Source organism: Streptomyces sp. NPDC001852, assembly GCF_042891825.1.
GTDB lineage: Bacteria > Actinomycetota > Actinomycetes > Streptomycetales > Streptomycetaceae > Streptomyces.
In genome coordinates, this window is record NZ_JBIATN010000027.1 from 1 (window position 1) to 57507 (window position 57507).

Consider the following 57507-nt stretch of genomic DNA (forward strand, 5'->3'; position numbering starts at 1 on the left):
CGACTGGCTGGACTGGTACAACTACCACCGACCCCACACCGGCATCGGCGGCCAAACACCAGCCAGCCGCGTCACCAACCTGTCCAGTCAGCACATCTAGGCACTTGACACCCACCGGTATGGACCAATCCGGCCACATCCCTTGACAGCCGGATTGGTCCATACCAAATTCGTTGGCGCACCTCCGCACACCCGTGCACTCCCGAACACCCCATCCCCACAGGGAGATCGCGTGCGCAATCCACTCGGACGTCACAGACGTCGGCTTCTCGCTCTCCTCGGTTCCGTCGCCCTGGCGGTCGGCGGGGCCATCGCCCTTCCGGGTACCGCTCAGGCGGCCAACATCCTCACCAATCCCGGCTTCGAGTCCGGCGGCCTCTCCCCCTGGACCTGCACCGGCAATCTCGGTTCGGTCGTCTCCTCCCCCGTGCACAGCGGCACCAAGGCGCTGCAGGGCGCGGTGACCGACAGCGACAACGCGCAGTGCAGCCAGACGGTCGCCGTGCAGCCGAACACGACGTACACCCTCAGCGGCTGGGTACGCGGCAGTTACGTGTACCTGGGCGTGAACGGCGGCGCCTCGACCTGGACGACGTCGCCGACGGCGTACAGCCAGTTGAGCGTCTCCTTCACCACCGGCGCCTCACAGACCAGCGCCACCATCTACGTCCACGGCTGGTACGCCCAGGGCACCTACTGGGCCGACGACATCGGCCTGGACGGCCCGGGCGGCGGCGGGGGCGGCGGTGACACCCAGGCGCCGAGCGCGCCGACGGGGCTGACCTCGACCGGCAAGACGTCGTCGAGCGTGTCGCTGTCGTGGAACGCCGCCACCGACAACGTGGGCGTCACCGGTTACGACATCTACAGCGGCGCGAACCAGGTGCTGACCGTCTCCGGCACGTCCGCCACGGTCAGCGGGCTGTCGCCGAGCACGTCGTACACCTTCACGGTCAAGGCGCACGACGCGGCCGGGAACGTCTCGGCCGCCTCCAACGCCGTCTCCGTGACCACGGACGCGGGCAGCGGCGGCGGCACCGGCTTCAAGCAGGCCGCGCCGTATCTGTACGAGGGCTGGGGCGACCCGCCGAGCCCGACGACGGTGATGAGCGCGACCGGTGCCAAGTGGTTCACCATGGCGTTCGTGCTGGACTCCGGCGGCTGCACCCCGGCCTGGGACGGCAGCCGGCCGCTCACCGGCGGCGCCGACCAGAGCGCGATCAACGCTGTCCGGTCCGCCGGCGGTGACATCGTCCCGTCCTTCGGCGGCTGGCAGGGCAGCAAGCTCGGCGCCAACTGCTCGTCCGCGGCCGCGCTCGCCGGCGCCATCCAGAAGGTGATCGACGCCTACGGTCTGAAGGCCGTCGACATGGACATCGAGAACACGGACGAGTTCGAGAACGAGGCCGTGCAGGCGAAGATCCTCACCGCACTGAAGACGGTCAAGGCGAACAACCCCGGCCTGAAGACGATCGTCACCTTCGGCACCTCGACCACCGGGCCGACGTACTACGGGAACCGGCTGATCGAGCAGGCACAGTCGCTCGGCGCGAACATCGACGTGTTCACCGTCATGCCGTTCGACTTCGGCGGCGGCTCGGACATGTACGGCAACACCGTGAACGCCGCGGAGGGCCTGAAGAACAAGCTGAAGTCGACCTTCGGCTGGGACGACGCGACCGCCTACGCGCACATCGGCATCTCGGGTATGAACGGGCTGTCCGACCAGCAGGAGACGACCACCCCGGCGATCTGGACCCAGATCCGTGACTGGGCGAACTCCCACCACATCGCGCGGCTCGCCTTCTGGTCGGTCAACCGTGACCGGCCGTGCCCGGGCGGCGGCGTGGTGAGCAACTGCTCCGGCATCAGCCAGAACAACTGGCAGTTCACCTCGATCACGGCCGGGTTCACCGGCTGAGCGCGCCCTCGGTGTCCCCCGGTCCTCAGGACCGGGGGACATTTTTTTCCGGCAGGGGTGTATCAGAGCGCGGCCTCGCGGCTCTCCATGACAGCAACGGGAAAACCCACGGGGGAACGACGGGGGATCCACGGGGGAACGGGGCCACGGGGGAACGGGGCCACGGGGGAACGGGGGCCCACGGGGGAACGGGCCGGCCGGTCGCGGTCACGGGGGGCGACCGGCCGGCCCGGTGGGTCGGGGGCGCGATGCCCCCGTCCGGAGCCGGAACCCGTGAGCCTGGATCGCACGGCCTACGACCGGCTCGCCCCGGCCCGCCGCAGACGCAGGGTCAGGACCTGGAAGGGCCGCAGCGCGAGCGGGACCGAGCCGTCGGGGCCCGTCTCCGCGTCGGCCAGCGGTCGCTCCAGCAGGTCGGTGACCTCGGCTCCGGCCGACGGGAACCCGGTGCGCAGCACGCCGGTGGCCCGGCCGCCCCGGGACTCGTACAGCCGGACCACCACGTCCCCGGAGCCGTCGTCGGCCAGCTTGACCGCCTCCACGGTCACGCCCTCGCCCTCGGTGGAGACGACCGGCTCGGGCGCTCCGGCCGAATCGGCCACCCGCAGCGGCAGGTTGAGGGCGTAGCCCTCGGCGACCGCGTCCTCGACGGTCGCGCCGGGCAGCAGGGCGTAGGTGAAGCGGTGCCGGCCCTGGTCGGCCTCGGGGTCGGGGACGCGCGGGGCGCGGACCAGGCTGAGGCGGACCGTGGTCGTCGTACCCCCGTCCTCGCGCACGGTACGGGAGACGTCGTGGCCGTAGGTGGAGTCGTTGACGACGGCGACCCCGTAACCGGCTTCGGCGATGTGCACCCAGCGATGGCCGGAGACCTCGAAACGGGCCGCCTCCCAGCTGGTGTTGGTGTGCGTGGGCCGCTGGACGTGACCGAACTGGATCTCGGCCGAGGAGTGCGGGGCGCGCAGATCGACGGGGAAGCCCGCTTTGAGGATCTTCTCCGTCTCGTGCCAGTCGATGTCCGTCTCGACGTCGATGCGGGCGCTCCCGGCGCGGACGGTGATCGTCTGGGTGATGCGGGATCCCTTGCCGAAGGAGCGGACCACCCGGATCGCGCCCACCAGGGGGTCCTCCTCGACCACCGTGACCGAGTCGGGCTCCAGCAGGTCGGTGTAGCGGTTCTTGTAGTGCTTGTCGATGTCCCAGGCGTCCCAGCAGTTGGGCAGGTCGGTGTGGAGGCGGAGCAGATTGCCCCGGCCGGCGAGGACTTCGCGGTCGGCCCGCAGATCGCATACAGACGACAGAGTTCCGTCTTCGGCCACCTGTACCCGGACGATCCCGTTGTCCAGCGTGTGCCCCTGCACCGTGACCGGGTGCGGGGGTTCGGCGGGCATGAGGGGTGCGGAGCCGTTCGCGGGCACCCTCACGTACATCGGTGCGCCCTCGGGGGTGCGGACCACCTCGGCGCGGTCTCGCGGGCCGGCGTTGAACACCCGGGGCCCGCCGGTCCCCAGGGCGGCGATCGCCTCACGCGTGAGCGCCGTCAACTCCCCGGCCACGCGGGTGTGTTCGGCCTCGGCCTCGCGGTGCACCCACGCGATGGAGGAACCGGGCAGGATGTCGTGGAACTGGTGCAGCAGGACCGTCTTCCACAGGCGGTCGAGCCTGTCGTACGGGTAGGCGTAGTCCGGGGCGTGCAGGGCGGCCGTGGTGGCCCACAGCTCGGCCTCGCGCAGCAGGTGTTCCGAGCGCCGGTTGCCCTGTTTGGTGCGGGCCTGGGTGGTGTACGTGGCACGGTGCAGCTCCAGGTACAGCTCGCCCGCCCAGACCGGGGCGTCCGGGTACTCCTCGCGGGCCTTGGCGAAGAAGGCGTCGGGGTGTTCGATCTCGACCCTGGCAGAGCCGTCCAGGTCCTTCAGGCGGCGGGCGCGCTCCATGATCTCGCGGGTGGGTCCGCCGCCGCCGTCGCCCCAGCCGAACGGGGCGAGGGAACGGGTGGCGCCGCCCTTCTCGGCGTAGTTGCGCACCGCCCGGGCCATCTCCGCGCCGCTGAAGCGGGCGTTGTAGGTGTCGATGGGCGGGAAGTGGGTGAAGATGCGGGTGCCGTCGATCCCCTCCCACCAGAAGGTGTGGTGCGGGAAGGTGTTGGTCTGGTTCCAGGAGATCTTCTGGGTGAGGAACCACTCGTTGCCGGCGAGCCTGGCCAGCTGCGGGTAGGCCGCGGTGTAGCCGAAGGAGTCCGGCAGCCAGACGCCCTTGGTCTCGATGCCGAAGTGGTCCATGAAGAACCGTTTGCCGTGCACCAGCTGGCGGGCCAGGGCTTCACCCCCGGGCAGGTTGCCGTCGGCCTCCACCCACATCCCGCCGACGGGCGCCCACTGGCCCTTCGCCACCGACTTCTTGATCCGCTCCCACACGTGCGGGTAGTGGTCGCGCACCCACTCGTACTGCTGGGCCTGTGAGCAGGCGAAGACGAACTCCTCGTACTCGTCGGCGAGCGCGGTGACGTTGGCGAAGGTCCGGGACGTCTTGCGCTTGGTCTCACGGATCGGCCACAGCCAGGCGGTGTCGATGTGCGCGTGGCCGACACCGGAGACGATGTGGGCGCTGGCGTGCGCGGGCCTGGCGAGCGCCGGGCGCAGGGACTCCCGTACGGCGGGGGCCGAGGCGGCGATGTCGTCCAGGTCGAGCAGGTCCATGGCGCGGTCGAGGGCGTGCAGGATCTCGTGCCGGCGCGGGTCGTGCTCGCCGAGTTCCACCATCAGTTCGCGCAGCACCTGCAGGTCGAGGTCGAGGTGCCAGACCTGTTCGTCGAGCACGGCGAGGTCGGCGCGGCGGAATGTGTACAGTGGACGGTCGCCTGCCGTCCGGATGTCACCGAGCGGGGTCGGTCCGGCGAAGCCGTTCGCGAGGATGTCCGGGTTGGAGGCCGCCTCCACCAGGTACTCGACCACCTCGCCGCCCGCCGCCGGGTGGGCGACCGGCACGTACTGGTTGAGGGGGTTGACCGCCTTCAGCGGGGTGCCGTCGGTGTGGTGGACGAGCGCCTCGGCCTGGTTGCCGGGCCAGTCACCGACGAAGCCGAGGTCGATGACCGACTCCACCCGCAGGCCGGCCCACTCGGCGGGTACCCGGCCACGCATCCGGAACCAGGTCGTCCCCCAGGGCGGCCCCCAGGCGGTGTCCGTCTCGAACGGCGTGTACGCGGCGGCCGCGGCCTCCTCGAAGGAGACCGGTTCACCGGGCGCCTGCCAGGCCGTCACCTCCAGGGGAACCCGCGCCGCGTAGATCGCGGGCTTGATGCGCTGGTGGTGGAGGCGTTCGACGCGATCCTCGATCCGGCGGCGTTCGTCGTGCATGGAGGTCTCCAGAGGGAGAGGCGAGCAAAGGATGGAAAGCGCTTACTCAGTCTGCTCACTCAAGGTACGCCAGGCCAGGATGGACCTCGCGGTAGCCCTCGACCAGCCTGCGGGCCACGTTGACCGAGTCGACCAGCGGATGCAGCGCGAACGCCTTCACCGCCGCCCGCAGGGAACCGGACTCGGCGGCGGCGAGCACCTCCCGCTCGACGGCCTTGACCGAGCAGACCAGCCCCGTGGCGTGATCGGGCAGCGGGGCGACGGCGACCGGGCGGGCGCCGCCCGCGTCGACCCGGCAGGGGACCTCGATCACGGCGTCCTTGTCGAGCACGGACAGCGAGTCGCCGTTGCGCACGTTGAGGATCAGCGTGGTCCGCTCGTCGCGGGCGATGGCCCGCATCAGGGCGAGCGCGACCTTCTCGTAACCGCCGGACAGGTCCTCGGCCTCCCGCTCACCCGCGCCGGCGCTCTCGCGGTTCTCGGCCATGTAGGTGGCCTCGCGCTCGGCGCGGGTGCGGTCCCACACGTCCAGCGCGGACCGGTCCGTGCGCAGGGCCTCCGTGTAGAACCGGGCCTGCTGGTCGCGCAGGAAGGCGCCGCGGGTCTGCTCGGCCCGCTGGTAGGCGCGTACGGCTTCCCGGTTGAAGTAGTAGTAGTGCAGATACTCGTTGGGGATCGCGCCGAGCGACTGCAGCCAGTCGACGCCGAACAGCCTGCCCTCCTCGAAGGAGCCCAGCAGGGCGGGGTCGGCGAGCAGGCGCGGGAGTTCGTCGCGTCCGGCGACGCGCAGACCGCGCACCCAGCCGAGGTGGTTGAGGCCGACGTAGTCGACGAAGGCCTCCCTCGGGTCCGCGCCGAGGACACGGGCGATACGGCGGCCGAGGCCGACGGGCGAGTCGCAGATGCCGACGACGCGGTCGCCCAGGTGCCGGGACATGGCCTCGGTGACCAGGCCGGCCGGATTGGTGAAGTTGATGACCCAGGCCTCGGGGGCGAGGCGGGCCACGCGCCGGGCGATGTCGACGGCGACGGGCACGGTCCGCAGGCCGTAGGCGATGCCGCCCGCGCCGACGGTCTCCTGCCCGAGCACGCCCTCGGCGAGCGCCACCCGCTCGTCGTTCGCCCTGCCCTCCAGGCCGCCGACGCGGATCGCGGAGAAGACGAAGTCCGCGCCGGCGAGCGCCTCGTCCAGGCCGGTGGTGGCGGTCACCCGGGGCGCGTCGGGGATGCCGGCGGCCTGCTCGTCCAGAACGCGGCGCACTGCATACAGTCGACGCTCGTCCAGGTCGTGCAGGACGACCTCGGTGACCCGCCCTTCGGCGTGGTCGGCCAGCAGGGCACCGTACACGAGCGGCACCCGGAACCCGCCGCCACCCAGAATCGTCAGCTTCACCTCTGCACCCTTCCCCGAACTCCCGCCACGGCCACCTCGGCCCCGCAGACCTGCGCCGTGCCCGTACCCGGCGGCCCGGCAGCGTCCACCCCACGAGTCTGCCGGTGATGACCGCGGACCGGCGGGCGGCCCGGCGCGCGGAGGTGCCGATGCCCGACAGGGGAAGGTGGGCCGGGGCCACGAGGGGCTGGTCCCCCACCCCGAAGTGCAGCCGGCCGGCGCCGTGGTAGCGTCGCGGCGGAGGCCTGTAGGTGCCTGCCCCGGACGAGATGTGCGCCGTACCCGGCCTGCCAAGACGACGCACCCGAGGAGGCGTCATGGACTCAGGCAGGACCCCCATCGATTTCGCCGGCCGGGTTCCCCGGTCTCGCGGCCTGGACGTCCGCTGGATCCACGGCTCGCCGTCGGCCAAGCACAACACCGACCCGGACATCCAGGTCCACGCGTACGACGAGCACACGTTCATCCTGCGGCAGAACATGGCGATCCACTACGAGGCGCCGTTCCTGTTCCTGCTGTTCGGAAACGACCGGGCGGTGCTGCTGGACACCGGCGCCACCGCTTCCGCCGAGTTCTTCCCCCTGCGCCGGGTGGTCGACGAGCTCGTCGAAGGCCGGCTCACCCGAAACCCCCGGCCGGGGTATCACCTGCTGGTGCTGCACACCCACGCCCACGGCGACCACATCGCGGGGGACGGCCAGTTCGCCGACCGCCCGGACACCACGGTGGTCGGCGCGGACCTGGCCACCGCCTGGGAGTATTTCGGATTCGACGCGGACCCCACCTCGGTGGCACGGGTCGATCTGGGCGGCCGCGTGCTCGAGTGCCTCGCCACCCCGGGGCACCACGAGGCGGCGGTCACGTTCTACGACCCGTGGACCGGGTTCCTGCTCACCGGCGACACGGTCTACCCCGGCCGGCTCTACGTCCAGGACTGGTCCGCCTACGCGCGGACCATCGACCGCCTGATCGAGTTCTCCGAAAGCCGACCGGTCACCCACGTCCTGGGCTGCCACATCGAGATGACCACCGAACCGGGCGTGGACTACCCGGTCCGCACCACCTACCAGCCCGACGAGCCCCCGCTGCAGATGACCACCGGTCACCTGCACGAGATCCGCGCCGCGCTCGACGAGATCGGCGCCCGGCCCGAGCGACGCGCCTTCCCCCTTTTCGTGATCCGGCCGACCGGTTAGGGCCGCTCAACGGCCCGCGGCACGTGTGCGGACCACTGGGCGGCCATCGACTCCACGCCGGGTCTTCAGGGCGGCTTCATCCGGGGGTTCGGGAACCACGCGATCCTGCGGCGCGTGAGCGAGGGAAGACCGGCCGGGCGCATCGGTGCCGGGCCGTACGACAATGGTGCCGGCGCACCCGGCCGCCCCTGGGCGTACGGCGCTGACCTCGGCGACCGCATCCCCGAGCCGGACCCGCACCACCGCCGGGAGGGCGCGCCGCCGGTCCGGATCCGCTGCTACCGGCACGAGGGGATCGTCGTCGCCAACCACCGGCGTTTCCCCGGCCTTGCCGGGCTGGTGGCGACCTGGGAGTTGACACCGGCCGGCGGCCGGACCCTGACCGCTCCGGCCGAGCTGCCCGATCTGCGGCCGGGCGAGACCGCGGCCGTACCACTGCCCTTCGCCCTGCCGGAGGACGGCGGTGCGGCGTGGCTGACGCTGCGGGTGGTGACGGCCGGGGACGGGCCGTCGGCGCCGAGCGGTACCGAGGTGTGCGCACCGCGGATCCGCCTGCGGGCGGCGGTCCGGGACCGGGCGGTGCCGCCCTCGGCGGGGCCACCCGTGCAGGTGGACGACGACCCGCTGGAGCATCCGCTGCCGACGGCGGCGCCGGGGCTCCCCCTGGGCCGGCCGCCCGGCGACCCGGAACCGCGCGGTGTCACGCGCCGTCCCGTCCCTCTCCTCCGCGTTCCGTAGCAGCCCCCCTCCTCATCGGTTCCCCCGGCCTCTCGCCGTCACATCACCCTCCTGGAGCGCACATGTGTACGTCGCACGACCACGACCAGGGCGAGGCCGTGCCGGCCGGTGCCGGACGACGCGGTTTCCTCAGGGCCGCAGCACTGCTCGGCGCCGCCGCCACGGCCGGGGTCGGCCTCCCGGCCGTCGCCGAGGCGGCCGGGCCGGGCGGCCGTCTGCCGGACACGAACAGCCGCCGGTTCACGCTGGCGGTGATGCCGGACACGCAGTACCTGTTCGACGGCCCCAGCATCCATCCGGCGCCGCTCGAAGCGTCGTTGCGCTATCTCCTGGAGCACGGCGAGGACGACAACATCGTCTTCCTGACCCATCTCGGCGACCTCACCCAGAACGGCGCCGAGGACGAGTTCGCGGCGGTCGGCGAGGCGTTCGGGATCCTCGACCGCCGGGGCGTCGGCTACAGCGTGCTGGCCGGCAACCACGACGTCGGGTCGTCGACGGACGACCAGCGCGGCTCGACGCCGTACCTGGACACCTTCGGGCCGCGGCGCTTCGGGGACAAGCCGACGTTCGGGGGCGCCTCTCCCGACGGATACAACACCTACCACCTGTTCGAGGCCGGCGGCCGCGAGTGGCTGGTCCTCGCCCTGGACTGGCGGCTGTCGGCGAAGGGGTACGCCTGGGCGAGGGACGTACTCGCCCGGCATCCCAGGACGCCGGTCGTTCTCACCACGCACGAACTGGTCGCCGGGGACGATGAGTTGTCGGTCCACGGGCAGCAGCTGTGGGACCGGTTGATCGAGGACCACGACCAGATCTTCCTGACCCTGAACGGCCACTACTGGCCCGCGGGCCGCGCGACCCGCAAGAACGCGGCCGGCAACGAGGTGCACCTGCACCTCACGAACTACCAGAACCGCTACTTCGGCGGCGCGGCGATGATCCGCCTCTACCACTTCGACCTGGACCGGAACGTCATCGACGTGGAAACGGTCTCGCCGTGGATCCTCGGCCGGGCGGGGAAGGGGCTCAACGAGCTGGAGCGGCAGGAGATCGAGCTCAGCGGCGACGCGGACCGCTTCTCCGTCGAGATCGACTTCGCCGCCCGCTTCTCGGGCTTCGATCCGGTGCCGGCCCGCCCGGCGCGGCCCGCGTCGAAGATGCTGATACCGGGAACAGTGGCCTACTGGCGCTTCGAGTCGCCCGTTTCCGGCACCGTCCGCGACCTCTCCGGCCGGGGCAACGACCTCACCGTGGTCCCGGTGGGCGGCGGCACGCTCGGCTGGTCGGCGGACCACCACCCCGACCAGCCCGGCCACGGCAGCGTGGAGTTCCAGGGCTACAAGTCCCCGCTGCGCGGCGCGTATCTGCGCACCGTCGACTCCGCCCCGCTCAACTCGGCGACGTTCGGGAACGGTTACACCATCGAGGCCTTCTACTGGCTGCCCGCCGACTGGGATCCGGACCACAACGCCTGGTCCGGGATCGTCAGCCGCACCGGTACGGGCGGCGCGGCCGGCAAGACCGCCGACGACCCCGACGAGCCGCTCGCCACCCTCTCCCTGTCCGACGACCGCGAGCCGCAGTGGGCGATGCGTCCGCTCAACCAGGAGGGCATCGCCACCAACTGGGGCCAGGAGACGCCCCTGGAGACCTGGTGGCACCTCGCGGTCGTCAGCGACGGCAAGCACACCACCCTGTACGTCGAGGGCTGCCCGGTCGTCCGCAACCCGAAGGCCGAGGCGGTCGGCATCACCTCGGTCGGCCTGCCGTGGCTGCTCGGCGGCTACGAGTACGCCGGGAAGATCGACCAGATCCTGCACGGACGCCTCGGCGACGTCCGCATCGTCGCCCGAGCGCTGCCCGTCACGTCTTTCATGACCCACTGACGCCCTCGGAGAACCCGCGAGCGACGTGCCCGGCAAGGGGGCGTCGAGACCAGCGGCGGGCGGGTGCGGGTGCGTGGTGGGGGTGCCGGGCGAGTTCAGCCGCATCCACGCCGGTGTGGCCCTCCCCCGCTGCGCGAGGGCCGGGTCCGGGCGGACCGCGGGCATCTGCTGGACGGGCCCGACATGCGGGTGAAGCGGGACTGCGACGCCGGGTGCGGTGGCACGCCGGACGGCGGGCCGCGCGTCCGCGAGGGCGAGGGGCTCATCGTGGACGTGATCCGGGGCGGGGGGCGCGGGACGGTGGCCGACCGGCACCTGGAGGGTGCCCGACATCCGGGGGCCGTGCACGACGGCCGTGTCCGGCCGTGCCGGCACATGTGCCCGGCCCATCCCGATCACCGTCGGCGACGCGTCCCCCTGCGTCCTCGCCGGCAACCCGCACGGCGCGGGCCGCTTCGGCGCGGTCGCCGACCCGCGACGCCCGGTCCCACCCGCGACGCCCGGTCCTCCCCGACGAGCCCGGCAACGGCGGCCGGTGGGCCGGCCCGTGGGCGTGACCCGGCCTGATCGGGGCCGGTGATGGGACGGCTCCCCGCCCGGCCACGGTCGGGCAGCGCGCCGCGGCGTCGGTTACTATCCCGGCCGGGACGAGGCGACAGGGTGGTGAGGTGTCCGTGAGTGAGCGGTCCGCGGCCGATCGGCTGCTGGCCGTGCTCGGCGCGTTCGACCACGAGCACCCCGCCCTGTCCCTGACGGACATCAGCCGCCGGGCCGGGCTCAGCCTGACCACCGCGCATCGGCTGGCGGGCGCCCTGACCGCGTGGGGCGCGCTGGAACGCGACGCGTCCGGGGTGTACCACGTGGGGCTGCGACTGTGGGAGGTGGCCGCGCTCGCGCCGCGCGGTCTGGGCCTGCGGCAGCTGGCACTGCCGTACCTGGAGGACCTGTACGAAGCGACGCACGAGAACGTGCAGTTGGCCGTGCGGGACGGCGCTGAGGTCGTCTACATCGAGTGGCTGTCGGCCCGTTCGGCGGTGGGCGTGCACATCCGGGTCGGCGCGCGCTGGCCGCTGCACGCCACCGGCGTCGGGCTGGCCCTCCTCGCCCATGCCGGCCCGGACCTGCAGGAGGAGTACTGCGCGGGGTCGCTGGCCGCCTTCACGCCGTACACGATCACCGATCCGGTGCGGCTGCGGCGTACGCTCGCCGAGGTACGCCGCTCGGGCGTGGCGGTGAGTGAGCGTCAGGTGACGGAGGACGCGCTGTCGGTGGCTGCGGCGGTGCGCGGACCCGACGGGGACGTGGTGGCGGCGGTGTCGGTGGTGGTGCCCCGGGAGGGCGCCCAGGTGCCGGCACTTGCTCCGGCGGTGCGGCTGGCCGCCCGGGGGATCTCACGGGCGCTGGGCTGGCGGCCGGAGCGGCGCTGAGCGGCGACCCGTCCGCGTACCCGCAACCGGTTCACACCGTGCCGCCGAAGAACACCCGCACCGCCCGGACGAGGCCTTCGCGCACGGTGATCGCCTCCATGGTGCGGTACCGGCCACCGCCGGCCACCTCGTACTCGTACTGGACGAACACCACCTCCTCGTCCACGGCGACGACATGCAGCAGGCGGGTGCGGCGCTCCGGCAGGACCGTCGCCACCTGTCCGGTCACCGGCGGCGACTGCTCGCACACCACCTGGTCCGGGATCATGGCGATCAGCGAGCGCTTCGAGCAGACCCGGATGAAGCCACGGCTGTGTCGGGCTGCACGACGCCAAGGGCGCGGGCGACAGCTCGGTGGGCGGTTACAAGTTCTGCGAGAGCTCGATGCTCGGTGACGTGGTGATCGTGAAGAACTCCGGCGAGAGGACCGTCGGCCCGGCCAACGGGCTCAACGGATGGAATCCGTCCTGGGCCGACCGGAAGGCGGGCAGCGAGGTCTGAGCCGTTACGGGGCGGCTTCACCCCGTGAACTCCCCTGCGGATCAATGACTTTCTTTGTTTCATGTCTTGACGACCGCAGGGGCGGGGAGCACATTGGCGGCACCCTGAGAGCGCTCTCAGACCCAGTGCGTGGGAGCGCTCTCACAGCTCCCGCACACTCCCCGTACCCGAGAGGCCTCCCCCATGAGCGATTCCCCCGGCACACCCAGACGCCGCCCCCTGCGGCGCGCGCTCGTCGCCGCCGTCGCCACGCTCGGCCTGGCGGCGGCGATCGCCACGGCCGCCACCGCACCCGCCGACGCCACCGCCCCCACCCCGCCCTCGGGCTGGACCCAGGTGTTCCTGGACGACTTCAACGGCGCGGCGGGCTCCGGCGTCAACACGTCCAACTGGCAGTACGACACCGGCACTTCGTACCCGGGCGGTGCCGCGAACTGGGGCACCGGCGAGGTCGAGTCGATGACCTCCAGCACGAACAACGTGGCGCTGGACGGCAACGGCGATCTGCTCATCACCCCGCGCCGCGACGCCTCCGGCAACTGGACCTCCGGCCGGATCGAGACCACCCGGACCGACTTCCAGCCCCCGGCCGGCGGCAAGCTGCGCGTGGAGGCCCGCATCCAGATGCCCGACGTGACCGGGGACGCGGCCGCCGGCTACTGGCCCGCGTTCTGGATGCTGGGCGCGCCCTACCGCGGCAACTACCAGAACTGGCCGAGCGTCGGCGAGCTGGACGTCATGGAGAACGTCCAGGGCCTGAACAAGACCTGGGCCACCATGCACTGCGGCACCAACCCGGGCGGGCCCTGCAACGAGACCACGGGCCTCGGCAACTCGACGGCGTGTCCGAACACCACCTGCCAGTCGGGCTTCCACACCTACACCATGGAGTGGGACCGCTCGGTGAGCCCGGAGGCGATCCGCTTCTACGTCGACGGCGTCAACTACCAGACGGTCACGGCGAACCAGATGGACGCGACCACCTGGGCCAACGCCACCAACCACGGCTTCTTCGTCATCCTGAACGTGGCGATGGGCGGTGGCTTCCCCGCGGCCTTCGGCGGCGGCCCGACCGGCGCCACCGAGCCCGGCCACCCGATGGTCGTCGACTATGTGCAGGTCCTGCAGTCCTCCGGCAGCGGCGGCACCACACCTCCGCCGACCGGCAACCGCGACGCCTACAGCGCCGTCCAGGCCGAGTCCTACGACAGCCAGTCCGGCATCGGCACCGAGACCACGACCGACACCGGCGGCGGCCAGGACATCGGCTGGATCGCGAACGGCGACTGGGCGCTGTACAAGGGTGTGAACTTCGGTTCGACACCGGCCACCCAGTTCTACGCGCGCGTGGCCAGCGGCGCGGCCGACGGCGTCAGCGGGCTGGTCGAGGTGCGCCTGGACAGCCGCTCCAACCCGCCCATCGGCAGCTTCGCGGTGGGCAACACCGGGGGCTGGCAGTCGTGGAAGACGGTTCCGGCCAACATCGGCTCGGTGACCGGAACGCACGACGTCTATCTGACCTTCAGCAGCGGCCAGCCGTCCGACTACGTGAACGTGAACTGGTTCGACTTCGGGCACTGATCGGTCGGCGACAGGGGGTTGGCCCGCACCCATGGGTCAGCCCCCGCCTCGTCATGTGCGGGGCGGCCGGCTCGCGGACGCCTCGCGCGTCACCGCAGCTCCGCACGGAACGCGACCGGGGTCTGCCCGGTGTGCAGGTGGAAGAACTTGGTGAAGTTCGCCGCGTCGGGGAAGCCCACGGCCGCCCCGACGCGGCCGATCGGCAGGTCGGTGTGGGCGAGGAGGCGCTTGGCCTCCAGGACGACGCGCTTGTCGATGAAGCCCTTGGGAGTCTCGCCGGTGGCGGCGCGGACGGCGCGGACCAGGGTGCGCCGGGAGTAGCCGAGGGCGTCGGCGTAGGCGCTGACACTGTGGTTCGTGGCGAAGCCCAGCTCGACGGCGTCCCGGAAGCGGGTGAACGTACTGTCCGTCTGCTGCCGGCCGGCCTCGGCGGCGCTGGCCGCGAGGTGCGCGAGGCGCAGCAGGAACGCGGTGAGGGTGTGCCGGAGGACGGCGGTGTGCAGGCTGAGCGGGAGCGTGGCGGTGTCCTCGTACTCGCGCCGCAACTGGTCGAGGCAGGCCTGGAGTGCGGCGAGCCGGTCCGGGTCGGGGTGCAGCAGGGGCGGGAGGTCGTAGCGGTACAGGCCGGTGGCCTCGACGGTGGCACGGGGCAGGAAGCCGGGCTGCATGGTCAGGACGGTTCCGCGGTACACGGCCTCGCGGGAGAAACGGTGGACCTGTCCGGGGCGGATCCACAGCAGGTCGCCGGCGCCGGCCTCGTACTCGGCGAAGTCGATCATGTGCCGTACGGGGCCGTCCGTGAACAGCATGACGACGTGGAAGTCGATGCGGTGGACGCGGTCCAGGGGGGCATCGGCGTGCCAGGGGCGGCCGGTCCCCATGGGGCCGACCTGCATGCCGACGCCGCCGACGGCCAGCTCGGCCGGGAAGGGGAAGGTTCTGATGCCGTCGCCGTCGACGCCGGGGTCATCAGCTTGAGGGGTTGTGCCTGTCATGTCCTTTTCGTGCCGTCCGTGTCGCGCGATCACTGTCCCAGATTCACCACAGGCTGACACACCCCGACCTTCCGTCGAAAAAGTCAGACTTTTAAGTTTGAACGCGTCAGGCCAGCAATCCCGCACTGAACGAGGACTTCTTGAAGATGACCACGCAGACTTCCGACGGCTTCGAGTGGACCGACCTCGATCGGCGTGCCGTGGACACCGCCCGTCTGCTGGCGGCCGACGCGGTCCAGAAGGTGGGGAACGGCCACCCGGGCACGGCGATGAGCCTGGCACCTGCGGCGTACACGATCTTTCAGAAGGTGATGCGTCACGATCCCGCCGACCCCGAGTGGACCGGCCGGGACCGTTTCGTCCTCTCCCCCGGTCACACCTCGCTGACCCTGTACACGCAGCTGTTCCTGGCCGGGTACGAGCTGGAGCTGGACGACCTGAAGGCGTTCCGCACGCACGGCTCCAGGACTCCGGGCCACCCCGAGTACGGCCATACCGCCGGCGTAGAGACCACCACCGGCCCCCTCGGCCAGGGCGTCGCCAACGCGGTCGGCATGGCGATGGCGGCCCGCTACGAGCGCGGCCTGTTCGACCCGGAGGCCCCCGCGGGCACCTCCCCCTTCGACCACACCGTCTGGGCGATCGTCTCCGACGGCGACCTGGAGGAGGGCGTCTCCGCCGAGGCCTCGTCCCTGGCCGGCCACCAGAAGCTCGGCAACCTGGTCTTCCTCTACGACGACAACCACATCTCCATCGAAGGCGACACCGCCACCGCGTTCTCCGAGGACGTGCTGAAGCGGTACGAGGCCTACGGCTGGCACACCCGGCGCGTCGAGCCCACCGCCGACGGCGACATCGACGTCCCCGCCCTGTACGCGGCGCTGAGGGCCGCGCAGGCCGAGACCGAGCGGCCCTCGATCATCGCGATGCGCACCATCATCGCCTGGCCCGCCCCGAACGCGCGGAACACCGAGGCCTCCCACGGCTCGGCGCTCGGCGAGGACGAGATCGCCGCGACCAAGCGCGTCCTCGGCTTCGACCCGGAGCAGACCTTCCAGGTCGAGGACGCGGTCCTGAAGCACACCCGGCGGGCCCTGGACCGGGGCGCCGAGGCGCACTCGGCCTGGGACAAGCGGATCGCCGAGTGGCGCACCGCGCAGCCGGAGCGCGCCGCGCTGTTCGACCGTGTCAGCAAGGGCGAGCTGCCCGAGGGCTGGGAGCAGAAGGTCCCGGTCTTCGAAGAGGGCAAGTCGGTCGCCACCCGCGCCGCCTCCGGCAAGGTGCTGCAGGCGCTCGGCCCGGTGATCCCCGAGCTGTGGGGCGGCTCCGCCGACCTCGCCGGCTCCAACAACACCACCATCGACAAGACCAGCTCCTTCCTGCCGAAGGGCAACCCGCTGCCCGAGGCCGACCCCTACGGCCGTACCGTCCACTTCGGCATCCGCGAGTTCTCCATGGCCGCGGAGATGAACGGCATCGCCCTGCACGGCAACACCCGCATCTACGGCGGCACCTTCCTGGTGTTCTCCGACTACATGCGCAACGCGGTGCGCATGTCGGCTCTGATGCAGCTGCCGGTGACGTACGTCTGGACGCACGACTCCATCGGCCTCGGCGAGGACGGCCCCACCCACCAGCCGGTCGAGCACCTGGCCTCGCTGCGCGCCATCCCCGGCCTGAACGTCGTCCGCCCGGCGGACGCCAACGAGACCGCGATCGCCTGGACCGAGATCCTGAAGAGGCACGCCACGAACCCCGCCCCGCACGGGCTCGCGCTCACCCGCCAGGGCGTGCCGGTGTACGCGCCGAACGAGGACGCGGCCAAGGGCGGCTATGTGCTGCGCGAGTCCTCGACCGAGGTCCCGGAGGTGATCATCATCGCGACGGGTTCCGAGGTGCAGCTGGCCGTGGCCGCGCGTGAGCAGCTGGAGGCCGAGGGCATCGGCACGCGCGTGGTGTCGATGCCGTCCGTGGAGTGGTTCGAGGAGCAGCCGCGCGCGTACCGCGAGCGGGTGCTGCCGCCGGCCGTGAAGGCCCGGGTCGCCGTCGAGGCCGGGATCGGGCTCACCTGGTACCGGTACGTGGGCGACGCGGGACGCATCGTCTCCCTGGAGCATTTCGGCGCCTCCGCCGACGCGAAGACCCTGTTCGCCGAGTTCGGCTTCACCCCCGAGAACGTCGCCGCGGCGGCCCGCGAGTCGCTCGCCGCCGCGCGCGCCTGACACCGACGCCCGATACCGACCCGAAAGAAGAATGATCACTGTGACCGAAGCAATCGCGACCCCGGGAGCCCTCAAGCGCCTCGCCGACGAGGGCGTGTCGATCTGGCTCGACGACCTGTCGCGCAAGCGGATCACCTCGGGCAGCCTCGCCGAGCTGGTGGCGAGCGGGAGCGCCGTCGGTGTCACGACGAACCCCTCGATCTTCCAGGCCGCCATCGGCTCCGGCGAGGGCTACGAGGAGCAGCTCACCGACCTCGCCGTACGCGATGTGACGGTGGACGAGGCGGTGCGGATGATGACGACCGCCGACGTGCGCGACGCCGCCGACATCCTGCGCGAGGTGTACGACGCCACCGCCGGCCGTGACGGCCGGGTCTCCATCGAGGTCGACCCGCGCCTGGCGCACGACACGGCGGCGACCGTCGCCGAGGCCAAGCAGCTCTTCTGGCTGGTCGACCGCCCCAACGTGATGATCAAGATCCCGGCGACCAGGGCGGGCCTGCCGGCCATCACCGAGGTCATCGGGCTGGGCATCAGCGTCAACGTGACCCTGATCTTCTCCCTGGAGCGCTACCGCGAGGTCATGGCCGCCTATCTGGCCGGCCTGGAGAAGGCCCGCGAGCGCGGCCTCGACCTTTCCACCATCCACTCGGTGGCGTCCTTCTTCGTCTCCCGCGTGGACTCCGAGATCGACAAGCGGCTGACCGCCCTCGGCACCGAGGAGGCGCTCGCCCTCAAGGGCCGCGCGGCCCTCGCCAACGCCCGGCTCGCCTACGAGGCCTACGAGGAGGTCTTCGGCTCCGAGCGCTGGGTCGCCCTCGCCGGGGACAAGGCCAACAAGCAGCGTCCGCTGTGGGCGTCCACCGGCGTGAAGGACCCCGCGTACAAGGACACACTGTATGTGGACGAGCTGGTCGCGCCGGGCACCGTCAACACCATGCCCGAGGCCACCCTGAACGCCGTCGCCGACCACGGCGAGATCACCGGCGACACGGTGACCGGCGGCTATGTGCAGGCCCACGCCGACCTGGATGCCGTGGAGCGGCTCGGCATCTCCTACGACGAGGTCGTCCAGCAGCTGGAGGACGAGGGCGTCGCCAAGTTCGATGCGGCCTGGCAGGAGCTGCTGGACGCGGTGGCGAAGTCCCTGAAGAGCAAGGGAGTTGACGCCCGATGACCGAGAACGCCCCCGCCGCCGAGGCGCCCGCGGCTCACGCGCCCGCACCCCAGGCGCCCGCACCCGAGGCGGTGCAGGTCCCGGTGGCCCCGGCCGCCGACTGGGCGAACCCGCTGCGGGACACCCGCGACCGCCGGCTCCCCCGGATCGCGGGCCCGTCCGGGCTGGTCATCTTCGGTGTGACCGGTGACCTGTCCCGCAAGAAGCTGATGCCGGCGGTGTACGACCTCGCCAACCGCGGTCTGCTGCCGCCGGGCTTCTCCCTCGTCGGCTTCGCCCGCCGCGAGTGGGAGGACCAGGACTTCGCACAGGTCGTGCACGACTCCGTGAAGGAGCACGCCCGCACCCCGTTCCGCGAGGAGGTGTGGCAGCAGCTGGCCGAGGGCATGCGGTTCATCCCGGGCGACTTCGACGACGACACCGCGTTCAAGCAGCTGAAGGACGCCGTCGAGGAGCTGGACTCCTCCCGCGGCACCGGCGGCAACTTCGCGTTCTACCTCTCGGTGCCGCCGAAGTTCTTCCCGAAGGTCGTGCAGCAGCTGAAGAAGCACGGCCTGGCGAGCCCGGCCAAGGGCTCCTGGCGGCGCGCGGTCATCGAGAAGCCGTTCGGCCACGACCTGGCCAGCGCCCGCGAGCTGAACGCGATCGTGCACGACGTGTTCGAACCGGACCAGGTGTTCCGCATCGACCACTACCTCGGCAAGGAGACGGTCCAGAACATCCTGGCGCTGCGCTTCGCCAACCAGATGTACGAGCCGATCTGGAACCGCAGTTACGTCGACCACATCCAGATCACGATGGCGGAGGACATCGGCATCGGCGGCCGGGCCGGCTACTACGACGGCATCGGCGCCGCCCGTGACGTCATCCAGAACCACCTGCTCCAGCTCATGGCACTGACCGCCATGGAGGAGCCGATCGCGTTCGACGCGGAGGCGCTGCTCACCGAGAAGCTGAAGGTGCTGAAGTCGGTGCGGCTGCCGGAGGACCTCGGCAGGCACACCGTGCGGGCACAGTACGCGGGCGGCTGGCAGGGCGGCGAGAAGGTGGTCGGCTACCTCCAGGAGGAGGGCATCGACCCCAAGTCGAAGACCGACACCTTCGCCGCGATCAAGCTGGGCATCGACAACCGCCGCTGGGCGGGCGTCCCCTTCTACCTGCGCACCGGCAAGCGGCTGGGGCGCCGGGTCACCGAGATCGCGGTGGTCTTCAAGCGGGCCCCGCACTCCCCCTTCGACTCCACCGCGACCGAGGAACTCGGGCAGAACGCGATCGTGATCCGCGTCCAGCCCGACGAGGGCATGACCGTGCGGTTCGGCTCCAAGGTGCCGGGCACCTCGATGGAGATCCGGGACGTGTCGATGGACTTCGCCTACGGCGAGTCGTTCACCGAGTCCAGCCCGGAGGCGTACGAGCGGCTCATCCTGGACGTGCTGCTGGGCGACGCGAATTTGTTCCCCCGTCACCAGGAAGTGGAAGAGTCCTGGAAGATCCTCGACCCGATCGAGGAGTACTGGGCGGCGCACGGCAGGCCGGCGCAGTACGCGTCGGGCAGCTGGGGACCGAGTGAAGCGGACGAGATGCTCGCACGAGACGGACGGAGCTGGCGCAGGCCATGAAGATCGACCTGACCGACACCACGGCAAGCAAGATCAACAAGGCGCTGGTGCAGGGTCGCCGCGCCATCGGCACCCCGGCCGTGGGCATGGTCCTGACGATGGTCATCGTCACGGACGAGGAGAACGCCTACGACTCGATCAAGGCCGCCGAGGACGCCTCGCACGAGCACCCCATGCGGACCCTGGTCGTCATCAAGCGGCATGTGCGCACCCTGCGCGACCGCACGCACTCCCGGCTCGACGCCGAGGTCCGGGTCGGCTCCGAGGCCGGCACCGGCGAGACGGTCGTGCTGCGCACCTACGGCGAGGTGTCCGACCACGCCGACTCGGTCGTCCTGCCCCTGCTGCTGCCGGATGCGCCCGTGGTCGTGTGGTGGCCGGTGGACGCGCCCGACACCCCGTCCGAGGACCCGCTCGGCGCGCTCGCGCAGCGCCGGATCACCGACCTGTACGCGGCTCTGCGGCCGATGGAGGTCCTGGAGACCCGCGCCCGCAACTACGCACCCGGCGACACCGACCTCGCCTGGACCCGGCTCACCCTGTGGCGGTCCATGCTGGCCGCCGCCCTGGACCAGGCCCGCGTGCCGATCACGTCGGCGGCCGTCGAGGCCGAGGCGGACAACCCCAGCGCCGAGCTGCTGGCCCGCTGGCTTGAGGCCCGACTGCAGGTGAGCGTGGAGCGGGTGGTCACCGCCGGTCCGGTCGTCACCGCCGTACGGCTGGGCACCCAGAACGGCGAGGTGCGCATCGACCGCCCCGAGGGCCCCCTGGCCACGCTGAGCCTGCCGGGCCAGCCGCCGCGCACTCTGGCCCTGAAGGTCCGCCCCACCTCCGAGCTCATCGCCGAGGAGCTGCGCCGCCTCGACGCCGACGAGATGTACGCCATCGCCCTCAGGGGCGAGGCCGCCAAGGAGAACGCCTGAGATGGCAGAGTCCGAGATCGTGAAGCTCACCAACCGGCCCGAGTGGACGGCCCTCGCCGACCACCGCGCCCAGGGGCAGCCGCACCTGCGCGAGCTGTTCGCGGCGGACCCCGGCCGCGCCGAGCGGTACGTCGTACGGGTCGGCGACCTGTACATCGACTACAGCAAGCACCTGATCACCGACGAGACCCTGGCCCTGCTCCAGGAACTCGCCACCGCCACCGGCGTGTTCGGCCTGCGTGACGCCATGTTCCGCGGTGAGAGGATCAACGTCACCGAGCAGCGGGCCGTGCTGCACACCGCGCTGCGCGCCGCACCCGACCAGGTGATCGAGGTCGACGGCGAGAACGTCGTCCCGAAGGTGCACGCGGTGCTGGACAAGATGGCCGCCTTCGCCGAGCGCATCCGCTCCGGCGAGTGGACCGGCCACACCGGCAGGCGGATCCGGAACGTCGTCAACATCGGCATCGGCGGCTCCGACCTCGGCCCCGCGATGGCCTACGAGGTGCTCCGCCCGTACACGGCTCGGGAGTTGGCCTTCCGGTTCGTGTCGAACGTCGACGGCGCCGACCTGCACGAGGCGACCCGTGACCTGGACCCGGCCGAGACCCTGTTCATCGTCGCCTCCAAGACGTTCACCACGATCGAGACGATCACCAACGCGACCTCCGCGCGTTCCTGGCTGCTGAAGGCGTTCGACGGCGACGAGAAGGCCGTCGCCCGGCACTTCGTGGCGCTGTCCACGAACGCCGAGAAGGTCACCGGGTTCGGCATCGACCCGGACAACATGTTCGAGTTCTGGGACTGGGTCGGCGGCCGCTACTCGTACGACTCCGCGATCGGCCTGTCCCTGATGATCGCCATCGGACCCGACCGGTTCCGGGAGATGCTCGACGGCTTCCGACTGATGGACGACCACTTCCGCACCGCTCCCGCCGAGGCCAACGCGCCTCTGCTCCTGGGCCTGCTGGGCATCTGGTACGGCAACTTCCACGACGCCCAGTCGCACGCGGTGCTGCCCTACAGCCACTACCTGTCGAAGTTCACCGCCTATCTGCAGCAGCTGGACATGGAGTCCAACGGCAAGTCGGTGCAGCGGGACGGCCGGCCGGTGGAGTGGCAGACCGGGCCGGTCGTGTGGGGCACGCCGGGCACCAACGGCCAGCACGCCTACTACCAGTTGATCCACCAGGGCACCAAGCTCATCCCGGCGGACTTCATCGGCTTCGCCGAACCGGTCGGCGAGCTCAGCGGTGAACTCAAGGCACAGCACGACCTGTTGATGGCCAACTTCTTCGCCCAGACCCAGGCCCTCGCCTTCGGCAAGAGCGCCGAGGAGGTCCGCGCGGAGGGCGTGCCCGAGGAGCAGGTCACCCACCGCACCTTCCGCGGCGACCACCCCACCACCACGATCCTCGCCGGCTCGCTCACCCCGTCCGTCCTCGGCCAGCTGATCGCCCTCTACGAGCACAAGGTGTTCGTGCAGGGCGCGGTGTGGAACATCGACTCCTTCGACCAGTGGGGCGTGGAACTCGGCAAGGTCCTCGCCAAGCGCGTCGAGCCCGCCCTGACCGAGGGCGCTCGGGTCCCCGGTCTCGACCCGTCCACCACGGCCCTCGTCGCCGCCTACCGCACCCTCAAGAACGCTCAGGAAGTGAACTGATCATGCAGCTCGGTCTCATCGGTCTCGGCAAGATGGGCGGCAACATGCGCGAGCGGATCCGCCGCGCCGGCCACACCGTCATCGGCTACGACCGCAACCCCGAGGTCTCCGACGTCAAGTCCCTCGCCGAACTGGTCGAGAAGCTGGACGCGCCCCGCCACGTGTGGGTGATGGTCCCGGCCGGCACCGCCACGCAGACCGTCGTCGACGAGCTCGGCGACCTGCTCGAGCCCGGCGACACGGTGATCGACGGCGGCAACTCCCGCTGGACGGACGACGAGAAGCACGCCGCCGCCCTCGGCATCAAGGGCATCGGCTTCGTCGACGCCGGCGTCTCCGGCGGTGTGTGGGGCCTGCAGAACGGCTACGCGCTCATGGTCGGCGGCGACAAGGAGCACGTGGAGCCGCTCGAGCCGATCTTCGACGCGCTCAAGCCGGAGGGCCCGTACGGCTACGTCCACGCGGGCCGGGTCGGCGCCGGGCACTTCTCCAAGATGGTCCACAACGGCATCGAGTACGCCATGATGCAGGCCTACGCCGAGGGCTGGGAGCTCCTTGAGAAGGTGCACTCGGTGGAGAACGTCCGCGAGGTGTTCCGCTCCTGGCAGGAGGGCACCGTCATCCGCTCCTGGCTCCTGGACCTCGCGGTCAACGCCCTGGACGAGGACGAGCACCTGCAGAAGCTGCGCGGCTACGCGGAGGACTCCGGCGAGGGCCGCTGGACGGTGGAGGCCGCGATCGACAACGCCGTGCCGCTCCCGGCGATCACCGCCTCTCTCTTCGCCCGGTTCGCCTCCCGGCAGGACGACTCGCCGCAGATGAAGATGATCGCGGCGCTGCGCAACCAGTTCGGCGGCCACGCGGTCGAGAAGAAGGACTGACCCGCCATGGGGGACCTCCTGCTGGTCCGCCACGGTGAGACGGAATGGAGCAGGTCGGGACAGCACACCAGCTGGACCGACCTGCCCCTGACCGGGGACGGCGAGCAACAGGCCAAGTCCCTCGCCCCGCTGCTCACCGGCCGGACCTACGCCCTGGCGCTGGCGAGCCCGCTGGACCGCGCGCTGCGCACCGCCGAACTGGCGGGCCTCGTCGGGGTCGAGCCGGACCCCGGTCTGCACGAGTGGGACTACGGCGGCTACGAGGGCGTCACCACCGTCGACATCCACCGCACCCGCCCCGACTGGGACCTGTGGACCGACGGCGTGCCGCCCGGCCCCGAGGGGCATCCCGGCGAGTCACCGGAGGAGGTCGGGGCCCGCGCCGACCGGGTGCTGGGCCGGGTCGGGACGGCTCTGGCCGAGGGGGACGTGGTCCTCGTCGCCCACGCCCACTTCCTGCGCGTGCTCACCGCCCGCCGGCTGGGCCTGCCGCCCGCCGACGGCCGGCTGTTCCAGCTGGCCACGGGCACGGTCAGCCGGCTGTCCACCGAGCACGGACGGCCCGTGATCGCCGAGTGGAACAGACGCGCCTGACGGCCCGTCGGCCGCGGCCCGGTTCACCCCTGGTGGCCCGGGCCGCAGTCGTACAGCCGGTGGGACCGGTCGCCGGAGTGATACGCGGCCGGCGGGACGAGCGCGCAGTGGGCGGCCGTCCAGCGCACGAGCCCACCGACGAGCGTGCCGTCCCGATGCCCGGCCAGGACGTCGTCCCGGGACAGGACGACGTAGCGCAGCCGGCCGGAGTCGATCAGCCGGTGGAAGCGTGCGGACGAGGGGTACGGGACCCGTCCGGTGAAGCCGCCCATGGGCATGACGTGCGCGTTCGCCGAGATGACGTAGGGCGCGGCGGACCACCAACCGGGGATCGCGGCCACGTACTCGGCGCTGCCGCGGTGGGCGGTGAGGTAGGCGAGCAAGTGCTGCTGGGCGGGGCTCAGTCGGGCGAGCGGGTTGCCCGAGCGGTGGCTGCTGGGGCCGACACGGCCCAGCGAGCCGGGCTGGTTGTAGCGCGGTGACAGCGCCGACGCCGACCATGCGGCGGGCACCAGCAGGGCCGCGGCCAGTCCCACGGCCAGACCGGCGGTGACCATGCGCGGGCGGCGCCGGACCGCGGTCAGGGCCAGGCCGGCCACCGCGAGGATGGCGGCGGCCGGGGCCGACCAGGACAGGAAGCGTGGGTACCACAGGGTCAGCGTCACGCACCAGGCGGCGTTCCCGGCGAGCGCCACCGGCAGCACCCAGGCCCGCCGGCCGCCCCTCAGGGCCGCCCGCCAGGCCTGTACGACACCGGCGGCGGCGAACGCGGCGAGCGCCACCGCGACCACGCCCATGTAGTAGGTGTGCCCGGTCACGCTGCCGAAGCTGAAGACGAGGAAGAACGTCGCCAGCCACACGCCCCACAGCACCTGGCCCGCGAGCACGCGGTCCGTACGCGCGGCGCGCCGCCGCCACAGTGCCACCGCGCCGCCCACGAGCCCGAGGGCCGCCAGCGGGTACAGCCACCCCGTCTGGGTGGCGAGCCCGGGGCTGAACATCTTCCACACGCTGTCGCCCATGCCGGGCCCCGTCCCGGCCACCCGCAGACTCTCGTTGGGCGCGACGCTGCCGGTGCCGGCCGCGTCGATGCCGACCCCGTGGAAGCGGGTCAGGAAGTTGTAGCCGACGACCAGACCGAAGGCCGAGTTGTCCGTGGTGCCGTCGAGATACGGCCGGGCGGAGCCCGGGGTGAGGGTGGCCACCACCATCCACGACACCGACACCGCGAAGGTCACCGTGGCGGCGATGGCGACATCGCGCAGTCGGCGGCCGAGGCTCCGGGGAGCGGCGACCAGGTAGGTGGCGGCCAGCGCGGGGAGCACCGCCCAGGCCTCCAGCATCTTGCACTGGAAGGCCACGCCCACCCAGAACCCGGCGAGCAGCAGGGGGACGAGCCTGCCTCGCTCGGTCGCCCGCCAGACGGCCTCGGCGGCCAGGAGCAGCAACAGGACGAACGGCGCGTCCTCGGTGACGGACCGGCCGAGGCCGACGGTCACCGGGGTGAGGGCCAGGAAGGCGGCCGCCAGCAGCCCGGCGGGCACGCCCGCCCAGCGGCGCACCAGCACGTGGAGCACGACCACCGAGGCCACGCCCTCGACCGCCTGCGGCAGCACCAGCGCCCATGGGTGGAACCCGAAGACCAGCGCCGACAGGGCCTGCGGCCACAGGAAGCCGGGCAGCTTGTCGATGGTGAGGGTGTTGCCCGGGTCGAAGGAGCCGTAGAAGAACGCCACCGGGTTGTCCGTCATGCTGCGCACCGCGGCGGCGTAGAACCCGTGGTACGAGCTGTGGCCCAGGCCCCACAGGGACAGCAGCGCGGCGAGCGCGGCTATGGCCGCCAGCACCGGACCCTCGTACCGGCTGGTGCGCGGGCGGGCTGAGGCGACGCGCGGCGGCACGCCGTCCCGGACGACCGACTGGGTGGGGGTGGTCAGCATGTACGGCCTTTCGGGCTCCCGGAAACCGAGTGATCCGGGCGCAGCGCGCATACCGGATCTCGCGGGAGTATCCGTCGCCCGAGATGTACGGAGCCTGAACCGGAGCTGAACCCGGCGGAGGTCTCACCGGCCTCTCACTCCTGCGGCAAGTCCGGTAAGAAGCGGGTCGGTTCAGCGCAAGGGCCGTCCCGCGTGCTGGGCCGCGAGCCGGACCGGGGCGTTCGCGGCGCCGTAGCCCTGGTGGCCGGGGTCGCGCTGGACGAGTTCGAAGAAGACCCGGCCGACGGTCTCGGTGTAGCAGTGCCGGAAGGCGCCGCCCGCGTCCCGGTCGTAGAGGATGCCGAGGTCCCGGTACGTCTCCAGCTCGCCGTCGGCGAAGTCGTACCGGGCGGCGAGGTCGTCGTAGTAGTTGGCCGGCACCGGCAGCAGCCGGCCGCCCGCGGCGCGGAAGGCGCGGGCCGCGGCCACGACGTCCTCCGTGGCCAGCGCGATGTGCGCCGCGTGCACGGTGTCGTCGGTGGGTGCCGCGCCGACGCCGAGGGCGATACGGACGCTGCCGTCGGCGGTGGTGACGGCGCGGCTGCGCATCAGGCCGTAGGGGTCCGCGAGGTCGACGCTCTCCTGGGCGGTGAGGCCGAGGACGCTGCGGTGGAAGAGCGTGGCCTCGTCGAAGTGGTGCCAGGGCTGGGTGAGGGCCAGGTGGTCGATGCGGGTGGCGGAGGACGCCGGGGTGTCCGGCAGGTCGATGAAGTCCGCCCGCCAGCCGGGGAGTTCGGGGTCGCCGGTGGCGCAGAGGAACAGTTCCGTGCCGTCGGGCGCCGCGACGGCGTCGAGCGGGGCGTCTCCGGGTGCGCGGTGACGGGGCAGGACGGGGGCGAGCAGGGCTTCGGCGCGGCGGGCGGCAGCGGCGGGGTCCGGGGACTCGAGGCCGATCGCGGCGAGCCGGGTGCCGTCGCGGCGGGCGGTGGCGGCGGTGTTGACCAGCACACGGGCCTCACCGCACTGCCACAGGTCGACGGGCTTGCCGCGGTGCCGGGCGGCGCGGGTGAAGCCGAGCGCGGTCAGCAGCGCGGTGACGGGTTCGGCGTCGGGGGTGAGCAGTTCGGCGAAGGCGACCCCGGTGGGCACGACGGGCGGCGGCAGCTCGGCGGCGCCGACGGCTTCCTTCAGGAGCAGCAGGGAGCGGTGGGCGTCGACGGCGGTGGGGCCCGCGTCGGCCTGCCGGAAGACGTCGTTGAAGACCTCCAGGGACAGCGGCCCGCGGTATCCGGCGGCGAGGACGTGCCGCACCAGCCCGGCGACGTCGAAGCCGCCCTGTCCGGGGAAGCAGCGGTAGTGGCGGCTCCACTGCAGGGCGTCCATCGCGAGCAGCGGGGCGTCGGCGAGCTGCAGGAAGAAGATCTTCTCGCCGGGGATGTCCGCGATTCCCCCGAGGTCCTCCGGTTCGGAGCCGCGGGAGAGGATGTGGAAGCTGTCCAGACAGAGGCCGAGTGCCGGGTGCCCGGCGGTCTCGACGATCCGCCAGGCGTGGTCGTAGATATTCACATGCCGCCCCCAGGCGAGGGCCTCGTACGCCACGCGGATCCCGAACTCCTCCGCCAGCTCGGCAAGTCGGGCGAGCTGGCCGGCCGCCCGTGCGTCGTCGTCCACGGCGTCCGGCGACACGCTGGAGCAGACGAGGAGGGTGTCGGCGCCGAGCCGGTTCATCAGCTCGAACTTGTGCCGGGCGCGCCGCAGATTGCGCACGAAGACCTCGTCGGGCACGCCCTCGACGTCCCGCATCGGCTGGTACAGATCGATGCTCAGCCCGAGGTCGGCACAGCGCGCACGGATCTCCTCGGGAGCGAGCGGGCAGGCGAGGAGGTCGTTCTCGAAGATCTCCACCCCGGCGAACCCGGCCCGCGCCGCGGCGGCGAGCTTCTCGGTGAGGGTGCCGCTCAGGGAGACGGTGGCGATGGAGGTGTGCAGACCTGTGCCGCTCGTCATCGGGCAGCACTCCCCGAGCGCTCGACGCCCGCCAGCTCCTCGAAGTCGACGAGCATCCGCTCGCGGTCCGGCTCCCGCCCCGTGAACAACCGGAACGCGTCGGCGGCCTGGAACACCGCCATCCCGCCCCCGGCCAGGACGGCGCAGCCGCGCTCCTCGGCGACCCGCAGCAACTCCGTCCGCAGCGGCCGGTACACCACCTCCGCGACCCACAGCCCGGGATGCAACAGCCCGGCGGGCAAGGGCAGCCCGGGATGGGCTGCCATACCGGTGGGCGTGGCGTGGACGAGCCCCCCGCTTCCGTCGGCCTCGCCGAGCAGCGCGGGCAACCGATCGACTGCGGCCGCCTCCGCCCGCCCGGGCCCGAAATGCCGTACCAGCGAGTCGGCCAGCGCAGCGGCCCGCTCGGGCAGGGCGTCGACGACGGTGACCCGTCCGGCGCCCAGGGTGAGCACGGCATGGGCGACGGCCGCGCCCGCGCCGCCCGCGCCGAGCTGGACGACCCGCTCCAGCGGGGCGTCCGGCAGGCCGCGCGCGAAGGAGGCGGCGAAACCGGTCACGTCGGTGTTGTGGCCCACGGCCCGGCCGTCGTCGAAGACCACGGTGTTGACCGCGCCGAGCGCCTCGGCCCGCGGGTCGAGCGCGTCGAGGTGGTCGATGACCAGCTGCTTGCAGGGGTGGGTGATGTTCAGCCCGTCGTAGCCGAGGTCGCGGGCGGCGCGGACCAGGTCGCCGACGGCCTCCGGCGCCCGCCCGAGGACGTCGAGGTCGAGGAGCCGGTAGAGGTGGCGCAGGCCCTGCCGGTCCGCCTCCCGCTGGTGCAGGTCGGGGCTGAGCGAGGGGCCGATGCCGGCCCCGATCAGCCCGACGAGATACGCGTCCTTGGCCATGTGGCCCTCCCGAGGCGGAGCTAATGTACGAACTAGTACGTTAGCTATATCAGCCGAGGAAGCCGCGCGGAAGACCCGGGCGGCCACCGGGGTCCTGCTTCTACAATCACCGGCACGCACCCAGCGAGCGCGCCGCCCAGGCGTCCACCGGCCCGAAGGACAGCGATGACCAGCGTCGAAGAACCCGTACGACCCGGTGGACGGGTGCGCGACGCGGCCCGCACCCAGGCCGAGATCCTCGACGTGGCCACCCAGGAGTTCGCGCGGGCCGGCTACGACGGGGCCCGGGTCGACGAGATAGCGGCCCGCACCCGCACCACCAAGCGGATGATCTACTACTACTTCGGCGGCAAGGAACAGCTGTTCACGGCCGTGCTGGAGCGGGCGTACGGGGTGATCCGCGAGGCCGAGCAGCAGCTGGACGTCGAACACCTGGACCCCGTCGCCGCGATCCGCCGCCTGGCCGAGCTGACCTTCGACCACCACGAGCGCCACCCGGACTTCATCCGCCTGGTCAGCATCGAGAACATCCACGGCGCCGAGCACATCGCGGCCTCCGAGAAGCTGGGGAAGATCGGCTCCCCGGCCCTGGAGGTGATCCGCCGGATCCTCACCGCGGGACAGGAGTCGGGGCTCTTCACGGCCGACGTGGACGCGGTCGACCTGCACGCGATGATCAGCTCGTTCTGCTTCTTCCGGGTCGCCAACCGGCACACCTTCGGCGCCCTGTTCGGCCGGGACCTGGTGGACCCGGCCCAGCGGGAGCACTACCGGACCATGCTCGGCGACATGGTGATCGCCTACCTGACCGCGGAGCGGGCGGCCGGCTGACGCCGGCGGGCCCGCGTTCCCGTACGGGCCTTCGCACGGGCTCTTGACACCGGGGAAACACGAGCGCAACATCCCACCCACCACGACTAACTATCCAGTGGGTTAATTAGCAGCCGAGATCCGGCCCTCGCCCGCTCCCTCCCCTCGTCGCTCACCCGCCCCTTCCGTAGGGTGGGTTCCCCCGAAGGAGCACCGCCGTGTCCGTCCCCACCCCCGCGCCCGCCGCCGAGGCCCCTCCCGGCCAGCCCTGGAAGGCGGCGACGGCCGCCTGGATCGGCAGCGCCCTGGAGTACTACGACTTCTTCGTCTACGGCAGCGCCGCGGCGCTGATCTTCCCGAAGGTCTTCTTCGACTCGTCCGACCCGGCGACCGCGACCCTGCTGTCGCTCGCCACCTTCGGCGTCGCCTACGCCGCCCGCCCGCTCGGCGCACTGGTCCTCGGACACGTCGGCGACCGGCTCGGCCGCAAGAAGATCATGGTGTTCACGCTGGTCCTGATGGGCCTGTCGACCTTCCTGATCGGCTGTCTGCCCACCCGCGCCCAGGCCGGCTCGCTCGCCCCGGTGCTGCTCGTGCTCTGCCGCGTGCTGCAGGGCATATCGGCGGCCGGCGAGCAGGCGAGCGCGAGTTCCATGAGCCTGGAGCACGCGCCGCCGGGCCGGCGCGGGTTCTTCACCAGCTTCACGCTCAGCGGCACCCAGGGCGGCCAGCTCATCGCCACCCTCGTCTTCATCCCCGTCTCCAGGCTCCCCGAGGACCAGCTGCTGTCCTGGGGCTGGCGGGTGCCGTTCTGGCTGAGCGTCGCGGTCGCCGTCGCGGGCTACGTCATCCGGCGCCGGCTGCGTGAGACCCCGGCGTTCGCCCGGCAGGCGGCGACCGGGGGCGTGGTCCGGCTGCCGCTCGCGGTGCTGCTGCGCGAGCACTGGGCGGATGTGCTCCGGGTGATCGCGGGCGCGCTCATCGCCTCGGTCAGCACGATCTTCACGGTGTGGGCGCTGGCGTACGCCACCAGCGACGCGGTCGGCATGTCCCGTACGTTCATGCTGTGGGTGGGTGCCCTGGCCAACCTCGCCGCGCTGGCGGCGATCCCGCTGTGGGCCGTGCTCTCGGACCGGATCGGGCGCCGGCCGGTGTTCCTGGTCGGCGCGGTGGGCAGCGCGGCCGCGATGGCCGGCTATCTGTGGGCGATCTCCACGGGCTCCCGCCCGCTCACCCTGGTCCTCGGGATCGTCGCCTTCGGTCTTGTCTACAGCGCCGCGAACGGTGTCTGGCCGGCCTTCTACGGCGAGATGTTCGCGACCCGGGTGCGGCTGTCCGGCATGGCCGTCGGCACGCAGATCGGCTTCGCGGTGGCGGGGTTCGCGGTCACCTTCGCCGCCGAGATCGCCGGTCCGGGCGGCGACGACTGGTCGGCGGTGGCCCTGTTCACGGCCGCACTGTGTCTCCCGCCGGCCCTGGCCGCACTCACCGCCCGCGAGACGCACCGGGTCCCGACCGAACTGCTCGGCGAGCGGGCGGGGCGACAGGACGCGCAGGCGGAGCGGGTCACGGCCTGAGGTGAGGCCCGCTGGGGCCGGGGCCACTGGGGCCGGGGGCCGCTACGGCCTCGGGTGCCGCGGCTCGTACAGGGCGAGCTCGCCGCCGCCCGGCAGCCGGAGCGCGGTCACCCGGCCCCAGCGGGCCTCCTCCACCGGCCGGGTGAACTCCACTCCCTGCCCGGCGAGCCGTCGCCGCGTCTCGTCGAGGTCGTCGCACATCAGCATCAGCTCGTGCGCGGGCTCGCCGTCAGTGGGGTGACAGGCCACCTCGGTGGGCGGCGCCTGGAAGATCAGCCATCCGTGGCCCGCGTCGACGTGCGGCCATCCGAGGGTGTCCCGCAGGAAGGCCCGATCGGCCTCCGCGTCCTGGCTGTAGAGCACCACATGTGCACCGTTGATCACGCGCGGAGGGTAGAGCGGCGGGCGGGGCCGGACAAGCACCGGCCACCCGCGAGCCACTGCACCCCGGCGGCCGCGCCGCAGCGTCCCGCACCGGCGCAGTCAGCGCACTCACGGCGCGGGCACCATCGGCGCCACGCCTCACCGGCCGCACCAGAGTCCACCGTATGGCGCACCTCCACACGGACCGTCGCCGTCCACCCCACCGGCCGCATCCGAAGGACCGACCCGCTCGGGGGGCGCGACCGGCCGCCTGGAGGGCGGCGGCGCGCGACCGGCCCGGCTGCCGCCGTCGGCACGCACAGGTCGGCGGGGCACTGCCGAGCGCAGCCGCAGCCGCAGCCCCGGCCCCGAGCCCGACCCGCCGGGCCGTGCACCTGCCGGCAAGTCACCGAGCGGGCCCGCACCGACGCCGCCACTCACCCGCCCCGCCCCACCGCCCCGTCCAGCAGCGGCCCCAGTTCTCGTACGGCCGTGGTGAGGGGGGCGGTGTTCTGTTGGGCGCGGGCCAGCAGGATCGCGCCCTCCAGGGTGCTGATCATCAGGGTGGCCAGGGATTCGGCACGCGCGGCGGGGACGCCCATGGCGGTCAGGGCCTCGGCGAGCGGGGTCCGCCAGGTCGTGAACGCGGCGGCCACGGCCTCGCGCGTCGAGCCGTCGGCCGAGGCGCAGTCGATGGCGGCGGCGGCGACCGGACAGCCCCCGGCAAAGCCGCGCGCCGCGTACTCGTCGGTCCACTGCGCGACCATCGCCGCGAACAGACCGCTCGGCGTCGGCTCATCGAGCCCGGCGAGAAAGCGTGTGATCCGCTTGCCGGCATAGCGTCCGGCCCAGCCGACCGCCTCGTTGACCAGCTGCTCCTTCCCGCCGGGGAAGTAGTGCTGGAGCGAGCCGCGCGGTGCGCCCGCGTGCGCGGCGACCTCCCGCATGCCGGTCGCGGCGACCCCGTCGCGCCGGATGAGCTGGGCCGCGCTGAAGACCATCCGGTCCCGCGGGCCGTGTCCCGTCCCGCTCATCGCCCACCTCCCGATCCTCGCCGCCTCCACCCTATGACCGGCGTCATAACGGCCGCTACTATGACAACGGTCATAGTCGGCTGTCGTGGCGAAGGACGGTCCCCGTGAACGTCGGTTTCATCGGTCTCGGAGTGATGGGCCGGCCCATGGCCCAGCGCCTGCTGTCCGCCGGTACTCCCCTGGTGGTCTGGAACCGGACCGCGGAGCGCGCCGCACCCCTGCGCGCGGCCGGGGCCACGGTCGCGGCGGACGCTGCCGAGGTGTTCGCACGGGCCGACGTGGTGCTGCTGATGCTCGCCGACGAGGCCGCCGTCGACGCCGTCCTCGGCCGGGGCACACCCGCGCTGGCGACCCGGGTCGCCGGGCGCGTCGTCGTCCACATGGGCACCACCTCCCCCGAGTACTCCCAGGCCCTGGAGAGCGACGTCCGCGCGGCCGGCGGCCGGTACGTCGAGGCACCCGTCTCCGGGTCACGGGTCCCGGCGGAGGAGGGCCGGCTGGTGGCGATGCTGGCCGGGGAGAAGGACGCCGTGGACGCCGTACGGCCGCTGCTCGCGCCGATGTGCCGGGAGACGTTCGTGTGCGGTCCGGCGCCCGGCGCGCTGCTGATGAAACTGTCCGTCAACCTCTTCCTGATCACCCAGGTGACCGGGCTGACCGAGGCGTTCCACTTCGCCGAGCGCCAGGGTCTGGACCGGCGGCTGTTCCTGGACGTCCTCGACGCGGGCCCCATGGCCAGCGGCGTCTCCCGGATGAAGGCGCCGAAGCTGTTCGACCGGGACTTCGCGGTGCAGGCGGCCGCGCTGGACGTCCTGAAGAACAACCGGCTCATCGCCGAGGCGGCCCGCAGCGCACACCTGGCCTCACCCCTCCTCGACGTGTGCCACGCCCTGTTCGAGGAGACGGTGGCCCAGGGGTACGGCGGCGAGGACATGGTCGCCGTACTGCGGGCGATCGAGACACGGACCGCCGGGGCGGCGTAGCCGGGAACCGGCCCTGGATCAGCGCGTGGGGATGCCGTACACCCGGTCGACGTGCAGCCGCACCACCAGGCGGCGGTCGCGGACCATCGCCGCCCGGTAGTCGTCCCAGTCCGGGTGTTCGCCCTGGACGTCGCGGTAGAGGCGGATCAGCTCCTCGACGGTGTCGTCGTGCGGGTCCCCGGCGACCGGGGAGAGTTCGGCCGTGCCCTCGGCGACGGTGAACGCCCAGCGGTCGGCGCTGGTGACGTGGTAGGAGGCGCGGGGGTCGCGGCGCAGATTGCGGGTCTTGGCGCGGTCGTCGGTGACGGAGATCCGGATGACCCGTTCGTCGGGGTAGTAGGCGTGGTTGACGTTGGACAGCTGGGGGCGGCCGTCGCGCTTGAGGGTGACCAGGATGCCGGCGTTGCCCTCGGAGAGCAGTTGCAGCAGCGCGTCCTGCGCGGGGGCCGAGGTGGGGTCTTCGCTCATGACACGGTCAACTCACCGGAGCGGGCCCCGCATTCCCACACCGCCGACAGTGAGTAGACAGTGTCTACGTGCGACTGGTAGACACTGTCTATGACTGAGTCCGACATGGGGTTGCGGGAGCGTCTGGTCGACGTCGGCGTGGAGCTGCTGGCCACCGAGGGGCTGCAGGCGCTGACCCTGCGGGAGATCGCCCGGCGCGCCGGCGTCTCGCACGGGGCGCCGCGCCGCCACTTCCCCACCCACCTGGAACTGCTGTCGGCCATCGCGCGCCGGGGCTTCACCGACCTGGCCGAGCGGGTGCGGGCGGCACACGCACCCGGCGCCGCCGGCCCGCGCGCCCACGTGGCGGCGCTGGCACGGACGTACCTGGAGTTCGCCCTCGACAACCCCGGCATGTATGAACTGATGTTCCGTCATGATCTGCTGGAGAGCGGACACCTGGGGCTGCGGGAGACCAGCCTTCCCTTGTTCCGGGTGCTCGCCGAGCTGGTCGGCGAGGTCCGGCCCGGGGCCGACGCCCGGCGGGTCGCGGGCGCCCTGTGGGCCAATCTGCACGGGATGGCGCAGCTGTGGCGCTGGCGCAGCCTTCAACTCGCCGTGGGTGAGGACGACTTCGGGGCCCTGCTCGATGCGGTCCTGCTGGCGCACCTCGGCCCGGAGGGCGGGCGGTGAGCCGGCGATGGACGCTGGCGAGCAGTGTGGCGGGTGCGGTGGTCGTCGCGCTGGACGGTACGGTCCTCACGGTCGCACAGCCCCGACTGCAAGGCGACTTGGGGGCGTCGTTCGCCGAGGTGCAGTGGACCAGCACCGCGTATCTCGTCGCCGTGGCCGGCCTGCTGGTGTTCGCGGGACGGCTCGGTGACCGGTACGGGCAGCAGCGGGTGTTCGCGCTCGGCATGCTGGGATTCGGGGCGGCGTCGGCGGGGATCGCCTGCGCGCCCGGCGTGCGGTGGATCATCGCGCTGCGGGCGGTACAGGGGGTGTTCGGGGCGCTGCTGCAGCCGGCCACGCTGGGCATGCTGCGGGCCGCTTACCCGCCGGACCGGCTCGCCCGGCCCCTCGCCGTGCGGACCGCCGCGATCGGGCTGGCGGCGGCAGCGGGTCCGCTGGTGGGCGGGGCCCTGGTGACCGGTCTGGGCTGGCGTGCGGTGTTCTTCGTCAATGTGCTGCCCGCGCTCGTCTTCGGCCTGCCGGCGCTGCTGCGGCCGCGGCGGCCCGCCGCGAGTTCCCGGACGCCCCTGGACGTGCCGGGTGCCGTGCTGCTCGCGGTGGCGCTCTCGTGTCTGGTGCACGCGCTGACCGCGCGGCCCGTCTCCGGGGTGGGACTCGCCGTCGCCGCGGTCGCCGCCGCGGTCCTCGTGCGGCACGAGCGGCGTACGGCGAGCCCGCTGCTGCCGCCCTCGGTCATCGGCTCGCGGGCGTCCGGGGCGGCGCTCGGCGTGCTGGTGGTGGTGTCCGCGGCCTTGTTCGGCACCCTCTTCGTGGCCACCTACGTGCTGCAACGCCGACTGGGTCTCGACCCGTTGGCCGGCTCCCTGCGCAGCCTGCCGCTCGCGGTGCTGATGGTGGCGTCCGCCGCGCTGTGCCCGGTGCTGCTGCGCCGCTTCGGGACGCGCGGTACGGCGACGGCGGCGACGGCACTGCTGGCGCTCGGCGTCCTCGTGCTGTCCGGGGCCGGCTCCACGCCCGCGCTGGGCTGTGCGTTCGCCCTGCTGGGCGCGGGCTTCGGGACGGTGATGGTGGCGGCCACCCAGGTGGTCGTACGACGGGCGGAGGTGGCGGTGGCCGGAGTGGCGGGCGGGCTGCAGCAGACGGCGCTGAACGTCGGCCCGGCCCTCGGGGTGGCCACGGCGACCGCGCTCATCGGCGCCGGGACCACGACCGCCCTGCTCACCCTGGCGGCCGTCGCGGCGCTCGGCGTACCCCTGGCCCGCGCGCTGCCGGGGACGGACGGCGGGGATGCGGGAGCCGGCACACCGCACACCACCGAGGAACGGCAACTGCCGCACACCGCCCGGAACCGGTGACATCCGTGGCCGACCCGGAACCGGTGACGTCCGTGGCCGGCACGTGATCGGCACAGCGCACTCCACCCGGACCCGCAACGACCGCACGCCCCCACGACCGGCAGCGGTCGTGCCTCGCCGACCGTGCCCCGCCGCTGGGCCGGTGGCGTCGTGTCGATCACATGCACCGGCGATGAGCGGGTGCCGGGTGGCGTTCCTGGGGACGATGGACGGCGAGTGAGGGACGGGTGCGTCACGGCGGCAGCCGGGGCATCGCGTTCGAGGCGACCGGAGGAGAGCGATGGCAAGGCTGCGGCAGGAAGTCGAACCGGATGAGGCGGGACTGGACGTCAAGGCGCTGGACAGGCTGGACCGGCACCTCGCGCACCTCGTCGACCAGGGGCGGCTGCCCGGCTTTCTCGTGGCCCTTTCGCGTGGCGGCCGGGTCGCCCACCTCACCACGTACGGCCGGCGCGATGTCGCGGCCGGGCTGCCGGTCGAGGCGGACACGCTGTGGCGGATCTACTCCATGACCAAGCCGGTCACCGCGGTCGCGGTGCTGCTGCTGGTGGAGGAGGGCGGGCTGTCCCTGGACGACCCGCTCGAACGTCATCTGCCGGTGTTCGCCGACGCGCGTGTGTACGACGGCGGTTCGGGCGCGGACCTGCGCACCCGCCCGGCCGCCGGCCCGATCCTGATCCGGCACCTGCTCACCCACACCGCGGGCCTGACCTTCGGTTTCTACCACCGGCACCCCGTCGACGCCCGGTACCGGGAGTCCGGCCTGGAGTACTCGGTGCCGCCGGGCAAGGATCTCACCGAGACCGTCGAGGTGTACGCACGGATGCCGTTGCAGTTCGATCCGGGCACGCAGTGGAACTACTCGGTGGCCTCGAACGTGCTGGGCCGGGTGATCGAGGTGGTGTCCGGGCAGCCGCTGGACGCGTTCTTCACCGAGCGGATCCTGCGTCCGCTCGGCATGGCCGACACCGGCTTCCACATCCGGCCCGAACAAGCGGGCAGACTGGCCGAGTTGTACGGGGAGACGGACGAGGGCGGGATCGATCCGGTGCCGGGGCTGCCGGTGCAGGGCCGGCCGAGGTTCCTGTCCGGCAGCGGCGGCCTGGTCTCCTCGGCGTACGACTTCCACCGGTTCATGGAGATGCTGCGCCGGGGCGGCGAACTGGACGGCGTACGGCTGCTGTCCGCGGACACGGTCGGCATGATGACCCGCAACCAGCTGCCCGGCGACGCGATGCTGCGCTCCTTCGGCGCCCCCGCCCACCAGGAGCCCGGCAACGACGGGCTCGGCTTCGGCTTCAACGTGTCGGTGGTCACCGACCCGTCCCGCACCCTGGCCCCCGCCGGCCTCGGTACGTACGGCTGGACCGGCGCGGCCACGACCGCGTTCTGGGTCGATCCGGCCCGCGAGGTGACGGTCCAGTTCATGACGCAGGTACGGCCGAAGACGCTGAAGGTCTTCCCCGAGCTGCGGCGGCTGGTGCACGAGGCGCTGGTGGACTGACCGGCGGGGCGCCCGCCGCCCGTGGGGGGAGGCGGCGGACGCCGGTACGGCCGGCCTCAGGAGCCGTGGGCGACGGCGTCCAGGTGGGGCAGGATGTGGTCCATCCGCTCCCGCTTGGTGCGCAGATAGGTGATGTTGCTCTCGCACGGCTCGATCAGCAGCGGCACCTGCTCGGCGACCTGGATGCCGTGCCGCACCAGCGCCTCCCGCTTGCGCGGGTTGTTGGACATCAGGCGTACCGAGCGCACCCCGAGGTCGTGCAGGATCTGCGCCGCGACGCCGTAGTCGCGGGCGTCGACGGGCAGACCGAGCGCGAGGTTCGCCTCCACCGTGTCCAGGCCCTCCGCCTGCAGGGCCATCGCGCGCAGCTTGGCGAGCAGTCCGATGCCGCGGCCCTCGTGGCCCCGCAAGTAGACGACGATCCCGCTGCCTTCGGCGACGACGGCGCGCAGGGCGGAGGCCAGTTGGTCGCCGCACTCGCAGTGCCGGGAGCCGAACGCGTCCCCGGTCAGGCATTCGGAGTGCAGCCGGGTCAGCACATTGTCGGTCCCGATCTCGCCGTACACCAGGGCCACTTGTTCGTCACCGCGGTCGTGGTCCAGGTAGCCGATCGCCTGGAATTTCCCGTACACGGTGGGCAGCGGTGCATTCACGACGCGTTCCGCGCCCGAACGCCGCGGGGACTTCTTGACGAGTACGCCCATGTCGACGCCGGTGTTTTCTGTCATGATCTGATTCCTAAGCAGAGACGAAAGGCCGTGAAACGATGAGTGGTTCGGGCGCGCGTGCGGCGGCAGGCGGGGAGACGAACGGCGTGGCGTACGGCGTGCTGCCGACGGACACCACCGAAGCGGTACGGATACGGGGGGCGGGCGTTTCAACACAGGTGGCCGTCCTTCCCGTCGGGAGTTTCGAACAGCACGGTCCGTTCCTTCCGCTGGCGACGGACACGCTCGTCGCCTGTGCCGTGGCGCGGGAGATCGCCGCCGCGTACCCGGTGCACCTCCTTCCTCCGGTGACGGTCTCCTGCTCGCACGAGCACGCGGACTGGCCGGGGACCGTCAGCATCTCCGCCGTGACCCTCCATGCGGTGGTCTCGGACATCGCGGCGTCGCTGCGCCGCTCCGGCGTGGACGCGCTCGTCGTGGTCAACGGGCACGGCGGCAACTACGTTCTGGGCAACGTCGTCCAGGAGGCATCCGCACGCGGTGAGCGGATGGCGTTGTTCCCGGCCGCCGAGGACTGGGAGACGGCGTGCGAACGGGCGGGGGTGGCCACCTCGCTGCTGACCGACATGCACGCCGGGGAAATCGAGACCTCGATTCTGCTGCACGCTCATCCCGAATTCGTCCGCCCTGGTTACGAGTCCGCCGATTTCACCGCTGACGACCGTCGTCATCTACTCACCGTGGGAATGTCCGCCTATACCGAATCGGGCGTCATCGGCCGTCCTTCCCTCGCGTCGACGGAAAAGGGGAAGGAACTCCTGACAAGCCTGGCGGAATCCTTCGAGCCGCATTTCGCGTTGCTCACGTCGGCGACCGGACGGGGGTAGTCCACCGCGGCCCCCGGGGCGGGCGCGCCGCCCTGGACGGGCGCGGGGTCCGGGGCAGGCGCGCCGTCCTGCGCGGGCGCGGGGTCCGGGGCAGGCGCGGGGTCCGGGGCAGGCGCGCTGTTCTGCGTAGGCGAGGAGTCCCGCACGGCCGGGGTGCTCTGCGCGGACGCGAGGTCCGGGGCGGACTCGCCTCCCTGCACGGACGCGGTGTCCTGCGCGGACGCGGTGCGCTGCGGCGGCTCGGGGTCCTGAGCGGACGCGGGCTCCTGTACGGATCCGGGGTTCTGCGGCGACGCGGTGCCCCGCGCAGGCGTGAGGGCTGGGGCCGGTCGGGGGGTGGGCGGGGGCGTCGGGGTGCGGAGGTCGGCGTACCAGCGCGCAATGAGGACGGCGGCGCCGGGCAGGCTCGCCACGAAGCTCAGCACGCCGTAGACGACGGCGACGGCGACCCCGGTGCTCGCGCCGAGTCCCGCGGCGCCGAACGCCCAGGCGGTGACGCCCTCGCGGGGTCCGAAGCCCCCGACGTTCAGCGGCAGCCCCATGGCGACCAGGGCGAGGACCGCGAGTGGGACCAGCTCCACGACGGAGGCGGCCGAGCCGGCGACCCGGGCCGCCACGACGAACATCGCCACGTGCCCGGCCAGGACGACGGCGGAGGACAGCGCGATGCCCGGCCCGCCCCGGCGGGAGAACAGGCCCTGGCGCGCCTCACCGAGAGCGGTGCGCAGGCCCCCGGCACGGCGGGAGGGCGCGCGGTTCATGCGCACGGCGAGTCCGACGGCGAGCACGCCGACCGCCGCGAGGGCGACCAGGGGGGCGACGTCGCGGGCCTCGGCGCGGACCGGGGACGCCAGCGTGGGCAGCACCGCCACGGCGAACACGGCCAGCGCGATCTGCCCCGCGACGCGTTCCAGTACGACGGCCTTCACTCCGCGCCGCAGGTCACCGGCGCTCTGTCCGTGCCGGACCGCCCGGTGCACATCGCCCAGGATCCCGCCGGGCAGCGCCGCGTTCAGGAACAGCGCCCGGTAGTAGTCGGCGACGGCGGGGCCCAGCGGCAGCCGGATGCGCAGGCCTCGGGCCACCAACTGCCAGCGCCAGGCGCTGAGCACGGTGGTCACCACCCCGATGCCGAGCGCGGCCAGCACCGTCGCGGCGTCGATCCGCCGCAGCCCGTCGACGAGCACGCCCGTGCCGAGCCGCCACAGCAGCGCTCCGAGGATGACCACGCCGGCGACGGTCCCGAAGTGCGTACGCAGCGCGCGGAAGCGGGAGGGCCCGGGACCGGGAGGCTCCGGTGACTCCGGGGGCTGCGGTGCCTCGCGCGCGGACTCCGGGGCCGGGGCTTCCGCGGGCGGGGTTTCCGCGGGCGACGATGGCGGTCCCGAGAGCGGCGGTGCCGGTTCCGGGTGCGCGGACGGCCGTTGTGGAAGCCCGGTCTCGGCAGCGCGCGCCATCAGCGCCGTGCCGGCACCGTACACGCACACATCGGCCGGGCCGGCGTCGCGCACGCGCGCGTGGCGGCCGGTTCCGGTGCCCCTGTGCCCGGACTCCGTCGCGGCGGAGCGCGAGCTCATGAGGCGCCGCCCGTCGACCGGGGCAGGGCCAGCAGGTCGCTGTGGTGGACCACCACCCGCAGCTCACCGGCCGCACAGGCGGCGAGCCGGTCCCGCAGATACCGCTCGGCGCGGTCGCGCAGTGCGGGCCGCTGTTCCAGCGCCGCGCCGACCCAGCCGCGCAGCCACTGCTCGATCAGCGCCGCCTCCTCGGGGCCGAGCCGCCAGGGGCTCGGATGCACACGTACGGCGGCACCGCGCGCCGCGAACGCCTCGCACGCCGCGGTGACCGCGTCCGGGCCGAGCAGCCCGGCGCGCCGCTGATGGGCGTTGAACGCCTCGGTGATCTCCGCGTCCAGCGGGTCGGCCGGGGTGAGTTCGACACGCCCGGCGACCGACAGGGTGAGCAGCGCGGGACAGCCGGCGCCGGTGCAGGCATCGACGAGGGTGACGAGCTCCTCCCGGGTGAGCACGTCGAGCAGCGCGGAGGCGGTGACCAGCGAGGCCCCGGCCAGTGCGTCCGGTGTCAGCCGGGCGATGTCGCCGCGCCGGGTCTCGACGGTGACGCCGCTGCCGTCGGCGGCTGAGCGCGGGGAGCCTACGGCGGCGAAGTGCAGCAGGTAGGGGTCGCGGTCGTGCAGGACCCAGTGCTGCGGGCCGTCCAGGCGGGGCGCGAGCCAGCGGCCCATCGAGCCGGTGCCGCAGCCCAGGTCGTGCACGGCGAGTGCACCGGTGTGGCCCGGCAGGTTCGCCAGCCGGATCCGCAAGGGGTCCAGCAGGTCCTTCGCGCGGGCGGTCGCGTCGGCCGGTTCCCGCAACCGCAGCCATTCGGGCGCGTACCGGGGCGGTTCCTCGGCTTCGTCGTGCCGCAGCCGCACGGTGGCCCGCTCACCGGGACGGCCGACGGGCCCGGCCCCGGCGACGACCGAGTCGCCCGCGCCGCACTGCCCGCCGTCCCCGGCACCACCGGCGTCCCCGGCACCGCCCGCCGTCCCCTGAGACTGAGAGACACCGTTCTTCGCGGCCCCGGCCCCTGCGTCTCGACCCGCCGCCCGGGCGGCGCCGTCTCCGCCCTGCCCGGCACCGGACCCCCCACCGAACCCCTGCGAACTCACCACGCCACCCCGGACGTCAGCAACCCCGCGACCGCTCTCACGCACGGACTCCCCCTCGCCCTCGGCGCTCCGCACCGGCTCCAGCTCCCTCGGTCCGGTCTGGGCCGGGATCGACGCCATGCCGTTCTTCGTGGTTTCCGGCGTGCTCATGCCGCCCTCCTCGGGGCTTCGGGGAGCCGGGCGAGGACTCCGGCCAGGCTGCGGGCGGTGGTGGCCCAGCCGTCGAGCGCGGCGCGGCGGCCGCGGGCGGCGGACTTCAGCCGGCGGCGTACGTCGGGCTCGCCGAACCAGCCGCGCAGTTCGGCGGCGAGCGCGGCGGGGTCCTCCGGCGGGACGAGGATGCCGGGCACCCCGCCGTCGGGGGCGCGGCCGACCGCCTCCGGGAGTCCGCCCACGTCGGTGGCGAGGACCGGGATGCCCCGGGCCAGGGCCTCGGTGACCGCCATGCCGTAGGTCTCCGCGTAGGAGGTGAGGACCATCAGGTCGGCGGCGGCGTAGGTCGCGTCGAGCTCGGCTCCGGAGCGCGGCCCGGTCAGGTGCAGCCGGTCGGCGAGGCCGTACCGGGCGATCAGCTCCCGCAAGTGGTCCACGTACGCGGGGTCGTGGCCGAGGCCGCCGACCAGTTCACAGGTCCACGGCAGGTCCCGTACCGCCGCGAGCGCCTCGACGAGCCGGTGCTGGCCCTTGCGCGGGGTGACGGCGGCCACGCACACGAGGCGGGAGACGCCGTCGGTGCCGGGCGCGAGCGGCGCGATGTCGGCGCCGGGCGCGGCGAGATGCACCCGTTCGGGGGCCAGGCCGTGGTGGGAGACCAGCCGGCGCACCGCCCAGTCGCTGGTGGCGACCACGGCGGGCGCGGCGCGCAGCACGGCGCGTTCGCGGGCGTCGAGGTCGGTGGCGACGGCCGGGGCGAGGCCCGTCTCGTCGCCGAGCGGCAGATGGACGAGGACGGCCAGGCGCAGCCGGTCCGCGTGCGGGGTGACGACCTCCGGGACGCCGCAGGCGACGATCCCGTCCAGCAGCACCACCGCGTCGTCCGGCAGGTCACCCAGGGTGCGGGCGAGGTGGTCGCGGGCGGCCCGGTCGGGGCGCGGCCAAGTGCCGGGCGCCGCGTGCCGGGTGACCTGCCAGCCGAAGCCGGGCAGGTCCAGGCAGACCCGGCGGTCGTAGGCGTTGCCGCCGCTGGGCGCGGCCGGGTCGTCGACTCCGCCCGGCAGGACGAAGTTCACGGTGCGCAGGGACATCGGGGTGATTCCGGCCTTCTCGACGGCGACGGCAACGGCGTCGGCAGTGGGCTGCGCCGGGACGTACGCCAGCCGTGCCCGTTCCGCGGGCTGTGTGGTCGTCCCGCTCACAGGCCACGCTCGTAACTCGCCCAGGCGATGTGCGACTCGTGCAGGGTGACGGCGATGCCCGCGAGGCCCTTGGCGCCCTCGCCGAGGGCGCCCTTGTGGATGCGTTCGGCGAGCCGGTCGGCGACGACCTTGGCGAGGAACTCGGTGGAGGTGTTGACGCCGGCGAACTCGGGTTCGTCGTCCAGGTTGCGGTAGTTGAGCTCGGCGGTGATGAGGCGCAGTTCCTGCGTGGCCAGGCCGATGTCGACCACGATGTTGTCCTCGTCCAGCTGCTCGCGGCGGAAGGTGGCGTCCACCAGGAACGTGGCGCCGTGCAGTCGCTGCGCGGGCCCGAACACCTCGCCGCGGAAGCTGTGGGCGATCATGATGTGATCGCGGACGGTGATGCTGAACAACGGACGACCCTCCAGGTACGACGCGTCTGGATCCCCCTGTCCTTACCCGTCGGGGGATGCCGTGTAGTACGGCTCTTCGCTTCCCCGCGTTCAGCCCTCTCTCACTCTTTTCTCAGGTCAGGCCCGTCTCGGCGTACCGGATCCGGTGGCACAGGGCCGGGATCTCACCCGAGGCGAGCTTCGGCATGACGTCCGGGAGTTGTTCGAACGCGCTCTCCCCGGTGATGAGCGCGTCCAGGGCCGGGTCGGCGAGCAGGTCGAGGGCGAGCGCCATCCGGTCGGCGTAGTCCCGACCTGGGCGAGCCGCCGGGGAGACGGTGCCGACCTGGCTGCTGCGCACGGTGAGCCGGCGGGAGTGGAAGGCCTCGCCGAGCGGCAGGGCGACGCGCCGGTCGCCGTACCAGCTCAGTTCCACCACCGTACCCTCTGGAGCGAGGAGTTGCAGGGCGCGGGTGAGGCCGGGCTCGGTGGCGCTGGCGTGCACGACGAGGTCGCAGTCGCCGAGCGCCCTGTCGGGCGTCGCGAAGTCCACGCCGAGCGCCTCGGCGGTCTTGGCGCGGGCCGGGTCGGCGTCGACGAGCTGCAGCCGGACGCCGGGGAAACGGGCCAGCAGGGCGGCCACCGAGCAGCCGACCATGCCGCCGCCGACCACCGCGATCCGGTCGCCGATCAGCGGCGCCGCGTCCCACAGGGCGTTCACGGCGGTCTCCACGGTCCCGGCGAGCACGGCGCGCGCGGCGGGCACCTTCTCCGGTACGACGGTCACGGCGTTCACCGGAACGGCGTAACGGGTCTGATGCGGGTACAGGCAGAAAACGGTGCGCCCGACGAGCTCGGCCGGGCCCTCCTCCACCTCGCCGACGCTGAGGTAGCCGTACTTCACCGGACCCGGGAAGTCACCCTCCTGGAACGGCGCCCGCATCACGGCGTGTTGGCTCTCAGGCACCCCGCCGCGGAACACGAGGGTCTCCGTGCCACGGCTCACCCCGGAGTAGAGCGCACGCACCACGACCTCGTCCTCGGCGGGGTCCGCGAGGGTGAGGTCGCGCAGCTCGCCGTGGCCGGGTGAGCGCAGCCAGAACGCGCGCGCCGAGCGGTTCATCGGCATCCTCCTGAACAGTAGGGAAGTTGTTCACGTACCGAGAAGTGCACAGGCCGCGCACAGTACGCGGCGTTGATCGACTCTGTCACTCGGCCGGAGGGTGTGCGGTGGCCCTGAACAACACGTATGACGCCAGGCCCCAGCAGGAGACGGCGGTGGGAGCGGGCATACAGCTCCTGCTGCTGGCCCTGCTCGGAACGGCGATAGGCATGGGGCCGGCCGGCTGGCTGACGGGACTGGCGTTCGCGTTCGCCACCTGGGCGGTCCTGTCCCGGGCCCTGCACCGCGCCAGCCTGCGCAGCTTCGGCCCCGCCAACCGCGTCACGCTCGGCCGGGCGACCCTGGTGGGCGGGGTGACGGCGCTGGTCGCGGACTCCTTCGAGAGCGCGCCGCCGGTGACCCTGCTGGTCGGTCTGACGGCCGTCGCCCTGCTGCTGGACGGCGTCGACGGCAAGGTGGCCCGCCGCACCGGCACCTCGACCGCGCTCGGAGCGCGCTTCGACATGGAGGTCGACGCGTTCCTGATCCTGGTGCTGAGCGTGTACGTGTCCACGCAGCTGGGCCCGTGGGTGCTCCTGATCGGCGGCATGCGCTACGCGTTCGTCGCCGCGGCCCGCATGGCCCCCTGGCTGAACGCCCCGCTGCCCCCGTCCTTCGCCCGCAAGACCGTCGCCGCGATCCAGGGCATAGCCCTGCTCCTAGCCGGTGCCGAGCTCCTCCCCCACCCGGCGAACCTCGCGATCGTCCTCCTCGCTCTCGGCTCGCTGCTGTGGTCCTTCGGCCGGGACGTGCGGTGGCTGTGGCGCACCTCCCGCATCTCGGTGGAGGCGGCGGCTGCCGGGAGGACGGAGCTGCTGGAGCTGGCGACGCGCTGAGCGAAGTCCTCGGGCATCGAGAAGGCCCGGACCGGGATGCCGGTCCGGGCCCTCCACCGTCTTGTGACGGCTACGACCGCACGCCCCGGCTCCGTACGAGCGCGAACGCCGCGGCGGCGAGGCCGAGGACGCCGACGACCAGCCCGGCGATGCCGAGCCCACGGGCGGTGGAGTCACTCACACCGGCCGCTTTGGCGGTGGTGGCGGTGGCGGTCCTGGCGGACGCAGGTGCGCCGCTCGCGTCACCGGCCGTCAGCTTCAGCACCGGGGCGGGGTTCTCGGGCTCGTCGCCGCCGGCCGGCTCCTCGATCCAGCGCACGACCTTGCCGTCGGAGTAGGTCTGCAGGGTCTTGAACACCAGCTGCCCGGTGTCGTCGGGGAGTTGACCGAAGGCGACGTTGAAGTCCTCGTACTGCCCGGCGCCGATCCTCCCACCCGTGAAGGTGATCTCGGAGGCGGCCTCGGTGATGGTGCCGTCGTCGGTCTTGACCGGCGTCCTGAGCTTGGCGGTGGTGACCTTGGCGGTCCAGCCGTCCTGCGGGTGGACGAGCACGCCGAGGACGGGGTGGTCGGTGGGCAGGAAGACCTGCACCTTGGTGGTGGAGGCGCTGTCCTCCTCGTTGGGGACGCGGAAGGTCAGCACCCCGTCTGTGGCCCCCTTGGCGTAGCTCTCGGGGTGGACGGTGACGTGCGCGGAGGCGGCACCTGCGGCGAGCAGGACCGTGGTGGCGGCGAGGGCGGCGACGGCCCCGGCGCGGCGCAGCGTGCAGCGTGACATGGCCATGATGTTTCGATCTCCGTACGAGTGACGTGTGAGGGGTGTCAGAGCGAGTACGGGATCGGGGCCGGGGGCCCGCGTCTGCTGACCGCGTGCCGCAGCAGGGCGGGGCGGGGTGGTGCGAGGGCGCCCGGGACGCACGGGGCGCGACCGGCGGGAACGGGCAGCGTGGTCTCACGCCACCAGGCGACGAGACGGGGGACGAGCGTGGCGGCCCGGCGCAGCATCGACCACAGCGCGGCCTCGCCCCGCCGCAGCCACCAGGAGGCGGCCAGCGCGGCGAGGAGGTGGGCGGCGGTGGCGTGGGCGGTGAGGTGAGCGTGCGTCCCGGCCAGGCTGTGCGCGTGCGCGTCCATGGAGGCCATGGTGTGACCGGGCATGGCCGGCATGCGCGCGGCGACGGAACCGGTGCGTCCGGGGTGGGCGGCGTCGAAGCCGAGGTGGAGTCCGGCCTGGGTGAGCAGCATGGCCGCGCCGATGCCGGGCAGTGAGCGCTCCCGGCCGCCGAGGGTCCAGCCGAGCGCGAGTACGGCGACGAACCCAGCCGCGTCCGCCCACAGCGGCGGCATGTCACCCATGGCGAGCCCGTGCCCGGCGGCGGCGAGCAGCACGCACACCGCGGCGAACACCGCCGCCCGCAGGCCTCTCACCGCCGGGGAAGCGCTCATGGTGAGGGATCCTCCCACGTCCGGGTGATACGTGGGGCGCCGGTGTCCTGTTCAGGCGTCGCGATCGGGGAAGCCGAACGAGGCGCGGCGGGCGCAGCTGCGGGCTGAACTGCCGGGGGTGCGGCCCGTACGGTGCGTCAGCGTACGGGCACGATCGGTGGACACCGCCGCCGGAACCCCTCCGCATCGCGGTCACCGACGCACGCGGAGACCACCTCCCCGCGCCCATGTGCCAACCCCGCGCTGCTACCGGTTCACAGAGGTGAGGGCAGGTGCACCGCGGGCAGCGGCCCCTGCTCGATCTCCCAACCGGTCGGGGAAGACGAGGTGCCAGGTGGACCGCTCGGCCTCCAGGACGTACGCCCACTCGCCGCTGCGGCAGAACATCGCCACGCTGTCGCCCGGGTCCACGCTCAGCCTGTCGAAGTCCTTGAACGGCGCGGGCAGTTCGGCCGTGCGGGGGTCCGCACCGAGGCGGACCACCAAGTCCACCGGGTCCACGCCCCGCACCGCGGTGAGGCAGATGTCCGAGAGCATCCCGTCCTTGACGATCGCACCGCTGTACCAGTGCTCGCCGATCCACCCCGAGCTGTCCGTCATGGTGCCGCCCCCTCTCCTCGCTCTCGGCGCACACGCTACCGAGCCTCGGGACGCGTCCCGAGGCCCACCGACCCCGGCTCAGGCGGCCCTGCGTGTCCGGCCGCGGTGGCGGCGGACGATCTCCGCGTACCGGTGTCCGCTGCCCTTGATCGTGCGCACCTGGGTGCGGTAGTCGACGTGGACGAGGCCGAAGCGCTTGTCGTAGCCGTAGGCCCACTCGAAGTTGTCCAGCAGGGACCAGGCGAAGTAGCCGGCGAGCGGGGCGCCCCTGCGGGCGGCGGAGGCGCAGGCGGCCAGGTGGCGTTCCAGGTAGTCCTGGCGTTCGGGGTCGTCCACGCTGCCGTCGGGGCGGACGACGTCCGGGAAGGCGGAGCCGTTCTCGGTGACGTAGATCTTCCGGGCGCCGTAGTCCTCGGTGAGGCGGAGCAGCAGCGTCTCGATGCCGCCGGCGTCGATCTCCCAGTCCATGCCGGTGCGCGGGACGCCCTCGCGGCGCACCGCGCGGACGTACGGAGCCGGCGCGTCGGGGGCGTCGGCGACGTACGCCGGGAAGTAGTAGTTCAGGCCCAGCCAGTCCAGCGGCGTCGCGATCGTCTCCAAGTCGCCGTCCCTCAAGGGGAGTTCGACGCCGTAGCTCTCGACCATGTCGGCCGGGAAGCCGCGGCCGTGGACCGGGTCGAGCCACCAGCGGTTGACATGGCCGTCGTGGCGGCGGGCGGCCGCGACGTCCTCGGGGCGGCCGGTGGCCGGGTGCACGGTGGAGAGGTTGTTGACGATGCCGACCTGGGCGCCGGGCGCGGCGGCGCGGATCGCGTGGGTGGCCAGGCCGTGTCCGAGGAGGAGGTGGACGGAGGCGCGCACGGCGGCCGTCAGGTCCGTCCAGCCCGGGGCCATCGTGCCCTCCAGGTGGCCGATCCAGGCCGAGCAGCTGGGCTCGTTGAGGGTCGCCCAGAGCTTCACGCGGTCGCCGAGGCGGGCGGCGACGGCCGAGGCGTACTCGGCGAGCGCGAAGGCCGTGTCCCGCTCGGGCCAGCCGCCGCGGTCCTGGAGCACCTGCGGCAGGTCCCAGTGGTAGAGGGTGACGGACGGGGTGATGCCCGCCTCCAGCAGGGCGTCCACCAGCTCGTCGTAGAACGCGAGGCCCTTGGGGTTCACCGGGCCGGTACCGCCCGGCAGCACGCGGGGCCAGGCGACCGACAACCGGTAGGCGTTGACGCCGAGTTGCCGCATCAGGGCGATGTCCTCGCCCCGGCGGTGGTAGTGGTCGCAGGCGACGTCGCCGGTGTCGCCGTTCGCGACCTTCCCCGGGGTGTGCGAGAAGGTGTCCCAGATCGAGGGCGTACGGCCGTCCTCGGCGACGGCTCCCTCGATCTGGTACGCCGCGGTGGCCGTGCCCCACAGGAAGTCGTGCGGGAGTGCGGCGAGGTCGATGCGTTCGGACACGGAAGTCCTTTCGGGATACGGGGAATTGCCCAGAGGAGTCACCTGACGGCACCTGCGGTCAGGCCGGCGACGAGATAGCGCTGCAGCAGCAGGAAGCCGGCCACCACGGGCACGCTGACGACCAGCGAGGCGGCCATGATCTGGTTCCAGTAGACGTCGTTGAGGGTGGAGTAGCCCTGCAGGCCGACGGCGAGGGTGCGGGTGGTGTCGTTGGTCATGACGGACGCGAAGAGCACCTCGCCCCACGCGGTCATGAAGGCGTAGACGGCGACCGCGACGATGCCGGGGATCGCGGCCGGCACGACGATCCTGAGCAGCGCCCCGAGCGGGCCGCAGCCGTCGACCAGCGCCGCCTCGTCCAGGTCGCGCGGCACCGAGTCGAAGTACCCGATCAGCATCCAGATCGAGAACGGGAGGGAGAAGGTCAGGTAGGTGAGGATCAGGCCGCCTCGGGAGCCGAACAGGGCGATGCCGGTGGCGTTGCCGATGTTGACGTAGATCAGGAAGAGGGGGAGGAGGAAGAGGATGCCGGGGAACATCTGCGTCGACAGGACCGTCACGGTGAAGACACGCTTGCCCCGGAAGTCGTAGCGGCTGACGGCGTACGCCGCGAACACCGCGATCACCACCGAGCAGATCGTCGCCGCGCCCGCCACGATCAGCGAGTTCATGAAGTACGTCGCGAGCGGGACCGTGGACCAGATGTCGATGTACGGCCGGATGGTCAGGCCGCTCGGCAGCCAGCGGAACCTGCCGGTGACGTCCGCGAGCGGCTTCAGCGAGCTGGAGACCATCACGTACACCGGGATCAGCACGAAACCGGTGAGCAGGGTGAGGAAGATCCGCCGGGACCAGAGGAAGGAACGCGGCGGGGCCATGGGCGAGTTGGGACTAGACATCGGCGGGAGCCCTCCGTCCGCGCGAGGTGAACAGCAGGTACCCGCCCGTCACGACGAGCAGGAAGAGCAGCAGCAGGACGGACATGGCGGAACCGGTGCCGAAGTTCCAGGTGACGAAGGACGCCTGGTAGATGTGGACCGAGATGAGGTCGGCGGCCTCGGGGGCGGACCTGCCGAACAGCACGTACGGGGTGTTGAAGTCGTTGAACGTCCAGAGGAAGAGGACCAGGACCAGGACCTGGTTGACCGGGCGCAGCGACGGCAGGGTGATGCGGCGGATCTGCTGCCACATCCCGGCGCCGTCCAGCGCGGCGGCCTCGTACAGCTCCCGGGGGATGTTCTGCAGTCCGGCCATCACGATGAGGAAGGCGAACGGCCAGCCCTTCCACACCGACACGGTGAGCAGGGCGTAGAAGCTGTTGTCGCCGATGAGCCAGAAGGACGGCTTGCCGGTGAGGTGGAGCTGGTCGTGCAGGACGTGGTTCACCAGGCCGTTGTCGTGCTGGAACATGAACACCCACGTGATGACGGCCGCGTAGACCGGCAGGGCGTACGGCACCAGGAACAGCGCCCGGAGCAGGCCGCGGCCGCGGAAGGTGTCCTGCATGCAGATCGCGGCGGCGGTGCCGATCAGCCAGCACAGGCCGACCGAGAGCAGGGTGAAGCCGACGGTGACGAAGAAGGAGTGCAGCAGGGCCTCGCCGACCGGGGCGTCGAAGTTCACCGACACCTTGTAGTTGCCGAGGCCGGACCAGGGGGCGCTGGACCAGTCGCGGATGTAGAACTGGGTGAGCTCCTTGAAACTCATCACGATGCCGATGACCATCGGCACCAGGTGGACGAGGAGTTCCAGCAGCAGGGCGGGCAGGAGCAGCAGGTAGGGCAGGGAGGCGCGGCGCAGCCGCCCCGTGCGGCGGCGGGGTTCACGCGGCGCCGCATCGGGGGACGTCTGCCGCACCGGCTCCTTGAAGGCGGTGGTCGTCATCGTCGCGCTCACGCCGCCGGCATCTGCTGCTGGGCCTTCTGCAGCGCGGCCTTGACCGAGTCGGTGGTCACCGTGCGCCCGGCGGCGGCGTCGGCGAACAGGTCCTTGACGGCCGTACCGACCGCCGTCTCGAACTGCGACTCGGACGCGACCTGCGGCAGGGCGGCCGCGCTGGTGGCGAGGGTGTTCTTCAGCACGGCGGTGGCCGGGGTGCTGAACGCGGCGTCCGCCTGCGCGGACTTGACCGGCGGGATGGAGCTGTAGGCCGTGTTGAGGATCTTCTGTTCCTCGTCGGAGGTCATGAACTTCACGAACTTCGTGGCGCCGTCGAGGTTGTGGGTGTTCCTGAAGACGGCGAGGTTGATGCCGGCGACCATCGAGTTGACCTGGGTGCCGGTGCCGGGGGTGCCGGAGAGCACCGGTACGGGCGCGATGCCGTAGGCGTCCGGGCTCATGCCCTGGGACTTGAGGTTGGCGGCGGCGGACTGCCACAGCAGCATCGCCTGCCTGCCCTTGGCGAAGTCGCTGACGGACTGGTTCTGCGCGTACTCGGCGTCGCCGGTCGGGATGACCTTGTCCTTCGCCATCAGGTCGACGTAACTCTTCACCGCGTCCACCACCTTGGGGTCGGTGAAGTCGGGCTTGCCGTCGCCGGTGAAGAAGTCGGCGCCGTGCTGCTTGGCGAAGACGAAGACGTGGTGGATGTTCTCCGCGAGGTTGGAGCCCTCCGCGCCGAGCGCGGACGTGCCCCTGGCCTGGATCTTCTTGCCGTCGGCGATCAAATCGTCCCAGGTGGCGGGTGGTTGCCCTATCCCGGCCTCGGCGAAGATCTTCTTGTTGTAGTAGAGGGCGTACGCCATCGAGTACAGCGGCACCGCGGCCGGGTCCTTGCCCGCCGCGCCGGTCGAGCCGAGCGCGGAGTCGACGAACCGGTCCTTGCCGCCGATCTCGGCGAACTTCTTGGCGTCCCATGGCAGCAGGGCTCCCGTCGCCTGCAGCGAGGCGCTCCAGGTGTTGCCGATGTTCAGCACGTCCGGGCCCTGGCCCGAGGTGGTCGCGGTGAGGATGCGGTTGAGCAGGTCGGACCAGGGCACGACCTCCAGCTTCACCTTGATCCCGGTCTGCTTCTGGAACTTGTCGAGTTCGGGCTGGAGGACCTGCTTGTCGACGGCGATGCTCGCGCCCTGGTTGGAGGCCCAGTACGTCAGCGTCTTCGGCGAGTCGTCGGACCCGCCGCCGCTGGACGAGCCTCCTCCGCAGGCCGTGGCCGCGAGGACGAGAGAGAGGGTGACGGCGCCTGTGGCCGCGGCTCGGATGCTGCGCATGGCTCCTGGTGTCCCTTTCCGGGAGTCGAGAACCCCGAGGCTGCTCACGGGAGCCGACACCCGTGCGGACCCGTGCGGGCCTGTTCGGCTCCCTAAGCCCCTCATGGCTTAATTTAGGACGTGAGTTAAACCTCGGGAGAAACGCTCGTCAAGAGAGCCGGCGCCGGCGAACGGCCGAACGGGCAGGAAAAGCGGGGAAAGACCGGGTTCGGGCCCCCTCCGGCGCGGGGCCCGCACCACCCGCCGGGTCGGCTGGTGGTGCGGGCCCCGCCCCGCTACCGGACCGCAGCCGGTCGCGGTGCCGGGGCGTAGCCGGCGGGGCGGGTCGTGAAGGTGCCGCGGCCCTGGGTGCGGCTGCGCAACCGGGTGGCGTAGCCGAAGAGTTCGGCCAGGGGCACAGTCGCCGTCAGTACGGCCGCGCCGCCACGGGTCTCGGAGCCGCCGACCCGGCCGCGCCGGGCCGCCAGGTCACCGAGGACCGAGCCGACGGCGTCCTCCGGCGCGGTGACCGTGACCTCGGCGACCGGTTCCAGCAGGGCCGTCGCGCAGGCGCGCAGGGCCGCGCGGAGCCCGAGCCGGCCGGCGGTGCGGAAGGCCGTGTCGGAGGAGTCCTTCACATGGGTGGAGCCGCCGGTGAGCGTGACGCGGAGACCCGTCACCGGGTGCCCGTCCAGCGGGCCCTCGGCGAGGGCGTCCCGGCAACCGGCCTCCACCGCACGCACGTACTCCTGCGGCACCGCCCCACCGACCACGGCGGAGCGGAACTCGAAGCCGGTGGCGCCGACCTCGGGGCCGAGGGGCTCCACGTCGAGCACGACATGGGCGAACTGACCGGCTCCGCCGTCCTGTTTGACGTGCCGGAACACGAACCCCGTCACTCCCTCGACGACCGTCTCGCGGTAGGCGACCCGCGGCCGGCCCACGGTGACCTCCGGTCCCCCGTCGCGGCGGATCTTCTCCACCGCGACCTCCAGGTGGAGTTCGCCCATGCCGGACAGCACGGTCTGCCCGGTCTCGGCGTCGGTGCGCACCACCAGCGAGGGATCCTCCTCGGCCAGCCGCCCCAGTGCCGTCGCCAGCCGGCCGGTGTCCGTGGCGCGCCGGGCCTCGACCGCGACGGACACCACGGGCTCGGCGGCCGGCGGCCGTTCCAGGAGCAGCGGGGCACCGGGGTCGCACAGCGTGGAGCCGGCCCGCGCCGACTTCACACCGGCCAGCGCGACGATGTCACCGGCGACCGCCCTCTCCAGCTGTGCATGCCGGTCCGCCATGACCCGCAGGATGCGCGCCACGCGCTCGGTGCGACCGCTGCCCGGGTCCCACACGGTGTCTCCCTTCTCGATGGTGCCCGAGTACACGCGCACGTAGGCGAGCCGCCCGGTGGCGCTCGCGTTCACCTTGAACACCAGCCCCGCGAACGGCACTTCCGGGTCGGCGTCCCGGTGCTGCTCCGCCCCCTCGTGGACGCCGCGTACCGCGGGGACGTCCAGCGGCGAGGGCAGATAGGCCACGACCGCGTCGAGCAGCGGCTCGATGCCCCGGTTGCGGTAGGCGGAGCCGCACAGCACGACCACACCGTCACCGGTGCGGGTGAGGTCGCGCAGGGTGGCGGAGAGGGTGCCGGCGGAGAGGGTCTCCCGGTCGCAGAACTCCTCCAGTGCGGACGGGTGCAGCTCCGCCACGGTCTCCTCCAGCGCCCTCCGCCGGCGTACCGCCTCCTCGCTCAGCGACTCGGGCACGGGCCCCTCCACGGCCGTACCCGCGCCGTCGGCCCAGACCAGCGAGCGCATCCGGACGAGGTCCACCACACCCGTGAACCCGTCCTCGGCGCCGATGGGCAACTGGACCACGAGCGGGACCGGATGCAGTCTCTGCCGGATGGACTCGACGGCCCGGTCCAGGTCGGCGCCCGCCCGGTCCATCTTGTTGACGAAGGCGATTCTCGGCACGCCGTGCCGGTCCGCCTGCCGCCACACCGACTCGCTCTGCGGCTCGACCCCGGCGACGGCGTCGAACACGGCGACCGCGCCGTCCAGGACGCGCAGCGAGCGCTCGACCTCGTCGGCGAAGTCGACGTGGCCGGGGGTGTCGATGAGGTTGATGCGGTGCCCGTCCCAGGCGCAGCTGACGGCGGCGGCGAAGATGGTGATGCCGCGGTCGCGCTCCTGCGGGTCGAAGTCGGTGACGGTGGTGCCGTCGTGCACCTCGCCCCGCTTGTGGGTGGTGCCCGTCACGTAGAGGATCCGCTCGGTGACGGTGGTCTTGCCCGCGTCGACGTGGGCGAGGATGCCGAGGTTGCGGATCGCGGCGAGGGTGGTGGTGTTCGTGCGCACGGCCCAGGGCCTTTCTGAGGATCTCGAGGATCGGAAAAGGGCAGCGCGATTACCCGTGCGTCCGGGTCAGCGGGGCGTCACGGGCGTCCGGTGCCGGCCGCGCAGCGGGCACCGGCCGGACAAGGACACGAGGATCACCTCGTACCGGGAACGGGGAGCGACGACAGCGGTGCGTGCGCGCACGGCCGGGCTCCCCTCTGTGTCGGACGACAGGCACCGCCGTACGGTCGTGGCGGTGCTCGGTACGGGATGACGGTACGAGAGGGAGGCGGGCGGGGGCACGTCATTTTCCGATACGCCGTCAGGGGGGACGGGGTCGGAGCACCGCGGGCCGTGGTCTCCGCCACTGACGACGGCCGGGCGGAGAGCGGTGAACCCATGGCCGAGGCCATGGGTTCCTGCCGGAAGGGCGGAGGCGCGGCCGGGCTCAGCCGAGCTTGGCCGACATGTCGTACTGCTTGTAGATGTCCGCGGCGTTGTCCTTGGTGATCCTGGTGGTCTGCAGGGTCTGCTTCTTGCCGACGGTCTTTCCGTGTGCGACGGCCTCGGCGGTGGCCGCCGCCTGCTCGGCGCCGGTCGGGTAGATGAACGTGGTGTACATCTGGCCGAGCTGTACGGCCCGGATGCCCCCCGTCGGGATGGCGAGGCCGTCGATGCCGACGAACTTGATGCCGTCGGCCTTGCCCGCGCCGCGGGCGGCGAGCACGGCGCCGAGGGCCATGTCGTCGTTCTCGCCGTAGACGAGGTCGATCTTCGTGTTCTGGTCCAGCCAACGCTGCATGATCGTGGTGGCGTTGGCCTTCAGCCACTTCGCCTCCTGGTGGTACACGATGGTGATGTGGTGTCCGGCGATGGCGTCTCTGAAGCCCTTGTCGCGGTCGATCTGCGGCTGGTCGGACAGGGTCCCCTGCAGTTCGGCCACGTTGCCGCCGTGCGGCAGGGCCTGCACCGCCGCCTCACCCGCCATCTTGCCGATCTTGTAGTTGTCGCCGCCGATGAAGGACGTGTAGCAGTCGGTGTTCACCGTGCGGTCCAGGACGATGACCGGGATGTGCGCGGTGCACGCCTGCTGCACCGCGGCGGTCAGCGGGGCCGGCTCGTTGGGCGAGAGGATCAGGACGTCGGCCTTCTGCTGGATGAAGTTCTGCACCTGGCTCACCTGGGTGGCGCTGTCCTGGTGGGCGTCGGTGATGGGCAGCAGCTTCAGGTCCGGGTACTTCTTGACGAAGTACTCCAGCTGCGCGTTGAGCTGGGCGCGGTACGGCTCGGCGTTGTTGGACTGGGAGTAGCCGACCACGAACGTCTTCTTGCCGCTGCCCGAGCCGGCGGCGGTCTTCGGCGCGTGGGCGGCGCAGGAGGTGAGGGTGGCGACGGTGGCGACCGCGCCGGCGACGGCCACAGCGGCGCGGCTCAGGGACACAGCGGACACAACGGACTCCTTGCGTGGGTGAGGGTGAGCGGTGGTGCGGGGGGGTACGGGGGAAGGTCAGGCGCGGGCGCGCAGGCGGCGCAGCGGCTGGATGAGGGGCTGGAGGAAGCCCGGGCGCTGCAGCACGACGGCCATGACGACGATGAGACCCTTGATGATCATCTGCATGTTGTCGCTGATCGCGTTGAGCCCGAGGATGTTGTCCAGCAGAGTGAGGATCAGCGCGCCGACGGCGGTGCCGGTGATGGTGCCCTTGCCGCCGGCCAGGCTGGTGCCGCCGATGACGGCCGCGGCGATGGCGTCCAGCTCGTAGGAGGTACCGGCCAGCGGGTCGGCCGAGGCGCTGTAGGCGGCGTCGATCGGACCGGCGAATCCGGCCAGCAGTCCGCAGAGCGTGAAGACGGTGATGATCACCAGGGTGACGTTGACCCCGGAGAGCCGGGCGGCCGTGGGGTTGCCGCCCACGGCGTACACGTGCCGTCCGAACCTGGTCCTGGAGAGCAGCAGTTGGACCGCGACACAGACCGCGACGAACGCGATCACCGGGTAGCCGATGCCCCCGATCAGGGTGTGGCCCGGCGTGCCCAGCGCGGCGAAGGCGGCGGCCTGGGGCGTGAGATGACCGTGGGGGTCCACCAACTGCACACCGACGGCCACGTTGTTGCTCATCTGCCGGTCGATGCCGCGCACCACCGACAGCATGGCCAGGGTCATCACGAAGGACTGGATGCGCAGCCAGGTGGTGCCGATCCCGTTGAGGAAACCGAAGAACGCCCCCACCAGCGCGCACAGCGGGACGATCGCCCAGGGCGACAGGCCGTGGTGGACCAGCAGCATCGCCGCGGTCATGGACCCGATGCCCAGCACCGAACCCACGGACAGGTCGATCCCCGCGGTGAGGATGACCAGGGTGACGCCGACCGCGAGGATGCCGCGCGAGGCGAAGGCGGTGACGGCGTTGGTGAGGTTGTCCTGGTTCCAGAAGATCTGGCCCTTGGTGACGATGCCGACGGCGACCACCAGCAGCAGGCTGATGTAGCTCTGCAGGGAGCCGAGTGACGGCAGGGACCGGGACAGGCGCCCCCGCAGCGTCCGGAGGTGCTCACCGGTGTCGGCGGCGGTGTCCGCCGGTGGGAGTGTCCTGCTCATTTCTCTGCCTCGTTCCCGTCCGCCGGTGGTCCGGCCACAACGTTCTGCCGTGCCATCGCCGCGGTGAGGATGGCCTCCTGGGTCGCGGCCGGCCCCCGGGCCGGGTCGCGATGGAACTCGCCGGTCAGCCGCCCCTCGCAGAGGACGACGATCCGGTCGCACATGCCGATCAGCTCCGGAAGCTCGGAGGAGACGGCGATGATCGCGGTGCCCTGGCCCGCGAGGGCGTCCATCAGGGCGTGGATCTCGGCCTTGGCCCCGACGTCGATGCCCCGCGTCGGCTCGTCGAG

Annotated in this window: 46 protein-coding genes, 4 pseudogenes and 1 riboswitch (1 of these 51 only partly in view); of the genes and pseudogenes, 23 read left to right on the forward strand and 27 right to left on the reverse strand. The window is 72.3% G+C overall.

The annotated features are described in order from the left end of the window. On the forward strand, positions 1-100 hold a 100-nt coding region (locus tag ACFYZB_RS35055), incomplete at its 5' end, for an integrase core domain-containing protein (RefSeq protein ID WP_388765553.1). 132 nt (positions 101-232) lie between these two features. After that, positions 233-1921, forward strand: a complete 1689-nt coding sequence (locus ACFYZB_RS35060) for a carbohydrate binding domain-containing protein (protein ID WP_388765385.1) — start codon at positions 233-235, stop codon at positions 1919-1921. A 293-nt stretch (positions 1922-2214) separates the two neighbouring features. Here the strand turns inward: ACFYZB_RS35060 and ACFYZB_RS35065 are convergent, their stop codons facing one another. Then, positions 2215-5274: an alpha-mannosidase gene (locus tag ACFYZB_RS35065; RefSeq protein ID WP_388765387.1), complete on the reverse strand. Its 3060-nt coding sequence runs from the start codon at positions 5272-5274 to the stop codon at positions 2215-2217. Between the two features lie 55 nt (positions 5275-5329). After that, the gene (locus ACFYZB_RS35070; protein WP_388765388.1) at positions 5330-6667 is read right to left on the reverse strand and encodes a 6-phospho-beta-glucosidase; all 1338 of its coding nucleotides are present in this window, start codon (positions 6665-6667) and stop codon (positions 5330-5332) included. Positions 6668-6904: 237 nt separating this feature from the next. Beyond that, positions 6905-6972: riboswitch (guanidine-III (ykkC-III) riboswitch) on the forward strand. Positions 6973-6984: 12 nt separating this feature from the next. On the opposite strand from ACFYZB_RS35070, the gene ACFYZB_RS35075 reads away from it, so the two are divergent. The 4 genes and pseudogenes from ACFYZB_RS35075 to ACFYZB_RS35090 all read left to right on the forward strand — a co-directional run bounded on the left by ACFYZB_RS35075 (position 6985) and on the right by ACFYZB_RS35090 (position 11917). Next, the gene (locus ACFYZB_RS35075) at positions 6985-7863 is read left to right on the forward strand and encodes an MBL fold metallo-hydrolase (protein ID WP_388765390.1); all 879 of its coding nucleotides are present in this window, start codon (positions 6985-6987) and stop codon (positions 7861-7863) included. A 12-nt stretch (positions 7864-7875) separates the two neighbouring features. Then, positions 7876-8562, forward strand: a pseudogene (locus ACFYZB_RS35080) (beta-galactosidase domain 4-containing protein); the annotation flags it as partial. A gap of 101 nt (positions 8563-8663) precedes the next feature. Then, positions 8664-10490 carry a LamG-like jellyroll fold domain-containing protein gene (locus ACFYZB_RS35085; protein WP_388765391.1) on the forward strand — a complete coding sequence of 609 codons (1827 nt, stop codon included), beginning with the start codon at positions 8664-8666 and terminating at the stop codon, positions 10488-10490. 674 nt (positions 10491-11164) lie between these two features. Then, complete coding sequence (locus tag ACFYZB_RS35090) at positions 11165-11917, forward strand: IclR family transcriptional regulator (protein ID WP_388765392.1); 753 nt, start codon at positions 11165-11167, stop codon at positions 11915-11917. Between the two features lie 31 nt (positions 11918-11948). Here the strand turns inward: ACFYZB_RS35090 and ACFYZB_RS35095 are convergent, their stop codons facing one another. Further along, positions 11949-12185 carry a hypothetical protein gene (locus tag ACFYZB_RS35095; RefSeq protein ID WP_388765560.1) on the reverse strand — a complete coding sequence of 79 codons (237 nt, stop codon included), beginning with the start codon at positions 12183-12185 and terminating at the stop codon, positions 11949-11951. On the opposite strand from ACFYZB_RS35095, the pseudogene ACFYZB_RS35100 reads away from it, so the two are divergent. Next, positions 12106-12418, forward strand: a pseudogene (locus tag ACFYZB_RS35100) (L,D-transpeptidase); the annotation flags it as partial. The gene ACFYZB_RS35095 and the pseudogene ACFYZB_RS35100 sit on opposite strands and share 80 nt — an antisense overlap. A 183-nt stretch (positions 12419-12601) precedes the next feature. Next, positions 12602-13999: a glycoside hydrolase family 16 protein gene (locus tag ACFYZB_RS35105; RefSeq protein WP_388765394.1), complete on the forward strand. Its 1398-nt coding sequence runs from the start codon at positions 12602-12604 to the stop codon at positions 13997-13999. Positions 14000-14088: 89 nt separating this feature from the next. On the opposite strand, the gene ACFYZB_RS35110 is transcribed toward ACFYZB_RS35105, so the two are convergent. Continuing rightward, positions 14089-14994 carry a helix-turn-helix domain-containing protein gene (locus ACFYZB_RS35110; RefSeq protein WP_388765396.1) on the reverse strand — a complete coding sequence of 302 codons (906 nt, stop codon included), beginning with the start codon at positions 14992-14994 and terminating at the stop codon, positions 14089-14091. Positions 14995-15140: 146 nt separating this feature from the next. Between ACFYZB_RS35110 and tkt the strand changes: the two genes are divergently transcribed. From tkt to ACFYZB_RS35145, 7 genes are read left to right on the forward strand one after another with little or no spacing between them, the layout of a single operon-like run. After that, positions 15141-17216 (forward strand): transketolase, encoded by a 2076-nt coding sequence (gene tkt, locus ACFYZB_RS35115; protein WP_388765398.1) that lies wholly within the window; start codon positions 15141-15143, stop codon positions 17214-17216. Positions 17217-17247: 31 nt separating this feature from the next. After that, entirely contained in the window at positions 17248-18393 is a 1146-nt protein-coding gene (gene tal, locus ACFYZB_RS35120) for a transaldolase (protein ID WP_388765400.1), read from the forward strand. Beyond that, positions 18390-20012 (forward strand): glucose-6-phosphate dehydrogenase, encoded by a 1623-nt coding sequence (zwf, locus tag ACFYZB_RS35125; RefSeq protein WP_388765403.1) that lies wholly within the window; start codon positions 18390-18392, stop codon positions 20010-20012. Before tal ends, zwf begins: the two co-directional genes overlap by 4 nt. Continuing rightward, positions 20009-20935, forward strand: coding sequence for a glucose-6-phosphate dehydrogenase assembly protein OpcA (gene opcA / locus ACFYZB_RS35130; RefSeq protein ID WP_351212405.1), 927 nt, complete (start codon positions 20009-20011; stop codon positions 20933-20935). The genes zwf and opcA overlap by 4 nt, the downstream gene beginning before the upstream one ends. 1 nt (position 20936) lies before the next feature. Then, the gene (gene pgi, locus ACFYZB_RS35135) at positions 20937-22598 is read left to right on the forward strand and encodes a glucose-6-phosphate isomerase (protein ID WP_388765405.1); all 1662 of its coding nucleotides are present in this window, start codon (positions 20937-20939) and stop codon (positions 22596-22598) included. 2 nt (positions 22599-22600) lie between these two features. Next, on the forward strand, positions 22601-23479 hold the full coding sequence (gene gnd / locus ACFYZB_RS35140) for a phosphogluconate dehydrogenase (NAD(+)-dependent, decarboxylating) (RefSeq protein WP_388765407.1): 879 nt from the start codon (positions 22601-22603) through the stop codon (positions 23477-23479). Positions 23480-23485: 6 nt separating this feature from the next. Then, on the forward strand, positions 23486-24073 hold the full coding sequence (locus ACFYZB_RS35145) for a histidine phosphatase family protein (protein WP_351214203.1): 588 nt from the start codon (positions 23486-23488) through the stop codon (positions 24071-24073). A 23-nt stretch (positions 24074-24096) separates the two neighbouring features. Here the strand turns inward: ACFYZB_RS35145 and ACFYZB_RS35150 are convergent, their stop codons facing one another. The 3 genes from ACFYZB_RS35150 to ACFYZB_RS35160 form a co-directional block, all read right to left on the reverse strand. Beyond that, positions 24097-26013, reverse strand: coding sequence for an ArnT family glycosyltransferase (locus ACFYZB_RS35150; protein ID WP_388765409.1), 1917 nt, complete (start codon positions 26011-26013; stop codon positions 24097-24099). Positions 26014-26184: 171 nt separating this feature from the next. Beyond that, on the reverse strand, positions 26185-27981 hold the full coding sequence (locus ACFYZB_RS35155; protein ID WP_388765554.1) for a bifunctional sugar phosphate isomerase/epimerase/4-hydroxyphenylpyruvate dioxygenase family protein: 1797 nt from the start codon (positions 27979-27981) through the stop codon (positions 26185-26187). 14 nt (positions 27982-27995) lie between these two features. Next, positions 27996-28889, reverse strand: a complete 894-nt coding sequence (locus ACFYZB_RS35160; protein WP_388765411.1) for a shikimate dehydrogenase — start codon at positions 28887-28889, stop codon at positions 27996-27998. A gap of 165 nt (positions 28890-29054) precedes the next feature. Between ACFYZB_RS35160 and ACFYZB_RS35165 the strand changes: the two genes are divergently transcribed. Further along, the gene (locus tag ACFYZB_RS35165) at positions 29055-29720 is read left to right on the forward strand and encodes a TetR/AcrR family transcriptional regulator (RefSeq protein ID WP_388765412.1); all 666 of its coding nucleotides are present in this window, start codon (positions 29055-29057) and stop codon (positions 29718-29720) included. A 197-nt stretch (positions 29721-29917) separates the two neighbouring features. After that, entirely contained in the window at positions 29918-31276 is a 1359-nt protein-coding gene (locus tag ACFYZB_RS35170; protein WP_388765414.1) for an MFS transporter, read from the forward strand. Positions 31277-31318: 42 nt separating this feature from the next. Here the strand turns inward: ACFYZB_RS35170 and ACFYZB_RS35175 are convergent, their stop codons facing one another. Next, positions 31319-31660 carry a VOC family protein gene (locus tag ACFYZB_RS35175; protein WP_351214213.1) on the reverse strand — a complete coding sequence of 114 codons (342 nt, stop codon included), beginning with the start codon at positions 31658-31660 and terminating at the stop codon, positions 31319-31321. Between the two features lie 416 nt (positions 31661-32076). Then, positions 32077-32673, reverse strand: coding sequence for a TetR/AcrR family transcriptional regulator (locus ACFYZB_RS35180; protein ID WP_388765416.1), 597 nt, complete (start codon positions 32671-32673; stop codon positions 32077-32079). A 77-nt stretch (positions 32674-32750) separates the two neighbouring features. Here ACFYZB_RS35180 and ACFYZB_RS35185 point away from each other — a divergent pair. After that, positions 32751-33656, forward strand: a pseudogene (locus tag ACFYZB_RS35185) (NAD(P)-dependent oxidoreductase); the annotation flags it as partial. Positions 33657-33674: 18 nt separating this feature from the next. On the opposite strand, the gene ACFYZB_RS35190 reads toward ACFYZB_RS35185, so the two are convergent. Further along, positions 33675-34124, reverse strand: a complete 450-nt coding sequence (locus ACFYZB_RS35190) for a PPOX class F420-dependent oxidoreductase (protein WP_388765418.1) — start codon at positions 34122-34124, stop codon at positions 33675-33677. A gap of 90 nt (positions 34125-34214) precedes the next feature. Between ACFYZB_RS35190 and ACFYZB_RS35195 the strand changes: the two genes are divergently transcribed. The 3 genes from ACFYZB_RS35195 (at position 34215) to ACFYZB_RS35205 (ending at position 37655) form a co-directional block, all read left to right on the forward strand. Then, positions 34215-34796, forward strand: a complete 582-nt coding sequence (locus ACFYZB_RS35195; RefSeq protein WP_388765420.1) for a TetR/AcrR family transcriptional regulator — start codon at positions 34215-34217, stop codon at positions 34794-34796. Continuing rightward, positions 34793-36151: an MFS transporter gene (locus ACFYZB_RS35200; RefSeq protein ID WP_388765422.1), complete on the forward strand. Its 1359-nt coding sequence runs from the start codon at positions 34793-34795 to the stop codon at positions 36149-36151. Before ACFYZB_RS35195 ends, ACFYZB_RS35200 begins: the two co-directional genes overlap by 4 nt. Before the next feature lie 280 nt (positions 36152-36431). Further along, the gene (locus tag ACFYZB_RS35205) at positions 36432-37655 is read left to right on the forward strand and encodes a serine hydrolase domain-containing protein (RefSeq protein WP_388765424.1); all 1224 of its coding nucleotides are present in this window, start codon (positions 36432-36434) and stop codon (positions 37653-37655) included. A gap of 56 nt (positions 37656-37711) precedes the next feature. On the opposite strand, the gene ribA is transcribed toward ACFYZB_RS35205, so the two are convergent. Further along, positions 37712-38383 carry a GTP cyclohydrolase II gene (gene ribA / locus ACFYZB_RS35210; protein ID WP_388765426.1) on the reverse strand — a complete coding sequence of 224 codons (672 nt, stop codon included), beginning with the start codon at positions 38381-38383 and terminating at the stop codon, positions 37712-37714. A gap of 38 nt (positions 38384-38421) precedes the next feature. On the opposite strand from ribA, the gene ACFYZB_RS35215 reads away from it, so the two are divergent. Then, positions 38422-39210, forward strand: a complete 789-nt coding sequence (locus tag ACFYZB_RS35215) for a creatininase family protein (protein ID WP_351214227.1) — start codon at positions 38422-38424, stop codon at positions 39208-39210. Between the two features lie 455 nt (positions 39211-39665). Here the strand turns inward: ACFYZB_RS35215 and ACFYZB_RS35220 are convergent. The 5 genes and pseudogenes from ACFYZB_RS35220 to ACFYZB_RS35240 all read right to left on the reverse strand — a co-directional run. After that, positions 39666-40787: pseudogene (locus ACFYZB_RS35220) on the reverse strand (YbhN family protein); the annotation flags it as partial. Then, positions 40784-42031, reverse strand: a complete 1248-nt coding sequence (locus ACFYZB_RS35225; protein ID WP_388765428.1) for a class I SAM-dependent methyltransferase — start codon at positions 42029-42031, stop codon at positions 40784-40786. The pseudogene ACFYZB_RS35220 and the gene ACFYZB_RS35225, both read right to left, overlap by 4 nt. Beyond that, entirely contained in the window at positions 42028-43236 is a 1209-nt protein-coding gene (locus tag ACFYZB_RS35230) for a glycosyltransferase family 4 protein (RefSeq protein WP_388765431.1), read from the reverse strand. The genes ACFYZB_RS35225 and ACFYZB_RS35230 overlap by 4 nt, the downstream gene beginning before the upstream one ends. Further along, positions 43233-43631, reverse strand: coding sequence for a 6-carboxytetrahydropterin synthase (locus ACFYZB_RS35235; protein WP_351214231.1), 399 nt, complete (start codon positions 43629-43631; stop codon positions 43233-43235). Before ACFYZB_RS35235 ends, ACFYZB_RS35230 begins: the two co-directional genes overlap by 4 nt. 112 nt (positions 43632-43743) lie before the next feature. After that, positions 43744-44733, reverse strand: coding sequence for a zinc-binding alcohol dehydrogenase (locus ACFYZB_RS35240; protein WP_388765434.1), 990 nt, complete (start codon positions 44731-44733; stop codon positions 43744-43746). A 107-nt stretch (positions 44734-44840) separates the two neighbouring features. Between ACFYZB_RS35240 and ACFYZB_RS35245 the strand changes: the two genes are divergently transcribed. Beyond that, on the forward strand, positions 44841-45608 hold the full coding sequence (locus ACFYZB_RS35245; protein WP_388765435.1) for a CDP-alcohol phosphatidyltransferase family protein: 768 nt from the start codon (positions 44841-44843) through the stop codon (positions 45606-45608). 70 nt (positions 45609-45678) lie between these two features. Here the strand turns inward: ACFYZB_RS35245 and ACFYZB_RS35250 are convergent, their stop codons facing one another. The 11 genes from ACFYZB_RS35250 to ACFYZB_RS35300 form a co-directional block, all read right to left on the reverse strand. Beyond that, complete coding sequence (locus ACFYZB_RS35250) at positions 45679-46392, reverse strand: YcnI family protein (protein ID WP_388765437.1); 714 nt, start codon at positions 46390-46392, stop codon at positions 45679-45681. A gap of 38 nt (positions 46393-46430) precedes the next feature. After that, complete coding sequence (locus ACFYZB_RS35255) at positions 46431-47054, reverse strand: hypothetical protein (RefSeq protein ID WP_388765438.1); 624 nt, start codon at positions 47052-47054, stop codon at positions 46431-46433. Positions 47055-47300: 246 nt separating this feature from the next. Continuing rightward, complete coding sequence (locus tag ACFYZB_RS35260; RefSeq protein ID WP_388765440.1) at positions 47301-47654, reverse strand: hypothetical protein; 354 nt, start codon at positions 47652-47654, stop codon at positions 47301-47303. Positions 47655-47732: 78 nt separating this feature from the next. After that, positions 47733-49097 carry a GH1 family beta-glucosidase gene (locus tag ACFYZB_RS35265; RefSeq protein WP_388765442.1) on the reverse strand — a complete coding sequence of 455 codons (1365 nt, stop codon included), beginning with the start codon at positions 49095-49097 and terminating at the stop codon, positions 47733-47735. A 38-nt stretch (positions 49098-49135) separates the two neighbouring features. Then, positions 49136-49975 carry a carbohydrate ABC transporter permease gene (locus ACFYZB_RS35270; RefSeq protein ID WP_388765557.1) on the reverse strand — a complete coding sequence of 280 codons (840 nt, stop codon included), beginning with the start codon at positions 49973-49975 and terminating at the stop codon, positions 49136-49138. Between the two features lie 13 nt (positions 49976-49988). Next, positions 49989-50981, reverse strand: a complete 993-nt coding sequence (locus tag ACFYZB_RS35275; protein WP_388765444.1) for a carbohydrate ABC transporter permease — start codon at positions 50979-50981, stop codon at positions 49989-49991. Positions 50982-50989: 8 nt separating this feature from the next. Continuing rightward, positions 50990-52306 carry an ABC transporter substrate-binding protein gene (locus ACFYZB_RS35280; RefSeq protein WP_388765446.1) on the reverse strand — a complete coding sequence of 439 codons (1317 nt, stop codon included), beginning with the start codon at positions 52304-52306 and terminating at the stop codon, positions 50990-50992. Between the two features lie 275 nt (positions 52307-52581). Then, on the reverse strand, positions 52582-54639 hold the full coding sequence (gene fusA / locus ACFYZB_RS35285) for an elongation factor G (protein ID WP_388765448.1): 2058 nt from the start codon (positions 54637-54639) through the stop codon (positions 52582-52584). A 427-nt stretch (positions 54640-55066) separates the two neighbouring features. Next, positions 55067-56068, reverse strand: a complete 1002-nt coding sequence (locus ACFYZB_RS35290) for a substrate-binding domain-containing protein (protein WP_388765451.1) — start codon at positions 56066-56068, stop codon at positions 55067-55069. Positions 56069-56125: 57 nt separating this feature from the next. After that, positions 56126-57217 (reverse strand): ABC transporter permease, encoded by a 1092-nt coding sequence (locus tag ACFYZB_RS35295; protein WP_388765452.1) that lies wholly within the window; start codon positions 57215-57217, stop codon positions 56126-56128. Continuing rightward, positions 57214-57507, reverse strand: partial view of a sugar ABC transporter ATP-binding protein gene (locus tag ACFYZB_RS35300; RefSeq protein WP_351214253.1) — the 3' portion only. It continues 1296 nt past the right edge of the window; the window shows 294 of its 1590 coding nt (coding positions 1297-1590); its start codon lies off the right edge, out of view — the gene reads right to left on this strand; it ends in the stop codon at positions 57214-57216. The genes ACFYZB_RS35295 and ACFYZB_RS35300 overlap by 4 nt, the downstream gene beginning before the upstream one ends.

Excerpts from the sequence above, each read along its gene's own strand:
- ACFYZB_RS35180 (WP_388765416.1), bottom strand. The coding sequence starts at position 32,673 with ATGAGCGGGACGGGACACGGCCCGCGGGACCGGATGGTCTTCAGCGCG.
- ACFYZB_RS35160 (WP_388765411.1), bottom strand. The coding sequence starts at position 28,889 with ATGGCCAAGGACGCGTATCTCGTCGGGCTGATCGGGGCCGGCATCGGC.
- ACFYZB_RS35260 (WP_388765440.1), bottom strand. The coding sequence starts at position 47,654 with ATGACGGACAGCTCGGGGTGGATCGGCGAGCACTGGTACAGCGGTGCG.
- ACFYZB_RS35275 (WP_388765444.1), bottom strand. The coding sequence starts at position 50,981 with ATGACGACCACCGCCTTCAAGGAGCCGGTGCGGCAGACGTCCCCCGAT.
- ACFYZB_RS35145 (WP_351214203.1), top strand. The coding sequence starts at position 23,486 with ATGGGGGACCTCCTGCTGGTCCGCCACGGTGAGACGGAATGGAGCAGG.
- ACFYZB_RS35215 (WP_351214227.1), top strand. The coding sequence starts at position 38,422 with ATGAGTGGTTCGGGCGCGCGTGCGGCGGCAGGCGGGGAGACGAACGGC.
- ACFYZB_RS35190 (WP_388765418.1), bottom strand. The coding sequence starts at position 34,124 with ATGAGCGAAGACCCCACCTCGGCCCCCGCGCAGGACGCGCTGCTGCAA.
- ACFYZB_RS35250 (WP_388765437.1), bottom strand. The coding sequence starts at position 46,392 with ATGGCCATGTCACGCTGCACGCTGCGCCGCGCCGGGGCCGTCGCCGCC.
- ACFYZB_RS35240 (WP_388765434.1), bottom strand. The coding sequence starts at position 44,733 with ATGAACCGCTCGGCGCGCGCGTTCTGGCTGCGCTCACCCGGCCACGGC.
- ACFYZB_RS35095 (WP_388765560.1), bottom strand. The coding sequence starts at position 12,185 with ATGATCCCGGACCAGGTGGTGTGCGAGCAGTCGCCGCCGGTGACCGGA.
- ACFYZB_RS35065 (WP_388765387.1), bottom strand. The coding sequence starts at position 5,274 with ATGCACGACGAACGCCGCCGGATCGAGGATCGCGTCGAACGCCTCCAC.
- ACFYZB_RS35295 (WP_388765452.1), bottom strand. The coding sequence starts at position 57,217 with ATGAGCAGGACACTCCCACCGGCGGACACCGCCGCCGACACCGGTGAG.
- ACFYZB_RS35280 (WP_388765446.1), bottom strand. The coding sequence starts at position 52,306 with ATGCGCAGCATCCGAGCCGCGGCCACAGGCGCCGTCACCCTCTCTCTC.
- ACFYZB_RS35255 (WP_388765438.1), bottom strand. The coding sequence starts at position 47,054 with ATGAGCGCTTCCCCGGCGGTGAGAGGCCTGCGGGCGGCGGTGTTCGCC.
- zwf (WP_388765403.1), top strand. The coding sequence starts at position 18,390 with ATGACCGAGAACGCCCCCGCCGCCGAGGCGCCCGCGGCTCACGCGCCC.
- ACFYZB_RS35110 (WP_388765396.1), bottom strand. The coding sequence starts at position 14,994 with ATGACAGGCACAACCCCTCAAGCTGATGACCCCGGCGTCGACGGCGAC.
- opcA (WP_351212405.1), top strand. The coding sequence starts at position 20,009 with ATGAAGATCGACCTGACCGACACCACGGCAAGCAAGATCAACAAGGCG.
- ACFYZB_RS35075 (WP_388765390.1), top strand. The coding sequence starts at position 6,985 with ATGGACTCAGGCAGGACCCCCATCGATTTCGCCGGCCGGGTTCCCCGG.
- ACFYZB_RS35150 (WP_388765409.1), bottom strand. The coding sequence starts at position 26,013 with ATGCTGACCACCCCCACCCAGTCGGTCGTCCGGGACGGCGTGCCGCCG.
- ACFYZB_RS35270 (WP_388765557.1), bottom strand. The coding sequence starts at position 49,975 with ATGGCCCCGCCGCGTTCCTTCCTCTGGTCCCGGCGGATCTTCCTCACC.
- tkt (WP_388765398.1), top strand. The coding sequence starts at position 15,141 with ATGACCACGCAGACTTCCGACGGCTTCGAGTGGACCGACCTCGATCGG.
- gnd (WP_388765407.1), top strand. The coding sequence starts at position 22,601 with ATGCAGCTCGGTCTCATCGGTCTCGGCAAGATGGGCGGCAACATGCGC.
- ACFYZB_RS35195 (WP_388765420.1), top strand. The coding sequence starts at position 34,215 with ATGACTGAGTCCGACATGGGGTTGCGGGAGCGTCTGGTCGACGTCGGC.
- ribA (WP_388765426.1), bottom strand. The coding sequence starts at position 38,383 with ATGACAGAAAACACCGGCGTCGACATGGGCGTACTCGTCAAGAAGTCC.
- ACFYZB_RS35165 (WP_388765412.1), top strand. The coding sequence starts at position 29,055 with ATGACCAGCGTCGAAGAACCCGTACGACCCGGTGGACGGGTGCGCGAC.
- ACFYZB_RS35105 (WP_388765394.1), top strand. The coding sequence starts at position 12,602 with ATGAGCGATTCCCCCGGCACACCCAGACGCCGCCCCCTGCGGCGCGCG.
- ACFYZB_RS35085 (WP_388765391.1), top strand. The coding sequence starts at position 8,664 with ATGTGTACGTCGCACGACCACGACCAGGGCGAGGCCGTGCCGGCCGGT.
- ACFYZB_RS35205 (WP_388765424.1), top strand. The coding sequence starts at position 36,432 with ATGGCAAGGCTGCGGCAGGAAGTCGAACCGGATGAGGCGGGACTGGAC.
- ACFYZB_RS35225 (WP_388765428.1), bottom strand. The coding sequence starts at position 42,031 with ATGAGCACGCCGGAAACCACGAAGAACGGCATGGCGTCGATCCCGGCC.
- pgi (WP_388765405.1), top strand. The coding sequence starts at position 20,937 with ATGGCAGAGTCCGAGATCGTGAAGCTCACCAACCGGCCCGAGTGGACG.
- tal (WP_388765400.1), top strand. The coding sequence starts at position 17,248 with ATGATCACTGTGACCGAAGCAATCGCGACCCCGGGAGCCCTCAAGCGC.